General features: G+C 30.9%; 50 protein-coding genes, 2 pseudogenes and 2 riboswitches (1 of these 54 running past the window's edge). Of the genes and pseudogenes, 2 read left to right on the top strand and 50 right to left on the bottom strand.

The genetic code is table 11. The features are described from left to right. Positions 1-147 precede the first annotated feature (147 nt). Complete coding sequence (locus IO99_RS03585) at positions 148-864, bottom strand: pseudouridine synthase (protein ID WP_035130412.1); 717 nt, start codon at positions 862-864, stop codon at positions 148-150. 313 nt (positions 865-1177) lie between these two features. On the opposite strand from IO99_RS03585, the gene IO99_RS03590 reads away from it, so the two are divergent. Beyond that, complete coding sequence (locus tag IO99_RS03590) at positions 1178-1378, top strand: DUF4177 domain-containing protein (RefSeq protein ID WP_035130414.1); 201 nt, start codon at positions 1178-1180, stop codon at positions 1376-1378. 355 nt (positions 1379-1733) lie between these two features. Here IO99_RS03590 and IO99_RS03595 read toward each other — a convergent pair whose 3' ends face one another. From IO99_RS03595 to IO99_RS03795, 43 genes and pseudogenes are all read right to left on the bottom strand, one after another. Further along, positions 1734-2576: a lytic transglycosylase domain-containing protein gene (locus IO99_RS03595; protein WP_242844078.1), complete on the bottom strand. Its 843-nt coding sequence runs from the start codon at positions 2574-2576 to the stop codon at positions 1734-1736. 68 nt (positions 2577-2644) lie between these two features. Further along, positions 2645-4651 carry a triple tyrosine motif-containing protein gene (locus IO99_RS03600; protein WP_035130418.1) on the bottom strand — a complete coding sequence of 669 codons (2007 nt, stop codon included), beginning with the start codon at positions 4649-4651 and terminating at the stop codon, positions 2645-2647. A gap of 208 nt (positions 4652-4859) precedes the next feature. Further along, a complete protein-coding gene (locus IO99_RS03605) occupies positions 4860-5306 on the bottom strand; it encodes a YaiI/YqxD family protein (protein WP_035130421.1) in 447 nt (148 codons plus the stop codon). A gap of 2 nt (positions 5307-5308) precedes the next feature. Then, the gene (locus IO99_RS03610) at positions 5309-6664 is read right to left on the bottom strand and encodes a glucose-6-phosphate isomerase (protein ID WP_035130423.1); all 1356 of its coding nucleotides are present in this window, start codon (positions 6662-6664) and stop codon (positions 5309-5311) included. A 189-nt stretch (positions 6665-6853) separates the two neighbouring features. Further along, the gene (locus IO99_RS03615; protein WP_035130424.1) at positions 6854-7876 is read right to left on the bottom strand and encodes a calcium/sodium antiporter; all 1023 of its coding nucleotides are present in this window, start codon (positions 7874-7876) and stop codon (positions 6854-6856) included. A 246-nt stretch (positions 7877-8122) separates the two neighbouring features. Then, positions 8123-8881, bottom strand: a complete 759-nt coding sequence (locus IO99_RS03620; RefSeq protein ID WP_242844079.1) for an ABC transporter ATP-binding protein — start codon at positions 8879-8881, stop codon at positions 8123-8125. Then, the gene (locus tag IO99_RS19410) at positions 8878-9021 is read right to left on the bottom strand and encodes a hypothetical protein (RefSeq protein WP_242844080.1); all 144 of its coding nucleotides are present in this window, start codon (positions 9019-9021) and stop codon (positions 8878-8880) included. The genes IO99_RS03620 and IO99_RS19410 overlap by 4 nt, the downstream gene beginning before the upstream one ends. Positions 9022-9036: 15 nt before the next feature. After that, positions 9037-9777: a peptidylprolyl isomerase gene (locus IO99_RS03625; RefSeq protein ID WP_035130425.1), complete on the bottom strand. Its 741-nt coding sequence runs from the start codon at positions 9775-9777 to the stop codon at positions 9037-9039. Positions 9778-9781: 4 nt separating this feature from the next. Then, positions 9782-11011 (bottom strand): ABC transporter permease, encoded by a 1230-nt coding sequence (locus tag IO99_RS03630; protein WP_035130427.1) that lies wholly within the window; start codon positions 11009-11011, stop codon positions 9782-9784. A 12-nt stretch (positions 11012-11023) separates the two neighbouring features. Then, positions 11024-12340 (bottom strand): ABC transporter permease subunit, encoded by a 1317-nt coding sequence (locus tag IO99_RS03635; RefSeq protein WP_035130429.1) that lies wholly within the window; start codon positions 12338-12340, stop codon positions 11024-11026. Between the two features lie 14 nt (positions 12341-12354). Continuing rightward, positions 12355-13674 carry an ABC transporter permease subunit gene (locus IO99_RS03640; protein ID WP_035130430.1) on the bottom strand — a complete coding sequence of 440 codons (1320 nt, stop codon included), beginning with the start codon at positions 13672-13674 and terminating at the stop codon, positions 12355-12357. A 371-nt stretch (positions 13675-14045) separates the two neighbouring features. Next, complete coding sequence (locus IO99_RS03645) at positions 14046-14738, bottom strand: hypothetical protein (protein ID WP_156964282.1); 693 nt, start codon at positions 14736-14738, stop codon at positions 14046-14048. A gap of 254 nt (positions 14739-14992) precedes the next feature. Beyond that, positions 14993-16003, bottom strand: a complete 1011-nt coding sequence (locus tag IO99_RS03650) for a hypothetical protein (RefSeq protein WP_035130433.1) — start codon at positions 16001-16003, stop codon at positions 14993-14995. A gap of 117 nt (positions 16004-16120) precedes the next feature. Beyond that, the gene (locus IO99_RS03655) at positions 16121-16573 is read right to left on the bottom strand and encodes a DUF134 domain-containing protein (protein ID WP_035130435.1); all 453 of its coding nucleotides are present in this window, start codon (positions 16571-16573) and stop codon (positions 16121-16123) included. Positions 16574-16873: 300 nt separating this feature from the next. Then, entirely contained in the window at positions 16874-17257 is a 384-nt protein-coding gene (locus IO99_RS03665) for a hypothetical protein (protein WP_035130437.1), read from the bottom strand. 332 nt (positions 17258-17589) lie between these two features. Next, positions 17590-19119: a glutamine-hydrolyzing GMP synthase gene (guaA, locus tag IO99_RS03670; RefSeq protein WP_035130439.1), complete on the bottom strand. Its 1530-nt coding sequence runs from the start codon at positions 19117-19119 to the stop codon at positions 17590-17592. A 22-nt stretch (positions 19120-19141) separates the two neighbouring features. Next, on the bottom strand, positions 19142-20596 hold the full coding sequence (guaB, locus tag IO99_RS03675; protein WP_035130442.1) for an IMP dehydrogenase: 1455 nt from the start codon (positions 20594-20596) through the stop codon (positions 19142-19144). A 246-nt stretch (positions 20597-20842) separates the two neighbouring features. Further along, positions 20843-20941: riboswitch (purine riboswitch) on the bottom strand. A 190-nt stretch (positions 20942-21131) separates the two neighbouring features. Next, complete coding sequence (locus IO99_RS18260) at positions 21132-23861, bottom strand: vWA domain-containing protein (RefSeq protein ID WP_051823902.1); 2730 nt, start codon at positions 23859-23861, stop codon at positions 21132-21134. An 85-nt stretch (positions 23862-23946) separates the two neighbouring features. Continuing rightward, on the bottom strand, positions 23947-24441 hold the full coding sequence (locus tag IO99_RS03685; protein WP_035130445.1) for a prepilin-type N-terminal cleavage/methylation domain-containing protein: 495 nt from the start codon (positions 24439-24441) through the stop codon (positions 23947-23949). A gap of 19 nt (positions 24442-24460) precedes the next feature. Continuing rightward, a complete protein-coding gene (locus IO99_RS03690) occupies positions 24461-26485 on the bottom strand; it encodes a pilus assembly FimT family protein (RefSeq protein WP_035130447.1) in 2025 nt (674 codons plus the stop codon). A gap of 55 nt (positions 26486-26540) precedes the next feature. Beyond that, positions 26541-27401, bottom strand: a complete 861-nt coding sequence (locus IO99_RS03695; protein WP_035130449.1) for a type IV pilus modification PilV family protein — start codon at positions 27399-27401, stop codon at positions 26541-26543. Continuing rightward, positions 27388-28635 carry a type 4a pilus biogenesis protein PilO gene (pilO, locus tag IO99_RS03700; RefSeq protein WP_035130452.1) on the bottom strand — a complete coding sequence of 416 codons (1248 nt, stop codon included), beginning with the start codon at positions 28633-28635 and terminating at the stop codon, positions 27388-27390. The genes IO99_RS03695 and pilO overlap by 14 nt, the downstream gene beginning before the upstream one ends. After that, a complete protein-coding gene (locus IO99_RS03705) occupies positions 28622-29197 on the bottom strand; it encodes a PilN domain-containing protein (protein WP_035130462.1) in 576 nt (191 codons plus the stop codon). The genes pilO and IO99_RS03705 overlap by 14 nt, the downstream gene beginning before the upstream one ends. Positions 29198-29205: 8 nt before the next feature. Continuing rightward, positions 29206-30471, bottom strand: a complete 1266-nt coding sequence (pilM, locus tag IO99_RS03710) for a pilus assembly protein PilM (RefSeq protein WP_035130471.1) — start codon at positions 30469-30471, stop codon at positions 29206-29208. Between the two features lie 611 nt (positions 30472-31082). Then, positions 31083-31514 (bottom strand): pilus assembly FimT family protein, encoded by a 432-nt coding sequence (locus IO99_RS03715; RefSeq protein ID WP_051823903.1) that lies wholly within the window; start codon positions 31512-31514, stop codon positions 31083-31085. 207 nt (positions 31515-31721) lie between these two features. After that, entirely contained in the window at positions 31722-32927 is a 1206-nt protein-coding gene (locus tag IO99_RS03720; RefSeq protein WP_035130472.1) for a type II secretion system F family protein, read from the bottom strand. An 18-nt stretch (positions 32928-32945) separates the two neighbouring features. Then, the gene (locus IO99_RS03725) at positions 32946-34634 is read right to left on the bottom strand and encodes a GspE/PulE family protein (protein WP_035130473.1); all 1689 of its coding nucleotides are present in this window, start codon (positions 34632-34634) and stop codon (positions 32946-32948) included. An 85-nt stretch (positions 34635-34719) separates the two neighbouring features. Next, on the bottom strand, positions 34720-35034 hold the full coding sequence (locus IO99_RS19415) for a prepilin peptidase (RefSeq protein WP_341349073.1): 315 nt from the start codon (positions 35032-35034) through the stop codon (positions 34720-34722). Continuing rightward, positions 35019-35456: a prepilin peptidase gene (locus IO99_RS19420; protein ID WP_242844081.1), complete on the bottom strand. Its 438-nt coding sequence runs from the start codon at positions 35454-35456 to the stop codon at positions 35019-35021. Before IO99_RS19420 ends, IO99_RS19415 begins: the two co-directional genes overlap by 16 nt. 98 nt (positions 35457-35554) lie before the next feature. Beyond that, a riboswitch (cyclic di-GMP riboswitch) is annotated at positions 35555-35639 on the bottom strand. 317 nt (positions 35640-35956) lie between these two features. Continuing rightward, positions 35957-37585 carry a chaperonin GroEL gene (gene groL, locus IO99_RS03735; protein ID WP_035130474.1) on the bottom strand — a complete coding sequence of 543 codons (1629 nt, stop codon included), beginning with the start codon at positions 37583-37585 and terminating at the stop codon, positions 35957-35959. A gap of 56 nt (positions 37586-37641) precedes the next feature. Then, positions 37642-37926, bottom strand: a complete 285-nt coding sequence (gene groES, locus IO99_RS03740; RefSeq protein ID WP_035130475.1) for a co-chaperone GroES — start codon at positions 37924-37926, stop codon at positions 37642-37644. Positions 37927-38120: 194 nt separating this feature from the next. After that, a complete protein-coding gene (locus tag IO99_RS03745) occupies positions 38121-38837 on the bottom strand; it encodes a TVP38/TMEM64 family protein (RefSeq protein ID WP_035130476.1) in 717 nt (238 codons plus the stop codon). A gap of 56 nt (positions 38838-38893) precedes the next feature. Continuing rightward, on the bottom strand, positions 38894-39775 hold the full coding sequence (locus IO99_RS03750) for a DNA-3-methyladenine glycosylase family protein (protein WP_035130479.1): 882 nt from the start codon (positions 39773-39775) through the stop codon (positions 38894-38896). 94 nt (positions 39776-39869) lie between these two features. Next, positions 39870-40280 carry a C-GCAxxG-C-C family (seleno)protein gene (locus IO99_RS03755; protein WP_035130482.1) on the bottom strand — a complete coding sequence of 137 codons (411 nt, stop codon included), beginning with the start codon at positions 40278-40280 and terminating at the stop codon, positions 39870-39872. Positions 40281-40513: 233 nt separating this feature from the next. Continuing rightward, positions 40514-41896, bottom strand: a complete 1383-nt coding sequence (gltA, locus tag IO99_RS03760; RefSeq protein WP_035130485.1) for an NADPH-dependent glutamate synthase — start codon at positions 41894-41896, stop codon at positions 40514-40516. Continuing rightward, the gene (locus IO99_RS03765; protein ID WP_035130488.1) at positions 41896-42759 is read right to left on the bottom strand and encodes a sulfide/dihydroorotate dehydrogenase-like FAD/NAD-binding protein; all 864 of its coding nucleotides are present in this window, start codon (positions 42757-42759) and stop codon (positions 41896-41898) included. Before IO99_RS03765 ends, gltA begins: the two co-directional genes overlap by 1 nt. 599 nt (positions 42760-43358) lie before the next feature. Further along, positions 43359-43745 (bottom strand): 3-hydroxyacyl-CoA dehydrogenase family protein, encoded by a 387-nt coding sequence (locus tag IO99_RS19790; RefSeq protein WP_423219415.1) that lies wholly within the window; start codon positions 43743-43745, stop codon positions 43359-43361. Then, positions 43725-44227 (bottom strand): annotated as a pseudogene (locus IO99_RS19795) (3-hydroxyacyl-CoA dehydrogenase NAD-binding domain-containing protein); the annotation flags it as partial. The gene IO99_RS19790 and the pseudogene IO99_RS19795, both read right to left, overlap by 21 nt. Before the next feature lie 239 nt (positions 44228-44466). Continuing rightward, entirely contained in the window at positions 44467-45474 is a 1008-nt protein-coding gene (locus IO99_RS03775) for an electron transfer flavoprotein subunit alpha/FixB family protein (protein ID WP_035130491.1), read from the bottom strand. A 24-nt stretch (positions 45475-45498) separates the two neighbouring features. Next, entirely contained in the window at positions 45499-46284 is a 786-nt protein-coding gene (locus IO99_RS03780) for an electron transfer flavoprotein subunit beta/FixA family protein (RefSeq protein WP_035130493.1), read from the bottom strand. 13 nt (positions 46285-46297) lie between these two features. Beyond that, positions 46298-47437: an acyl-CoA dehydrogenase gene (locus IO99_RS03785; protein ID WP_035130496.1), complete on the bottom strand. Its 1140-nt coding sequence runs from the start codon at positions 47435-47437 to the stop codon at positions 46298-46300. 36 nt (positions 47438-47473) lie between these two features. Then, the gene (locus IO99_RS03790) at positions 47474-48253 is read right to left on the bottom strand and encodes a short-chain-enoyl-CoA hydratase (protein ID WP_035130499.1); all 780 of its coding nucleotides are present in this window, start codon (positions 48251-48253) and stop codon (positions 47474-47476) included. Between the two features lie 244 nt (positions 48254-48497). Further along, positions 48498-49148, bottom strand: coding sequence for a redox-sensing transcriptional repressor Rex (locus IO99_RS03795; RefSeq protein WP_035130502.1), 651 nt, complete (start codon positions 49146-49148; stop codon positions 48498-48500). A 448-nt stretch (positions 49149-49596) separates the two neighbouring features. On the opposite strand from IO99_RS03795, the pseudogene abc-f reads away from it, so the two are divergent. Then, positions 49597-51511 (top strand): annotated as a pseudogene (abc-f, locus tag IO99_RS03800) (ribosomal protection-like ABC-F family protein). Positions 51512-51626: 115 nt separating this feature from the next. Here abc-f and pdxT read toward each other — a convergent pair. From pdxT to kamB, 6 genes are all read right to left on the bottom strand, one after another. Further along, complete coding sequence (gene pdxT, locus IO99_RS03805) at positions 51627-52247, bottom strand: pyridoxal 5'-phosphate synthase glutaminase subunit PdxT (RefSeq protein ID WP_242844082.1); 621 nt, start codon at positions 52245-52247, stop codon at positions 51627-51629. After that, the gene (pdxS, locus tag IO99_RS03810; RefSeq protein WP_035130505.1) at positions 52216-53094 is read right to left on the bottom strand and encodes a pyridoxal 5'-phosphate synthase lyase subunit PdxS; all 879 of its coding nucleotides are present in this window, start codon (positions 53092-53094) and stop codon (positions 52216-52218) included. The genes pdxT and pdxS overlap by 32 nt, the downstream gene beginning before the upstream one ends. Before the next feature lie 292 nt (positions 53095-53386). After that, on the bottom strand, positions 53387-54175 hold the full coding sequence (kamE, locus tag IO99_RS03815) for a lysine 5,6-aminomutase subunit beta (protein WP_035130508.1): 789 nt from the start codon (positions 54173-54175) through the stop codon (positions 53387-53389). Beyond that, positions 54175-55731 carry a lysine 5,6-aminomutase subunit alpha gene (kamD, locus tag IO99_RS03820; protein ID WP_035130511.1) on the bottom strand — a complete coding sequence of 519 codons (1557 nt, stop codon included), beginning with the start codon at positions 55729-55731 and terminating at the stop codon, positions 54175-54177. Before kamD ends, kamE begins: the two co-directional genes overlap by 1 nt. After that, the gene (gene kamC, locus IO99_RS03825) at positions 55721-57199 is read right to left on the bottom strand and encodes a lysine 5,6-aminomutase reactivase ATPase KamC (protein ID WP_035130514.1); all 1479 of its coding nucleotides are present in this window, start codon (positions 57197-57199) and stop codon (positions 55721-55723) included. The genes kamD and kamC overlap by 11 nt, the downstream gene beginning before the upstream one ends. 1 nt (position 57200) lies before the next feature. Further along, a protein-coding gene (gene kamB / locus IO99_RS03830) for a lysine 5,6-aminomutase reactivase subunit KamB (RefSeq protein WP_035130517.1) crosses the window boundary here: on the bottom strand, positions 57201-57671 show its 3' end. Its footprint extends 555 nt past the window's final position; 471 of the gene's 1026 nt are visible here — the last part of the coding sequence; its start codon lies off the right edge, out of view — the gene reads right to left on this strand; its stop codon occupies positions 57201-57203.

Consider the following 57671-nt stretch of genomic DNA (forward strand, 5'->3'; position numbering starts at 1 on the left):
TTTTATAAATTTTCAAGTAAATTTATAATAAAAAAATATAACTAATTGTTAATATTTATACCTTATCTATATTTTTTGTATATTTTCTACACAATACACCAAATTACCTTTTATATTCAATTTAATGTATATACAGTTAATAAATCCCTATAAGTTGTTTAATGCTTCAATTTCTTCTTTAGTAAGCTCCCTATATTCGCCTTCTTCTAGTGTTTCATCCAGTTCCATAGGACCAAATTTAACTCTTTTTAGATATACAACAGACTTATCTAAAGCTTCAAACATCCTTTTAACTTGATGGAACTTACCTTCCTGTATTGTAACTAAAACTTCAGAACCATCTTCTGTAGAAGAAATAATTTCTAACTTTCCTGGCATACACTTATAACCATCATCTATGACAATACCTTTTCTAAAACTTTCAATATCCTTTTCATTTACTGGCTTATCTATTTCTGCATAATAAACCTTATCTACATGGTTTTTAGGAGCGATTAACTTATGATTTAAAGCTCCATCATTAGTAAGCAATAAGAATCCTACAGTGTCCTTATCTAATCTTCCTACTGGAAATGGCTCAAAAACTTGATATTCTGGATCTAATAAATCTATAACAGTCTCATCATAATTATCAAACGTTGCACTTACAACTCCTGCTGGCTTATTTAAAAGTAGGTAAACATACTTTCTATACATTACCCTTTCTCCATTTACTTCAATAACTGCTGTCTCTGGATCAACCTTAGTTGAACTGTCCTTTATAACCTCTCCATCAACAACAACCTCTCCATTTTTACAACTAACCTTAACTTCCTTACGACTTCCATAGCCTAAATTTCCTAAAATTTTATCTAAACGTTCCATATCATACCATCCTTTATTAATAGTTTATTTATATATTAACTCATTATTTAACTTTAATTATTATTAGTCAAAATTCATTTTAACATTACTTTTAAAATATATCTAATATTTTAACATAATTTTATTATATATGTCTTTACCTACTCTCATTACTAAATTCATGATAATCGCTATGTATTTTTCAAAATAATTATGTGAATTTTATTAATATATTTATTAGTTGTAATTAATGTTATAATTTGTATATGTGTATTATTTAAATGTACATTATAAAATATCAAGAACACAATTACCACAAGGAGGATATATTTCTATGTATGAATATAAGGTTTTGAAATGGCGATTTGATTTAAACAGTGCAGAAGATTTAGAACAAGAACTTAATGGATATGCATCAACTGGCTGGAGGGTATTTAACATAATACCTAACCTAAAAGGAAGTGGAAGCTTTATATATGGTGCTGTTAATGAAAATGAAGCAACTATTATTCTTGAAAGAGTTAAGAAAAATTAATTTAGTATATATTATAAAAGCTGTTTCGAAATAATTTGCCAATCTTTATAAAATGTTGAGCCTGTACTTTAATATTATTGTTAGCGAATGCCATTTGGATAAGTAAGAATCTAAATCTTTGATTTAGATATTCGAACTTAGTTCTTCTAATTTATTAGAAGAACCTCCTAAAACATTTCTTTACTTAGGATTTATGAATGGTAAAATCGTTAAGCAACACAACTTGTTTGAGTGCATACGAGTTGTTGTGTTGTAGATTTTACCTTGAATAAATCCTCCAGTAAATCAATGCTTCGAAACGGCTGAGCGTCAATAATATAAGTACAGGCTCAACATTAGCTTAAGATTTAGTTTATTATATTAAATTATTTATCTTCGCTAAATAATTTTTTGTTTCTGATGGTAGTTTGTAAAAATCACTGGAGTTACTTATTCCTCTGGATGCCATATTTCCTGGTCCAAAGTTATATGCTGCTAGTGCCATGTTTAAGTCATAATTATAGGTTTTAAGATAATCCTTTATGTGTCTTGTACCTGCATCAATATTTTGCTCTATGTTAAAAGGATCATTAACTCCATAGTGCTCTATGTTGCAAGGCATTAATTGCATTAATCCTTTAGCCCCTGCAGGAGATACTGCATTAGGATTAAAGTTTGATTCTGTTTTAATTATAGCTCTTATTAAATTCGCATTTACTCCATATTTAGTTGAAGCATCAGCTATGGCTTTTTCAATTCTTTCAGAGTCAGTACCTGTAGCACTTACCACTGTGGAAGGTGTCACTCCTCCTATAGCTCTTACAATAACATTGCTTATATCATTTATACCATTAGAAGTACTATTATAAGCTCTATTATTTTGATCTATGCCCTGCTGAGTTTGTCTCTCTTTTTCACCCATGGCCTTTAGTAAAGATGCCATGATTAAACTAAATCCACTAGTGCTTGAAGAAGTATTGCTGTCTGAACCTCCACCAAAGCTTCCTGACATTAAACCTAGGCTCATTAGTCCAGTAAGGGCATCACTGCCAGTACCAGAACTTAAGGTATCGTTGAGAATACCCTGTCCGTTAACATATTGATTTTGAGTAATTCCATTGTTTACTGAACCTATACTACTATTAGTATTTCCATTTGTAGCTATGCTGTTTATATAGTTATTTATTCCTCCATAAACACTACCCACATCGTAACTCATTACTTCATCTCCCTTGTTTCTTTATACCTTATTTGGCATCTTTCACTTATTTATTTATTTAAGATGCCTTATTCCTTACACTGAATTTCATAAATGGAGTAGTCATCATAGGCACTCTTAGAGTAACAGCTTTTACATAATGCCAATATCTTATAAAACCCTTTATAGAAAGGCATGAAGGTATAATAATTTTTCTTACTATACTTTTGTATTAGCTTCCATTCTCCCTTTTCCATTAAATAAAATTCATATAAATTATCTTTTCCACCGTCACATTCCACATAGAAGTTAACATCTTCATTGCACTTTATTACTTCTTTATCTAAGGTTATTTTGCAGTTAGTTACTGGAACTCCTTGTAATACGTCTAAAATCAAATCCTTTTTGCAATCATACTCTTTAGTACTAAATACATTTTTACAATATATTTTTACCGTATATACTCCTGCACATTTTGGAATTAGCTTAAACTTCTTATCATTACTAAATTCCGTAGTTTCAACTTCTCTGCCATTGATTTCAACCTTATATTTAGTTAAAGTATTGCTAGTGTTTTCTGTTATTACCTCTAAGACTATTTCATCACCTATAAGATACATATACTTCTTTTCTGTAAGAATATAATCTATCTTAGCTGGTATATATTCTTTACAATCTATATATATCACTGAATGTACATCGTAGTCTCTCTTAGATTTTAGATGTTTTACCTTAACTTCTATTTCATATTTTCCTACACTAGTAGGAGTGAACTTAAAATTATCTTCTTCGTTATATTCTATGAATTGGACTTCCTTACCTTCTTTTTTCACAATAAATTCATATAATAAATTTCTTGAGCCAGTGGCTTCTACATTTACCTTAACTGGTTCATTTATAAGAACTTGCTTATCCTTATTTAGCTTGATTTCTTTTATATATACATTTTGTGCGCAATCTTCATCTATAACAAAGTCCATAATTGCCTTCTCTTCATAATCGTCCTTATAGGTACTATCCTTTACAAGAACTTCAACTCTATATAAGCCACTTTTTTCTGGAATCCATTTATAACTGTTGTTAGTAGTAAAATTTGAACTACTATGATAATTTCCATCTACTACAAACTTATAGAGCAATTTATCTCCACCAGAGCATATTGCCTTAAACTCTATAGGTGTTTTTTCAAGCTGTGGTGAGCTTAAATCAGAAGTGAAATTAAGAATTTTTATAGGTTTATATTTATCTACAGTATAATGTATTATCCCCCTATCATCAAAATTCTCATGGGAATACATGTCCTTCACTAAACATAAAAGCTTATACTTACCTGGTAGTATTTCTGTGAAGCTGACTAGTCTCTTACTTGAAAAGTCTTGCATTACATGCATATTTCCATATTCATCAATCTTCATAAATTTGTATAATACAACCCTATTTTCATCAAAGCGTGCATCAATTTCAAAGGTTAATTCATTACCTACTATCAGCTCTTCTGTTAAGCACTGTATATTGTTAATTCTTATTTCATCCATGGGTAATACCTTAAAGGTCGCATTTTTAAAGTCATCAAATTGATGGTCTGAACCTTCTTCTTTACTCTCTATAAGAATCTCAATATCCCCTTCACGATTTGGAGTGAAACTTAAACTAGTATCCATGGAATAATCTCTTATTAAATTCCATTTACAATCTTCTTTTATCCAATACTTACACAGGATAGGTAATTTGTTAGGTACGACATCAATTTCTATCTTTTCCCCTAACTTTATTTCATTATTACTAATTATAATATCTTTTATTAGTTTTTCTTCTACAGAGCCTATGATAAAGTCCATTCTAGATGTAAATTCAATAGGTTTTTTTCCATGTCTTTTTTTAGATTGTACCATTATCATGTATTTGCCATCTTCCTTAGGTGTCCAATAGGTAAAATCCTCCTCATGGAAATCTCTAATGGTTTCCCAACCTCCATCACAGTTTATTATAAATTTATATAATAAATCATCTGACATTTTATTTTCTATATATATCTTAATTTCAGTCCCCTTCTCCTGTGGACTTGATAGGCTTGTACCAATAATCATTTCATTCATACATATTCCCCCTAGAATGTACATATACATCCCTAATTGATTAAATTGTTATAATATTCTTACATAATCATAGCTATATTATACTACACTTACATATTATGTAACAACCTATGAAGATATTTATATGCGATAATTCATTAGACAAAATCCTTGTAAAAAAACACTTGTAAATTATATTTCTACAAGTGTTTTCTTAATTTATGTTTTTCTATTCTTCTCTTAGACTTCTTTCTACAAGCTTTATTAAATTATCTCTAAGGCTTATATTATCGTCTTCATTTCTTTTTTTATGTTTTCCTGTCTTTCCTCCACCACGTCTTACCTTGGCACTTATATGTCTTTCAAAGAGTAATTTGTCTATATTGTTCTCTGAAAATATATATCCCCTTGGACTTATGGCATAGGATTTTTTACCAAGAACCATAGCTGCTACTCCATAATCTTGAGTTACTACTATATCTCCTCTTTTAGCTTCGTTGGCAACCTTCATATCCACTGCTTGAAAGCCACTATCCATAATTATAACTTCACCATATTCTAAATTTATCACATGATGTATATCACAATAAATTTTTAGTGGAACCTTATAAGTCTTAGCTACTTCTTCTATAATACCTCTTCCTGCACATCCATCACCATCAACTATAATAGTCATAATTAATCACCTAACCTCTCTGTTAGAGACCTTTGAAGTTCTTCATAACCTGGTTTACCAAGTAGAGCAAACATGTTTTTCTTATAGGCTTCTACCCCTTCTTGATCAAAAGGATTTATTCCTAATAAATATCCTCCAATGGCACAGGATTTTTCAAAGAAGTATATAAGCTCTCCTAGGGCCTTAGGATTTAAAGCTTTCATATTTATAACTATATTAGGTACTCCACCCTCTACATGGGCAAGGGCTGTTCCTTCCATAGCTCTTTTATTTACAAAGTCTATAGTTTTTCCTACTAAGAAATTAAGCCCATCTACATTTTCTTCATCTTCTTTTATGGATAAATTTATTTGTGGCTCTTCTACATTTATTATAGTTTCAAATATATTTCTCATTCCATCTTGAATATATTGACCCATGGAGTGAAGGTCTGTTGAAAAGTTAACGGATGCAGGGAATATACCCTTTCCATCCTTACCTTGACTCTCTCCATAAAGCTGCTTAAACCACTCTCCAAAATATTGTAGACAAGGTTCATAGTTTACAAGAATTTCTGTAGTTTTTCCTCTTTCATATAAAAGATGTCTTACCGCTGCATATTTATAACAAATATTTCTATGTACATCTTCATTACTAAAGTTTTCTCTTCCATTTCTAGCACCTTGTAATAGCTCATCTATATTTATTCCTGCCACTGCAATGGGAAGTAATCCTACTGGTGTTAAAACGGAAAATCTTCCACCGATATCATCAGGAATTATAAAGGTTTCATACCTTTCTGTATCTGCTAATTTCTTAAGAGCTCCCTTTGCCTTATCCGTTGTTATAAAAATTCTCTTTTTAGCTTCTTCTTTGCCATACTTTTTCTCAATGATTTCTTTAAATATCCTAAAGGCTATGGCAGGCTCTGTAGTAGTTCCTGATTTTGAAATAACATTTATGGCAAAATCCTTCCCATCTATAAGCTGTATAAGTTGAGACAGATAAGTAGAACTTATATTGTTTCCTGCAAAGTATACTGCTGGAACCTTTCTTTTATCCTCATCCATACTATTAAAGAAGGGGCCCGTCATTGCTTCTATGACAGCTCTAGCTCCAAGGTATGAACCTCCAATGCCTATTACTATAAGAACCTTAGAATTTTCCTGTATCCTTTTAGCTGCTACCTTTACTCTTTCAAGCTCAGCTTTATCATAATTAGTTGGTAGGTCAAGCCACCCTAAAAATTCATTACCAGCACCACATCTGTTATGCAGAGTGTTATGAGCTGCTGTTATCATAGGTTTTAAATTATCTATATGTGACTCCGTAACTGCTTCTTGAAGGTTCTTTATATTTAAACTTATAGAACTGGTCATTTCTTATCGCCTCCTATAAAACGATTTATTAGGTATCTGAAAATAAATAACAAGTCAAAGATGGAAAGTATATTTTGAGTTAGACAAGGAAACAGGTTCTGCAGATAGTAGCACTATCTAAGGGTTCTGTTGACGCAGTATAACACAAAATAGACGAGCATTCTGACTTATTTATTTTTTGAAGATGCCTTATATTATTAATATCAAAAAACTTATGTATATTATATAAACGCTAAGAAGCATTATTCCATTTCTCTTAGAATATCTTCCATTAGTTGATATAGGTAAGATTATAAGTAGCATCAATAATAGAGCCACTGGAATATCTAAAAGTATAGTCTGATTAAAGCTTATAAAAGATGCGTTAAATATATGAATATTTCTAGAGTTTAGTACCAATCCACCCCTAGCTAAAATACTACTAGCAGCTATAGTCATTGTTATATTTAGTATGTTTGCACCAATAACATTACCAACCGCTACTCCACTTTCCTTCTTATATATAGAAGTTAAAACAGTAGTTAACTCTGGTAACGATGTTCCTAAGGCCATAATAGTTAAACTAATCACTCCTTCTGTGACTCCATAATACCTGGCAATAATCTGCGCATTTACAACTAATAACCTAGCTCCACATCCTATAAGTATTGCTCCTATTATAAATACAACTATATGTTTTGCAAATTCTCTCTTTTTTACTCTTCTTCTAACACTAATTTCATCTATAGTCATAGCAGTCTCATCAGGAATTTCAAGGGACTTTTTAGCACCCTTTATATTTTTTCTTATATAGTACACAAATAACCCTAAAAGGACTACCCCTTCTATTCTATTAATATTTCCATCTGTAGAAAAAAGTAATAGTAAAACCATAGATACTACCATCATAAAAGCTCTTGGCATAAACCTCTTCTTTTCTACCTCCACAGGCATTGCGATCATTGAAATAGCAAGAACAAGCCCTGTATTACAAATTATTGCTCCTATAGCATTACCTACTGCAATCTCTGGTGATCCCATAATAGTTGCCATTGAAGCTATAAAAAACTCTGGAAGAGTAGTTGCTAAACTTACAATGGTTGCTCCTATAATTATTTTTGGTATTCCTGTTATCTCAGCAATCCACATAGCTGAGTCTACAAATATATCTCCGCCCTTTATTATTACTATAATTCCTATAATAAACATTACTATAGGTAAAAACATCTCCATTATATCCTCCACCCTCTTATGCCAGTATACAATATTATGTAAATTATTTCAAACTGCCCTATATACTTATAATAATGGCTAAAACAAATAAACTCAATGAATTTTAACATATTCACCGAGTTTATCTTTATCTTATACTTTCTTCTAATTTTGAGTCTAAGGGAGATATAAATTCATATATTATTATTAAATTATAGCCTTAAATGACTTTATCACAATTTCCTCCCAAAGTATCATGTATTTCTATTATGATTTATAAATTTCTTTATAAACAACTTCTATATCCTGTTTTTCCTTTGTAATATCTATAATATTTATACCATAGCCTAAAATAACTTTTAGAATTTTAGATATTAATTCTTCTTCAACTAGGTCAAAAATAAGTGTATCTTTTCCAAGTTTTTCGAAACTCAATTCTTTTAATTCATTATTTAATACTTCAACCACTTTGTCCATATCATCTACTTTAATTAAGTATTTTTGTTTTTCTAAAATGTTCATAGGAGTTTCTATTATTTTTCCTTGATTGATACAAATAAGTCTATCAGCTAACTTTTCAACTTCACCTAATTGATGAGATGAAAACAAAATAGAGATATCTTCATTTTTAACTAATTCTAATAAGGTATTTCTCAATTGAATAACTCCCGTTGGATCTAAGCCATTTGTTGGTTCATCTAGAATTAAAAATTTAGGTTTACTTAAGAGTGCAATGCCTAGGGCTAGTCTTTGTTTCATTCCCATTGAATATCCATTAACATTTCTATCCAAATCCTCTTTTAATCCTGTAAAATCATATATTTCTTTTATTCTTTCTTCTTTTATATTTCTTAGACTTGCAAATAATTTAATATTTTCTCTGCCACTTATATCTAAATACAAACCTGGTGATTCTATTAAAGAAGCCATTTGACTAAGAGCTAATTCTCTTTGTCTTTTTACATCATATCCAGATACCGTTACTGAACCCTGATCCGGGAAAATAAGACTTGCTATACATTTCATAGTTGTAGACTTACCAGCCCCATTAGGCCTATAAAGCCGACTATTTCATTATTATCAATAAAAAAAGATACATTATCTAAGACTTTTTTTCTTCCAAAGGTCTTATTTATATTATTAACTTCAACTAAATGATTACTCATAGGGCACCTCCTATATTATATATCCCCTTCATATTCTTTTAATTCTATACTTTCAATTTCTATTATATCAAGGGGCTCACCCATAGCTCCTACTTTAACTTCACGCATTTTTTCAATAGTATCCATTCCATAAAACACCTGTCCAAATACAGTAATTTCATCCTTGTTAACTACATTCCCCCCGATTTTTTCAAATGCCTCTGTTATTTTTTCTGGAAATCCATAACCACTTAGATTACTCTTTTCCTCATCGGTTAAGAAATTTTTATCAATTATACAGAAATTACTGAAATTCTTTCCATCAACCTTTATCCTCCTTGGGATAACTACACTTCCATAGAGCATAGCATAATCATTATCTATTTCAATATCAAATCCACCTTCATATATACTTTTACCTTCATAATCTGGTTCTCCTATCTTACCTATACCAGCAGATACTACCCCCATTGCAGTAAAAGCATGCCCTGAATAAAACCCCTCTTTTGCTAGGGTCTTAAAATTTTCTACAGCCTTAGGAGCAATATCTTCAAATAGTCGTAATCTTATTTCTCCATAATTAGTTTTTATAATAGCTATTGTTTCTCCTATTTCAGGCCTTTTTAGTTGGTCAAGTTCTATATTTTCATAGGAAACATAATGATTATTATCATCTGTTTTATCAACTTGATCTTCACCTTTTTTTACTTTATCACAGCCTACTAGACAAAGAACAAATACTATAATAGTAAATACAGCTAACACTTTTTTATTCATTATCTTACTCCCCTCTAATTCCAACTAAATCTTTATTTTTAAACTTAAATGTGGTTATCACTATTATTAAAGTTGAAAGTAAAAGTTGTAGTAATATCCCATATGAATGATTTACCTTTAACTGTGATGACATTAGGTCTTCATAGAAAATATAGTATATAGGATTAAATAATCTATTTGCATTCATAAAGGCGTCTATTGAGTGTGTTATATATGATAACATTATAATAGTAAGGAGTACGCCAAAACTTAGCATTTCACTGTTAGTTCTTACTGATAATGAAGTACTAAATACAATAACAAATAATACTAAAACCATAAAATTAACAAAATCAACTATTATCAATTTATATAATTGAATAAATCCTTGATTCATATTTGTAATTATAGGATTTAAATTAGTTACCCCTTCATTTACTGATAATGGATATAATAATTTACCCCAGCCAAATATAAGAGAAACTACCACAAATGCAATTGCTAGTACCATTAGAAGGATAAAACAAACTAAGGTATATGATGCTAATATTTTAGATAGCAATATTGATTTTCTCTTTATTGGAGATGTATAAAGGGTTTTATAGCTGTCTTCTCTTAATTCAAGAGCATAGGAATCTATGGTAAATAGTAAGATGAATATTAAAATTATGATTAGATTAGATCCAGTAAAAAAATTCTTTAAAAAATTAGCTCCATTAAGTGTATATGGGTTAATGATAATTGAAGTTTTAGACTGAAGTAAATTATCTATATATTCTATGTCACGCTCTACTTGATTAATAGATAAACCCCTCTCTTCTAAGTATTCAGCATCAATAACTCCATTTTCATATGCTTCTTTCATACTAGCATATTTAATTTTAAGGGCTTTAGTGAAATTAACTTCATCTTCTAATAAACTCTTATGTCCTTTTATTTTTTTAGAAAAGACATGATTTATAATCATATCACTGCTATGTTGAGATTGATAAAAATTACTCTCTTTCTGTATTTTTTTATATAATTCACTAGAATCATCTACATCTTTTAGCAGCATTGTATTATAGCCTATAATACTTCCATATTCTATCAAATTATATTCGCATACAGTATGTTGATTTTTATCATACTCCTTCTCCTTATAAACTAAAGATATGCTGAAAACTATTACATATATTATAAACCCTAGGCATAATAGTTTATTTTTTTTTGATTTAATGTTTTTCCTCAACTCAAATTTTATTGCTTTAATCATTTAATCGCCTCCCTAACCAGTTATATCTTTTCTTTTAAGATAACTTGTACTGATTAATATAGAAATAAATATACCTATGAATAACACAATGAAACTTCCTAGTAATGTGAAGTTAATACTTCCCGTTATTATTTTTGTTGCATTACCCATGCTAAATATATTAAAGATGCTTGGGTAAAAATATGAGCTTATATAGCCTATGGCATTAATAACTATTAATACTATTAATGATTTTATTTTATCCTTGAATATTGAAGATACAAATACAGAAATAGTTGTAAGTAAGAAAGTATACACAAAAAACAATGATAAAGCTTGCATTAAAAATTTTCTAAAACTTATAAAAGCTACACTATTAAATAGGTTCTTTCCTAAATCATTATGGCTAATCTCCACAGGTCCTAAATAGGCCTTTTGTAAGGTAACATTATACGCTTCTTTTAAATCCATGCATTTTATATTCAAAGTATTCCATTGATTGTTATGTGTTAAAATTGGTGTATCAAGGGAATGAAAGTCTGATATAGCTCCTACAAATAAACTCAATATTAAAGTTGTTACTACTACAATAAGGAAAACAGCTAAGAAGTTAGCTAGTACCATGGTTATATAATATTTACTTCTCTTAAACGGCTGAGCTAAAATATTTTTAGTTATTCCTAATCTATATTCATCACTAATACAATTGAAACTAATTAAAACAACAGCTAAACATATTATAATAGGCAAAATTTTATCTATCATATTATAAATAAAAGTCACATTGTTTAAGGAGTAATTGTCAATATATCTAATATCTTTATTATAAAGATCATATCTATATTTCATTTGTACACAAAAACTTTTAATATCATCAGCTGTAAAATTAATATATAAATATGAACTTTTATAGGTATCATATTCAATTTCAGGTAATAGCGCATTCCATATGTCAATAATATTGTCCCTTAAAAGTTCACTTTCATCTATGGAACAAAATAATCTAGTGGATATCATATTAACTATCAAATCATTTTTATAAGCTTCTTTATAATTGCCTTTCTCATAGCTGTCTACTGCATTTTCTGCATAATGAAGTAAATCATCCCACATATCTACTTCATTATATCTTTTTTCCTTTGAAGCCCGTTCTCTAAGTGATTCTATGTGGGTTTTACTACTAACAAGTGCAATATATGATTCAGGAATTTCTCTATTGTATTTTATTTTTGAGTTAAAAAAACTCATTTCAGTATACACATTTATGCCAAGAAAAATAATCAATGCAATGAATAAAAATGTTATTGGTTTTTTTAATGCTCTCTTAAATTCATATTTAAATAAATCCAAATTGATTCACCTCCCTAGCCAGTTATATCTTTTCTTTTAAGATAACTTGTACTGATTAATATAGAAATAAATATACCTATGAATAACACAATGAAACTTCCTAGTAATGTGAAATTAATACTTCCCGTTATTATTTTTGTTGCATTACCCATACTAAATATATTAAAGATGCTTGTATAAAAATATGAGCTTATATAGCCTATGGCATTAATAACTATTAATACTATTAATGATTTTATTTTATCCTTGAATATTGAAGATACAAATACAGAAATAGTTGTAAGTAAGAAAGTATACACAAAAAACAATGATAAAGCTTGCATTAAAAATTTTCTAAAACTTATAAAAGCTACACTATTAAATAGGTTCTTTCCTAAATCATTATAGCTAATCTCCACAGGCCCCAAATATGCCTTTTGTAAGGTAACATTATATGCTTCTTTTAAATCCATGCCTTTTATATTCAAAGTATTCCATTGATTGATATGTGTTAAAATTGGTGTATCAAAGGAATGAAAGTCCGAAATGACTCCTACAAATAAACTCAATATTAAAGTTGTTCCTACTACAATAAGGAAAACAGCTAAGAAGTTAGCTAGTGCCATGGTTATATAATATTTATTTCTCTTAAACGGCTGAGCTAAAATATTTTTAGTTATTCCTAATCTATACTCATCACTAATACAATTGAAACTAATTAAAACAACAGCTAAACATATTATAATAGGTAAAATTTTATCTATCATATTATAAATAAAAGTCACATTGTTTAAGGAGTAATTGTCAATATATCTAATACCCTTATTGTAAATCTCATATCTATATTTCATTTGTACACAATTACCTTTAATTTCATCAGCTGTAAGGATAACTTCTGAATTTGAACTTTTAAAGGTATCATATTCAATTTCAGGTAATAGCTCATTCCATATGTCGATAATATTGGTCTTTAAAAGTTCACTTTCATCTATGGGACAAAATAATCTCGTGTGTATCATATCAAGTATCAAATCATTTTTATAAGCTTCTTTATAATTGCCTTTCTCATAGCTGTCTACTGCCTTTTCTGCATATTTAACTAAATTATCTAACATATTTACTACATCATGCTTTTGTTCCTTTAAAGCAAATTTTCTATTCCCTTCTATGTGACTTCTAGTACTACCACCAACTACATCATACGATCCGGGAATTTCTCTATTATATTTTATTTTGGAGTTAAAAAAACTCATTTCTGTATACACATTTACACCAAGAAAAATAATCAATGCAATGAATAAAAATGTTATTGGTTTCTTTAATGCTCTCTTAAACTCATATTTAAATAAATCCAAATTGATTCACCTCCCTAACTTAGAATCTTAGAATCTTAAGGATATATACCTTTTATAATTTTACTAATATGTATTTTTTTACTTATACATACTTATATTGTACATTAGTTTACCATTTAAGCAAACATATTATATGTTCTTTTTTATCCATATGTTTAAAATTCATAAATATGATTAGTTTATTGCTATAAGTCAAGTTTCGCTTAGAACCTTTACATCATTTATTATCCATTTTATACCATTAACCCTTGATCATGTATAAAGTTTTCTACTTATATGTATTGAATTATTAGAATTAATAATAGGACTTTTATATTATTAAATATAAAAGAAACTCAGTATATTGCTTTTATACTAAGTTTCTTTTCATCTTATATTCCTTTTTCTTTGCTGTACCATTTATAAAATATTTTAAGAGAATTGTCTAATACTTCTATAGTTAAAATATCTATCTCATTTTCTTCTATTACATAAAAGAATGATCTATCTTCTCCAATTAATATATTTGTCATAGTATTATTAGTAAAGTTAATATTTATACTTTTTATATTTTCATCATTTATTACTCCTCCAAGAACTTTGTAATTCTCAGTAGCACTTACCTTTATTTCCATTACATTCACTGTAAAAGGAGCATGTTTATCTACCTCTTTTGTAGAAGTTGCTATGATGTTATAAGAATTTTCTACTTTACTTAATTGGCATAACCCCTCATAGTTTTTACCACTGTCTTCATATAAAAACATGACTAATTTATCCTTTTGTATATCTGATACATTTAGAATAGATATTCTATCTTCACCTATGTTAAGGTTCTTAGATAGAAGATAGGTTATCTTGTCTGTTAACTTTACTTCAAAGGGTTCTTCATCTTTTATAGGCAAGTTACCACTTTTTATCTCCATGGTTTCTTTAAATAAATCATTCTTAATTAGAATAGCTGTAATTAATAAGAATAATCCTATAACTGAAATCATAAAAATTCTTCTATTTTTCTTAATTGTTTTTTCATTTTTGATTTTGTATCTCTTCTTGTTTTTATATCTCTTCTTAAGTTTACTCATATAACATTCCTCTTTAATATTTTCTCCCTTTCCTCGAGAGGACACTCCTTATCATATTCATCTTTGAAATGAAACTCCTTTTCGCTATGCTCAAATGAGTAAGTTCTCATAATTAAATCATAGATTTAAATGGTCACTTAACTTCGACTAACCAAATATAAAATTTCTTTTTCTCGCTTTGCTCGAGGGGACACTCCTTCTCATGTTCATTCGAATGAGTAAGTAATCCTTAACCAAATCATAGATTTGGAGGATTACTTAAATTCAGCGGCGTACCATTTGTAGTGTGCTCCATATTTATCATCTATTTTTTCTACTTCATAAAGTCTAAATATTATATATTGAGTCCAGTTATATCCTGGATTTGCTCCTATAGATAAGATTAAAAAGGAAGCTCCAAAGGAACCTGTCACAGTAAATATGACTTCATTTCTTGCTTCTGCAGGTATTTCTTTACCTTCACTATAGGTTCTAGAGATAGTGGCTCCAGTACTATTTGCAATATTAACTACTCCATAGGAAGATTGCCCACCTCTAGCGTAGTTAATTTTTGATATTTTATCAGTACCTAGTAAAAACTCAGTATATAGATGTATCTTAGAATAGGATAATTCTGATTCAAAAGACCACTCTGCTTCTTTAGCTTCAGCCTTTCCATAGGCATATGAAACTCCCTCTTCCATGAGGATTTCTTCATAACCCTTATTAGACATAACTGGTTTTTTAATATTCTTTTCTCTATTTAAATTTTCTCTTTGAGAGTTTTTTGTGTTATAAGTAATCTTTGAACCATCAGGATAAATTATTTCGTAGGCAGATTTATTAGCAAAAGTATTAATTACCTTTTCTGTGTATTCTTCTCCACTAAAGATATTTTTTAGAGATTTAAAGGCTTTCTTTAAAGCAACCTTATCTCCTTTTAGTATTTGATTTCTATAGTATTCCTTATTATTTCTAAAGTCTTTATCCGTTATATCTTCTATGGAATTATCTAATATTACTTCTAAATCACACTGTTCTAGTCTTTCTACTATTTCATCAAGTCTTATATAAAACTCAGCATCTTCTTTGTCTAATCCTTCCCTTGTTAGCTTTAATAATTCTTCCTCATCCACAGGAGTAGTTCTCACTTCATCACATATTTCAATTATCCTCTTATCATCATCTTTTCTCTTATTACTTTGTAATGCTAAAACCTCTATAGGTGAGTTAACTATAAAAGAAGTGATAAATATTACTAAAACAATCACCTTAAAATTCTTCACATCAGCACTCTCCATTCCTATGACTTTAAATTTATTATTCCTAGAGAATGGATTTTAAATTCTTAAAATTATTGTTTATTAATTTTTTATAATAAATAAGAGGTGGAAATCCACCTCTTATTTATCCTCTACACTATTTCCTCTACACCATCTTTTACAAAGCTCTGCCTTCTTGCTACAAACAACTTCCTCTGAACCACAAGTAGGACAATTATCCTTGTCTTGCTCATAATTTATATCATACACATCTCCACAATGAAGACATTTAAATTTACAGAAAGTAGCTCTGTAGTTACCACCACTTATTCTTATGGCATTTCCTTCTGTTAATGCAATAGCCATCTTTTTCCTTGCACTGTCAATAATGTTTTGGAAGGTTTGTCTTGATACTTGCATTCTTTCAGCACATTGTTCTTGATTTAATTTTTCAATATCCTTAAGTCTCATAGCTTCAAGTTCTTCTACCTTTAAAACTGTTTCTTTAATTTCACATTTAGGATTTCCCCATGGAACAAAATAAGTATCCTCTGGGAAAAACTCTACTCTTCTAAATTTTGTTGGTCTTGGCACTTTAAATCCTCCCTGCATTTACTACATAATCCTATAAACATTATATCAGAATCATATATTTCTACGTTACTTCCTTCTTCTATTCTTTTATTTAATTTAAGATAGTCAAAATTTAAATTTTGACTATCTATATCAATTATACTATTACATTTTAATTTAGCTAACCATAAAAATATCAATAAGCCTAAGTAATTTCATACTTAGGGCTTATTGGGGATAATTTTATTCCATCAATACTCTTGAATATTGTCTTTATTTAATTATAAAGCATCAAAAATACTGATGTTTAAGTATTCCTCATTAAAAAGGATAATATGGATTAATATACTGACCTGGATATTGGGTGTAATATGGATATGGAGAAATATACGGAGGATATGGTACTATTAATAATTTAGCTAAATCTATAAGTGGGAAGTTTCTACGTCTAAAACGTCTGTGTCTTCTTCTAGGACGTCCATAAGGGTTATATTGTCGTTGTTGAGCATATTGATTTTCATCATCTTGCTCCATTACGTCCTCGCCAACTAACATGGTAACACGATCTCCATCCACATTTTCAATAATTCCATCCACTATACTTCCATCTGCCATTGTTAAAATAACGTGATAGTACATATGCCTTTTACATTCATCATGCAAAGACTTGTCATCTCTGTTATAATCATGTATTTCTAAAGCCATTTTTTTAATCATCTCCTTTACAATATTATGGTATTATTGTATAAGGTAAATTGTGCCATTATAATTGATAAATATTGCTGTAAATTCAATAAATAATTCTACTATTTCAATTTTTAACACTATAAGTTATAAATTAATACTTACATTGTATATTATTTATAAATAAAAAAGCAGCTATGAAATTTCTATATTATATAGAAACTTATAACTACTTTCTTTGGGTGTGATTTATTTAAACATGATAACATGTATAAATACATTAGGGTTTAAGAAAAGATATTACTCTGCCAAGGAGTTGATAGAGTAATATCTAATCTATTAGAATATTTATATTACTCCCACTCTATAGTTGAAGGTGGTTTTGAAGTTATATCATATACAATTCTATTTACTCCATTAACTTCATTGACAATTCTTCTAGATACCTTATCTAGTACATCATAAGGGATTCTTGCCCAGTCTGATGTCATTCCATCAGAAGATGTAACTCCTCTTAATGCTACTGTATGGCTATAGGTTCTTTCATCCCCCATAACTCCTACTGATCTTATATTAGGTAAGCAAGCGAAGTACTGCCAGATTTCACTTTCAAGGCCAGCATTTGCAACCTCTTCTCTAAATATAGCATCTGCTTCTCTTACTATGTGTAGCTTCTCTTCTGTAATTTCACCAAGTACTCTTATTGCAAGTCCTGGTCCTGGGAATGGCTGTCTCCATACTAAGTGGTGTGGAATTCCAATTTCCTCTCCTACAGCTCTTACTTCATCTTTAAATAACTCTCTTAATGGCTCTATTAGTTCAAATTCTATGTCCTCTGGAAGTCCTCCTACGTTGTGGTGACTCTTAATTGTAGCTGATGAATTAGTTCCACTTTCTACAACGTCAGCATAAATAGTTCCTTGAACTAAGAAATCCATTTTACCAAGTTTATTTGACTCTTCTTCAAAAACTCTGATGAATTCTTCTCCAATGATTTTTCTTTTTCTCTCAGGATCAGAAACACCTTTAAGTTTTCCAAGGAATCTCTCTTGAGCATTTACTCTGATAAGGTTCATATCAAAGCCTTCTCTAAAGATTTTCTCAACTTGATCTCCCTCATCTTTTCTAAGTAGACCATGATCTACAAATACGCAAGTTAGGTTTTTACCTATTGCTTTATGAACAAGTACTGCTGCAACAGATGAATCAACTCCACCTGATAGAGCGCAAAGCACTTTTCTATCTCCTACTAATTCTTTAATTTGTGCAATTTTTTCTTCTGCAAAGGCAGACATAGACCAGTCTCCCTTAACTTCACATACATTGTATAAGAAGTTTTTAAGCATCTCTGTTCCAAATAAAGTGTGTTGAACTTCTGGGTGGAATTGAACCCCATAAAGTTTTCTTTCTTCATTTGCCATTGCAGCTATAGGACACTCATCTGTATGACCTATAATTTCAAAGCCTTGTGGTGCACTTTCTATAAAGTCAGTGTGACTCATCCAGCATTGTTTTTCTTTTATTCCATTAAATAATTTATTATTTGTGTTTAAGTTAACATCAGTTTTTCCATATTCTCTAACAGTAGCAGTCTTAACAACTCCACCTAAAACATGGGACATAAGCTGAGCACCATAGCAAATTCCTAGGATAGGAATGTTTAATTCAAATAATTCCTTATCTACTCTTGGTGCACCCTCTCCGTAAACACTGTTAGGGCCACCAGTAAATATTATTCCCACAGGATCTAATTCTTTTATTTTTTCAACAGAAGTACTATATGGAATTATCTCACAATATACTCCATGCTCTCTTACTCTTCTTGCTATTAATTGATTATATTGACCACCAAAGTCAACAACTAATACTAATTCTCTATCCATAAATTAAGCTCTCCTTCTTAGATTATTGATTTACACTATAATTTGGAGCTTCCTTTGTAATTACTATATCATGTGGATGACTTTCTCTAAATCCAGCTGAAGTTTGAACTACGAAGTTTGCAGTTTCATATAAATCTTTTAGTGTAGGTGCTCCTAAATATCCCATTCCTGAGCGAATACCACCAATTAATTGGTATATAGTATCTACTACGCTACCCTTAAATGGAAGTCTTCCTTCAACACCTTCTGGTACTAATTTCTTGTTATCTTCTTGGAAATATCTATCCTTACTTCCGTTTGCCATAGCTCCTAAAGAACCCATTCCTCTATATACCTTGTAACTTCTACCTTGATATATTTCTATTTCACCAGGTGCTTCGGCGCAACCAGCAAACATTGAACCCATCATACAAACTTTTGCTCCAGCAGCTAATGCCTTAACGATATCTCCTGAATATTTTATTCCTCCATCAGCTATAACTGGAACTCCTGATTTTTCTGCTTCTTCAACACAGTCCATAACTGCTGTAAGTTGAGGAACTCCGACTCCTGCAACTACTCTTGTAGTACAGATAGATCCAGGTCCTATACCAACTTTAACACAATCTGCTCCAGCTTCTATTAAAGCTCTTGTACCTTCTGCTGTTGCAATATTACCTGCTATAACTTGAAGCTCTGGATATTTTTCTTTAACTTCTCTTACTGCATCTATAACACCTTTAGAGTGTCCATGTGCTGTATCTATAGTAATGACATCTACGTGAGCTTTAACTAAAGCATCAACTCTTATCATCATATCCTTTGTAACTCCTACTGCAGCTCCACAAAGTAATCTTCCTGAAGCATCCTTTGCAGCATTAGGGAATTTCACAGCCTTTTCTATATCCTTTATAGTAATTAATCCTTTAAGATTAAAATCTTTATCTACTAAAGGTAATTTCTCAATTTTATGTTTTGCAAGTATTGTCTTAGCTTCTTCAATACTTGTTCCCTCTTTTGCAGTAACTAGATTCTCACTAGTCATCACTTCACTTACTTTTTTACTATAATCAGTTTCAAACACTATATCTCTATTAGTAATTATACCAACTAATTTTCCATTTTCAGTTACCGGCACTCCAGATATTCTATATCTTGACATTATGTTTAATGCATCTTGTATAACATTATCTTTTCCTATGGAGAATGGATTTACAATTACTCCATTTTCTTGTCTTTTAACTGTATCTACTTCGCTTGCTTGAGCTTCTATAGACATATTCTTATGGATAATTCCAATTCCACCTTCACGGGCCATAGCTATTGCCATCTTACTTTCAGTTACTGTATCCATTCCAGCACTTATTAGTGGTAAATTAAGAGCTATAGTTTTAGTTAAGTTTGTTTTAAAGCTAACATCCTTTGGTAAAACTTCAGATTTATTTGGAACTAATAATACGTCATCAAAAGTGTATCCTTGTTTTAATATCTTTGCCATAATTTAAATCCTCTCCTTCTATATTATTTTCTTTATAATTAACTTTAGTTATACTTATAATCTGAAATCAATTAAAATTATCGTATTAAATTCTCTAACATAGTTTTTGTTTATATTTTAAATTTAATTAAAACATAAACAAAAACATGCTTAATTCACTTTCCACCCATAATATAACTCCTTTAGAGTTCATACTATGTACATACAAGTAAAATTAAGCATGTCCATAAATTCAATGAAATCTATAACATGATTACTTTTACTCATAGTCAGAAATTTATCGGTTTCCGGTAGAAACTCCTTGCCATATTCAAGGGATATATGAGTTATTTATTCATAATTTATTAATTGATTACACCTATTTTATTTAAAATAAGTATGTTTGTCAAGGAAAACTTTTAACCTATTTTCTAAATTTTGTAGAAATTTATCGACTTATATAATAATTATACATTACTAATGAGAATTTTTCCATTATCTCACTATAATTAATCCAAAAATTATAGTGAGATAATGTATATTTATACTTAAAATTTTAAAATAAATCAGGTAAAGCTTCTCCTTTAAGCCTAAAAATTTTTTCTTCCTTATTAAATAAAATATTATTCTCATAAGAACCACTCTCTTCACTGGAAGCATCATCTGGCATCTTACACTGATATTTTATCACAATGTGAGTTTCTACCTTTATATCTGGAGGTAGCTTAATATTATAGCAGTTCTGACCTAAATTCGTTCCAATACTAGTTATAGTACACTCCATAGGCACTAAATTACCGCCTTTAAGAGTATATACCTTTATCTTGCTTAAATCCTGTAAATCTATATCCTTATTTATTCTAAGCTCCACATTTACATTACTAGATAATATAGTAGCTACAGAGGCTATATTAACCATCATATCATTAGCTATACGCACTTCTCCTTCAATGACACTATACCCACTGCTTGTAATTCCATTATCTAAACCATGTATTAAGTCTATTACTGGAGATATTAAATTCACTTTAGGAGTTTGTATCCCCTTCATAACTTCTTCTTTACGCAAATTTTTATAGGCTATAACATTATTATCTCCGAAGGATAAAGTTCCACTTTTACCTTCATTCGGTTTTATTATAAATTCTACTTTATATTTTTGTTCCTTAGCTACATATTTAAAGTTACCTTTATTTTCATAGACAACAGTTGGTCCTTCAATGGTAGCTATTCCATCTTTATAAGATTTAACACTAGAAACCATGGTAAAATTATCACCTAAGTTCAACTTTAATTCTGTTGGAATTTCATAAGTCATATATCGTCCTTGAGAAATTATTCTATCTGCCAACTCATCCATTAAGTCGTCCTTTATGTCCTCACCGCTTTTATCTTCACTTATAAAATAGTTTTCTAAAGTTTCTCCCATTTTTTTATGCAACTCATCTAAACATTTATTTCCTTCCTTTAAGTTTAAGCTCATTATGTTATACTTTTCATCATTTAAATTAGGAAGATGCCTATCATTGTAGTTCAAATGATCCGATGCAATTAATACCATATATTTATCTGCATCAGGATTTTTACCATCAAGTATTGTCTTTGCCTCTACCATGGCATTGTCTATCTGCCTTGCATTATTATCTTCTGGCCCTTTATCTTCAATATCTATAGCTTCGATCATATTTATTATTTCATTTCGATTATTAGTTAGCTCAGAGTGTACTTTATATTTATTATTAAAAGTTATTAAACTAAAATTTACATTATCCCTTGCTAAACCACTATTATTTATCAATGAATTTACTAAAGCAGTTTTTATCTCATCTAATTTACCACTTTTAAGCATAGACTTTGATATATCCAACACTATGGCTATATCCTTTTTCCTCATATTGCTACTATCTTCAAAAGTAAAATCTTCTCCTATTACATCATAGGTTACCTTTATTTCATCTCCTGGATATGCCTCTACTTCACTTGGGCTTGTTAACTTAGCCCTAATATTAGGTAATTCATTTTTATCTATATTAACGCTTATACTAGGTACTGGAGCAGTTATAATCTCATTATCTTTCCAAGGGAAACTCACTGTAGACCCAGTAAAGAGTTCATGCTGTCCTGTTACTGCACTTTTAATTACAAATTTGAATGGCACAGGCTCTGCTTCATAGGTAACCTTACCATTTTTAACTTTACCATCAGTTTTATATAGTACATTATCAATATCTACTTTATTTCCTCCTATGTTTAGAGAAAATCCTGATTTAAGGTTCATATTCATTTTTACATTATTAATGGCATAGGTAGCTAAGATTTCTGTAGCTATATGCTTAAATACATTATCAATGGCACCGTCACTGGATGCAAAAAAATTGCTATCCCCTCCACCCATGGATTCATGGATTTGCTTTAGTGTTTTGTTGGCTTCACTTTTTTCATTTCCTAAACCATATCCTATGGAAAATATATTATTTGCTGTTTCTCTTATAATTCCACCAATGGTGGTTGCATAGGAAATAGTCTCATCTGTTACTTTGCTTCCATCCCCAGCGAACCTAGGATTCGTATTATCTGTCGCAGTATAATGTTCTTTATTTTTTGATTTCACTGAATAAAATGTTGGTAATCCATCGGACATTAAAACTACAGTTTTATTAGCATCAGTGTTTCCATATTCAAGCATATATTCAGCTTTTCTCAATCCTTCCCCAGTATTAGTTCCTCCCAAAGCTTCTAGCTTATCTATCATAGACGGAAGTTTTTTATCATATATATTTATAAAACTATCACCAATAGAAATATACCTAGGTATACTATGTTTAATGTTGTTGTCAACATTGGTTACACTTTTATAACCATCTTTACCATTAGGATTTATAGTAGCTTCACTTGAATAGGCTACTATCCCAATCTTTAAGTTAGGCACATCCTTCATCTTATCTACAAAGTTCTTAGCTGCTTTTTTTAGTTCTGCTATCTTTGTAGAGGATTTACCATTTACATATACATTGTCCGCCATACTCCCAGATACATCTAGTACCAATACTATTTCTTTAGCTGGAACTTCAGCTTCAAAGGGTTTAGGAATTATTTCTCCACTGACAGTAATATCTTCTCCTACCTTAGGGAATTCAGGGGATACTGAATTTATCTTTACCTCAAAGGCAGGCTTTGTTGCTACTTCAGCGCTGGCATTTGATGCAGAAGTCATAACTAAGGTAGCTGTCATGCAGAGAATAATACCTATGCATAATATGGCTTTATAACCGATTCTTTTTTTCATTTTATCCACCTCCATCACCATTAGTAGGTTGTTAACAGACTTATTTGCCTTATAGGGAACTTTATTCCCAATGAAGCTTAATTCATTAATTCTTATGCCTATTTCTAAATAAAAAACTCTCTTTTACTGAATAATCTATATCCTCTTCTTTTAATGACAATCTAACTTCTATACTCTTTTTCACATCATCTGAAGTCTCTATATGATGTAAATGTGAACCAATAAGCCTTTTACCATCCTCTTTTGTAGATAGATAAACATTATTTTCTTCAATGATAAATTCAGCTCCTTCATCAGTTACTGTGCCATCATCTTCAACCTTTGAAAAGGTTATAGTTTTTACAGTACCATCAAGTTCTTTGTACACTTTACATTTAGTAGCTGCCATGGCATGTTTAGATATACTATCTAAAATAACCTTAGCTTCATATTGAAGGTCTGATCTAGTGTTTATCTCCTCTAGCTTTCTTTCATTAGAAAAGAAAAAGGAGAATATGAATGAAGTAACTATAGCTAAAACTCCTAATGCTATCACTAATTCTATTAAGGTTACTCCTTTTTTCTTTCTATTTAAAATCATAATCCCACTACCTTATAACTTATTTTTCTAGTGTCCATTTTTCCTTTGTAATCAAATCTGTAGCTAGTATAGTTCTCTCTGTTACTAAGTTTTTACCTTGAGTAAAGATAAAATCTAATACACCCTTATTCTTCTTATCCTTTATCTCATCTTCTGATAATTTAGCAGTTCCTATTAAACCCTTAGAATTCTTTATATTTATATCTTTTAAGGATATAATGGTACCTTTATAATCCTTAGTTCCATTGTAATTTACATCACCCTTTGTCACCACTATATAACTTATGTCCTTAGATTCTTCCCTATTAAATTCTGTGTTATAGGTTACCTCCTTATTTTCATGTCTTAAGATAAGCTTATCATCATTAATTTCAATGTCCCTATCTTCATCATCATTTAATAGGATTACCATGTTTTCCAACTGAATAATGTTACCCCTATTAGCAATTAATGAAGATACACCATCCCAGTTTATTTGATTTTCTACAGTATAAATAGCCTTACCCTGTTGAAATTTATTCACATCAAAGTCTTCATTTCCCATATAATAAACAGCTTGTACAAATCTTTTCTTCATATTTTCTATTTTGTCAAGTTCTTCGGTATTTAGGCTTGCTGAATTTCCATGGGCTTTTCCTCCTGAAATATAGGCTCCAGCAGTATAGGTTTTCTGTGGAAGGGATATTCCCTTTGCTCTTATACTTGCATCACTTGAATTACTATAATCTACAAAGTGCTCTGCTTTATCTACCACATTTAAAGGTTGTCCTTGTGCATTTCTAGTTATAAGGACTAAGGGATCTAAATACTCATATTGGCTATCCTTATAATTCCCATTAGAATCCTTGGCATAGGCCTTATAATTCCCCTTTAAGGCTACAGACTCTCCTGTCTGATAGGGCTCTCTATGAGTCTTTATATAAGCAGAACCCATTAGGTAGGCATTATCACTAACTGTTAAATTACCCTTATTATTAGGCCACTTCATGGAATTAATTATTATAGAACTAGAACCCCTAACAACCTGTCCATTGTCTGTAGGCAAAGCAATATTTAAATCATTAAAACCATAAAGGTTTTTTATATTAATTTTTGCATCACTAGCTCCTATAACTAAATCGTTAGCTAGATATAGCTCTGCCTTACTGCAATCTACATCTATACCACTATCCACATCACCTTCTGCTAAATTACCTAAGAATATATTCTCAGCATAAATTCTATTATTAACTTCTGTAAGACCTAAAGTTATAGGCTTAAGGATTACCTTACTTTTGTCTACGGCAATATTAGCAGCGGTGTTAACTTGTCCTTTAAATTCTATATCAGTATTATTTATCTCAATTCCACCCTTATACTTATCTACCGTTGGATTATTAACCATATTTTCACTTCGTAAACCCTGAATCCAAAGGTTTCCGTCCACTTCTACCTTACCTTCCTTAACATGGGATGAATCAGTAGCAATAGTTAAGTTTCCATCAGCAGCTAGAGTATAGTTTATTAATTTAGATGTGTTTCCATCGGCTTTATCAAGGATTCTATAAGCTTCTGGTGTAACTAAATTATAAGCTACACTCACCACTCTCTCTTTGCCTTTATCATCTTTATAGGTAGAAGTTAACTTAACAATTTTATAATCTAAATCCCCTTTTTTTATTGTTGGAGCTTTTAACTCACACTTAACTTCTGCCTTATTACTATTTACAACATATTCTCCAGATACGTAATCTATAAGATTATCATCTATATAATCCTTATAAACCCCTTTGAAAATTTCATTTTGCTTCTTTATTGTAGTCTCCTTATTACCTGCCGCTATGCCTTCCTCTATAGCTATCTCTACTACTTTAGTGATTCTAGCGTAGGCCTTATCAATTCCAGATTCAGCAGAATAGAGATTTTTAACCCTATTGTTCTCTTCTACTCTTAGCCTATAGTTTGCATAGGTGGCTCCTAGCATAGCCAGTGCTAAGGTAGCTAATATACCAAACACAGCTATTACAAGTAACATAGATGAACCTTTAGTCTTTCTTTTTCTCATCTTCTCCCTCCTCTTAATTTAATAACTCTATTAAAATCCCTTTTAATTAATTATTCTATTTAAGTAGTTCTAAATTCATATTTTCTACTACTTCCCCATTTTTATTAGCTCTTAATTCTACAAAGTACAATTTTTCATTGATAATATCCTCACTATGTTGAACCCCTTCGATTAATTCTATTTGTCCATTAAATTTAGATATTATTACATCTTGCCTTTCAGATACTTTTTCCCCATTAAATAGATATATTTTAAAGTTTTCTGTATGGCTCTTATTTTCTACACTTAAATTTAACTTCTTTTCACTGTCTTCATTTAAGCATATAAGTAATGACTTAGCTTCTGGTTTAGGAATAGCAATGATACTTCCCCCATAAGTAACATTTATCTCCCCTGCTTCTTTCATTTCAATAAAGACTTCCTCTGATGGTGTAGCTAAATTATCTGATAGTTTTTTTATAGCTTCTCCTATAACCTCCTTACCATTTGATATAGATAAAGATCCATGATGATAATATATAGTTCTATCAACTTCCATTTCACTAACCTTATTATTAATGACCTGTGACTTTTCTTTTATAGACCCCTCTATAGAAAATCCATTTATTTCACCACTTAGGGAATATATTAATTTATTATCTTCCCCTGTAGCTTCACTTAAAGTAATGCCATTATTCAAAGGCTTTGATAAAGCACTTGAAAAATTATCTATAGCTTTAATATTTTCTATGGTTTCCTGAAGTACTGCCTTAGCTTGTTGTTTATTTTCTGTAGATTTATTTATTTTTACAGAAGTTAGTACTAAATTAGCTATAGGAATAAGAATAATTGAAATTAGAGCAAAGCTAATTATTACCTCTAGAAGAGTAAAACCTTTCTTACTTTTTCTAGATTTAGTAACTTTATTTATTAACATACTCCACCTTTCCTTCTGGTGTTATTTGCACCCTTGGACTAGTTTTATCATCATCAATTATAGTAAGTGAAACTTTCTTATCATTAGCATTATTTATTACCTTTATATTTGCTCCTACCTTATCATCAATGCCTATACGTTTAGATGAGTATATTGCAATATTTATATTTTCCTCATCCACATTCCTAAGCTCTATACCATTTTTACTATAATCTGATGGATAGCTAGATTTCTCTGTTTTGTACTTAATATAGTACTTACCACCTTCCTTATTTACTTCAATTTCCACATCTACCTTTTTATTTTCATCGTTATATATATAACTTTCTCTAGTTAAATCATTTTCCTTACCTAAAGTTAAACTTGGTAAATCCGAATTCACACCCTTTAAAGCCATAATTAGAACATAATTATTTCCTTCACTAGTTCTTGATGCCATGGAGCTTTGACTTCCTTCTAAAAAAGGATTTTCCTTTCCATACTCCTCGTCAAAAGTCCATTTTAAGTACTTTGAATCTTCATAAGGATTAATTTTTGGTATGGAGTAAAATTCTAAATCTAAAGTTCCAGAGACTTCATCATTTCCTGATGCTGTTATGTTTATATTTGGCATAGCTAAAATTCTTTCATATTCTGATATTAGCTTTACAAACTTAGCAACATTTTTATAAGTACCATTAAAGGATACAGATACCTTCATTTGCTCTACCTTATTTCCAGTTGACTCTCCTTCATCTCTTTTAGTAGCTTGATCTTCTCCAAGTTCTTTAGTTTCCTCTAGTTTTTCTTCCACATCTTCCTTGGTCTTTTCTTTACTAGACTCCTCTACTACTTGCTCTAGGGATGGTTGTTCCTTAGGGTCTGCTACTTCTGAAAAATAAGCTTCTATTGGAGAAACAGTAACCTCTGAAAAAGTTAAACTTCCCTTAATTCCAGCATCATTTAATAGTTTATTTAGCTCTATTATTATTCTATCTTGATAGATCTTAGGATATAAAAGTATAGATTTTGAACCTATACTATCCTTTAATATTTTTAAATCACTTTTATTATTTGTAATAGTATTTATATTTGAAAGCATCTCATTATATTTCTCATTTAACTCTGTTTCTTCCTGTTTAACTTCTTGCAATTTAGCATATTGCTTTTGATAAACCAACTTATAATATGCTGTACATATAATTATAAGGACTAATACTCCTAATAAAAATTTTTCTCTTTTACTTACTTTCATTATAGTACGCCTCCTTTAGTTTACAGGTTATAGTAAAGGTAAATACCTCTTTTTCACCTTCACCTAAGTCTGACACTATTCCAACTATATGAGATTCTTCTATGAATTCAATATTATTCATATTATGTTGAAACTCAGCAATAGCCTCTCTATTTGTAGCTGAGGCATTTATTTCTATAGAACCTGCTGCAAAATTCATAGATTTAAAATACACCTCTTTTGGAAGGGTATAATTTATCTCTTCAATGAAGTCTGGACTTAATTTATTTCTATCGATTATGCCATGGAAAATTTCATTTAACTTACTATTATAAGTAGAAAAGTTTTTTTTCTCTGTAGCTACCTCTAAACTTTCCTTATAACTTTCTACAAAAGCTTCTTCATTAATTTTATTATTAAGATCATTTATTGATTTTTCAGCTCTATAAATTCCAAAAGTATTAAATGACAAGGTTACTATAATACCTGCCCCAACTATAGCTGCTGCACTAAAAATTGCTTTTTTTACTCCTGCATCGCTTTCTTTATTTGTATCCACATAGAAAAAATTCAAATCATTCATAATCTCACCTACAATCTTACTAATGCACCTAATGCATTAACATACTCTTCAATAGTTGTTGTACTTACATTTTTACTAAACTCTATATTGTTAGCTGTAATTATTTTTGTAGTATCTATGCCAGTCTTTAAGGCTATATACTCATCTATTCCTCTTAACTTAGAAGTGCCCCCGTATAAATATATATGATTGATCTTTTTACCATTACTTTTATTAGTATAGAACTGAATAATTCTATTTAAATCCTCTAGCCAGCCCTCTATGACTTCTACTACTCCATCATTAAGCTGATTTTCTTTCCTATGCTTTCCTACTTCAACCTGAGTCTTCTTTATTTCCTCTGCTTCCTCCATAGAAATTCCATTTAAATCTGCTATAAACCTATCTATCTCTATTCCACCAATGGGCATAACCCTTATAAATTCTAAATTGTTACTATTAACTATAGATAAATCTACACTTTTATAACCCAAGTCTAAATACAAAATGGACTCCTCTTTATTTATTAAATCTACATTATATATATCTGCAATGCTACTTAGTTTTCTTATGGAGTTGTTACTTATATCCAGAGCATAGGGATTTAAAAGTAGATTTTCAGCTAAGTTTCTATAGGATTCAATGAGATTTTTAGGATATATAATAGTAAATATCTTTTGCTTTCTTACTTCATCCACCATAACTTCCTCTAACCTCATAAATTGAATTACATAGTTATTTAAATTTATAGCTAGAAATTGCTCTATTTCATAATTAACTAAGGTTTTTAATTCTTCATTATTCTCCACATAAGGAACTATAATCTCTCTACTTATGATTGTAGATGAAGAGGAAACTAAAGCTATATTTTTAGTTCTCACCCTTGAGGTTTTCATTTCTTCCTTCAACTTAATTAAGATGGATTCTTCGTTAAAAAGCTCTCCATCTTGAATAATATCCTCTGGAGATTTTATTTTCCTCATATTATAAACCTTTAATTTTCCACCCTTAACTTGTCCCTCTACAATTTTTATATCACTAGAGCCTATATCAAGACTTACAAGTCTTATACTCTTAGGCTTAGCCGGTTTACTATCATCAACTTTTTTTATTCTTTTAAATTTTAAATCCTGTAACTTTATATCTCTGTTCCATATGGATTCCTTCTTAGAATTTTCAACATCAATGCCTTTATGATCACCTTCCTTATTTAGTAAGGTACCATTATCTATATTTACTTGAATTTCCTTATTCTTTAATTCTTCACTGACCTTAGATTTACTAAACAAACTCAAAATTAGCACTCCCTTCTTCTTCAAATCCTTTATGTTCAATTAACAATATTTATATCTATTTTATATACACTAAGGCTCTAATAACTTAGCACCCTAGATAACTTTCAAATTCATTATTATTCTTTCATAACTTCTATTAATTTTCATATATCTTCTTTATTCCCCGAGAAATACTATGAATAATATTATTTTTTCATCATTAAATTACATTGCACAATTTAAAATTTTCTTTAATACTCCTTAAATTGAATATTTATCTATATACCTATTAAAATATAAAACTATAGGTCTATATAACTATTTGACTATGATTCTATAAACCTATAAAACTATTTAAATATATAGCTATTTAAACTTTTCTATATTTACCTATATAAATAGTTAACTATTTGTTGTGGTATCAATGATTTGTAGTGTTTTGCTATCTTAGTAGTTATGTATAATCTCTAAAATTTATATGTTTTTAGCTTTTTATGTTTTTATGTTCTTCCATGGTGAAAGTGTTGATATAAGTGGCGTTTAAGCTTGTAGAGAAATATTTTTATTTATTTTTAGAAACATAAGTGTAAAGAGTGGCTTTACACTTATGTTGAGTAGGCAATTAATAGGTTTTATTTATTATACTCTACACTGACTTCACTTATTTTTCCATCTGGATCAATTGTAAATACATAAGTATTAGCAACATTATCATCGATTTTTTGCTGTGGTTTTCCAATATCTTTAAGTTGAGTTTGAATTATTTTAATTTCATCATCATCTAATTCTTTTTTATCAACTGGTTCAGTAACTGTTCCACTAACAGCATTATACTTAACCTTTGTATCTGTTGTAACAGTAATTTGTTCATCAGCAGTTAACATTAATACAGTCCTTTTTACAGTTTCACAGCTTTGTTTATCTGCTTTAACCTTAGAATTTTGTCTTACTGCCGAGAAGTTTGGTATAGCTATTAATGCTATGATTGCCATTACTGCTAGAACTATAACTAATTCTATTAGTGTAAAACCTTTTTTCTTTTTGTTATTACCCTTTTTTATCATTTTAAATGACCTCCTAATTATTTCTATTTATTTCTAAAGGGTTTCCCCTAGTTAGATCTGTTATTTTGTTTTGACTATGCTTTAAATAATTGTGAATACTTGACTTCAATATTATCAGAGCCTTTAGTAAATCAAGGTTCCGAAAGGGTTGAACGCAGATAATATGAAGTACTTATTCACATTAGTTAAAAGATAGGATTGTCCTTTTTACATTACGTTGTACATTTCAAACATCGGAGTTAGGATGGAGATTATTAGAAATCCTACTACTACTCCCATTATTACTAGCATTATTGGGTCTAAGATTGTGGTGAAGGCTTCTATTGCTCTTTCTAGCTCTTCATCGTAGAAGTCTGCTGTTTTGCTTAGGATGTCGTCTAGTTCTCCAGCTTCTTCTCCAATTTTTATCATGGACCCTAGCATTGGTGGAAATAACTGTGACTCCTTTATGGCATCGGATAGTGTATCTCCAGCCAACATTCTTTCTTTTACCGTTTTTAATTTTACATCTGCATATTTATTTTCTAGTACTGCAGATACTACATCTATGGAACTGGCTATGGATAGTCCTGCTCCTAAAACTGTAGATAAGCCCCTTGCAAATCTTGATACTACAATCTTTTGATTTAAGTCTTTAAAGAGAGACTTTTTCAGTTTATATTTACTGTACATATAAATTCCAACATCAACTCTCTTGGTGTAATATTTAAAGCCTACTATTATACCTACAATAACAAGGCCTATCAATATACCGTAGTGCCTTATACCATCTCCTAGAGATAGTACTATCTTTGTCATGGTTGGAAGGTCTGAACCTGCTGATTCAAACATATCCATAAACATTGGCATTATATAGGTTAGAATAAATACCACTACAAACACTGTTACTGTGGCTAATATGCCTGGATAGATTAAGGCATTTTTTAATTTACCATTCATCTTGGTTTGTTTTTCATAGTAAGTGGCCATCCTATTCATGATGGAATCTAGGGTACCACTTTGTTCACCAACTTGAATCATGCTTATAAGTAAGGTTGGAAATTCATTAGAGTATTTACCCATGGCTACAGATAATTCTTCACCTTTTCTTATATCTTCATCTACTTTTACGAGGACCTCCCTCAGCTTCTTGTTAGGTATTTGTTCTGCTAAAAGACTTATGGCATTAGTTATGGAAACACCAGCTTCTATCATGGTAGCTAGTTGTCTACAAAATATAGAAATATCCTTGTTATTAACCTTATTTCTCTTTCCTAGAATAATCTCCTTACCGCCTATAGCTTCCTCAATTGATAGAGGTGAATATCCACTAGATACCATAAGGTTAAGTACCTCTTCCCTACTCCTACATTCATGTACTCCTTGAATAACTTCACCCTTAGAGCTAATAGCCTTATATTTATATTTAGACATAATTTAGTTCTCCTTCCTCTACAAGTTATCCATAAATATTATCTTCATCATTTCTTCCATGGTGGTTTCGCCTTTAAGAACTAACTCTCTACAACTATCTGATAAAGTCTTCATACCTTTTTTAACAGCTTCATCCTTTAATTCTTCTGGGTTATTAGATTTTATAATCAAATCTTTTATATCTCTATCTACATTCATTATTTCATAGACTCCAAGTCTGCCACTATAACCAGTATAATTACAGCTAGCACAACCCTTGCCTCTATGAAGAGTTACTTTATCATCACTATTTAAGTTAAGAAGTTTCCTTTCAGCTTCATCACCCTCATAGGCTTCCTTACAGCTTGGACATATTCTTCTCACCAGTCTTTGAGCTATTACTCCTTTTATGGCAGTGGCCACTAAGAAAGGTTCAACTCCCATATCTATAAGTCTTATTACTGAGGATGGTGCATCATTTGTGTGTAGTGTACTAAGAACCAGGTGACCTGTTATGGCAGCTCTTATACCAATTTCAGCAGTCTCACTATCTCTTATCTCTCCCACCATTACTACATCAGGGTCTTGTCTTAATATAGACCTTAAGCCTGCAGCAAAGGTAAGTCCTACCTTACTATTTACATTTACTTGATTTATTCCATCCATGGAGTATTCCACGGGGTCTTCTACAGTAACTATGTTCTTATTAATATCATTAAGCTCCCCTAAAATAGTATATAAAGTGGTAGATTTTCCGCTTCCTGTCGGTCCTGTTACTAAAATTATTCCATGGGGTGCAGATATGATATTTTCAAGATTTTTTATATTTTCACTACTCATGCCCAGATTATCTTTTCCAATTTTATAGTTACTTCTATCTAGTATTCTTATTACAACCTTTTCTCCTGTGATAAGAGGTATTATAGACACACGCATGTCTATATTTTTATTATTGATTACAGTAACTATTCTTCCATCCTGAGGAATTCTTTTTTCAGCTATGTTAAGATTTGCTAGAATTTTTATCCTAGTAACTATACCTGGAAGTACATCAATATTTAAAGATGATATTTCTTCTAGCTGACCATCTATTCTATATCTGACTCTTATATGTTTTTCATAGGGCTCTATATGAATATCTGAAGCTCTTTGTTCCACTGCATTTTTAAGTAGAGAATCTACTAGCTTTACCGTGGGAGCATTTTTAACTTCATCAATCTTTTCTATGTCTTCCGTCTTATTATGAAACACTATCCTAGACCTGGTTATCTCTTCTACAGCACTTTCCACATTTCTATCTGAATAATACTTTTCCGTAGCCTTATGGATGTCATCCTTTGTGGATATATAAGGCTCCACCCTTAGTCCCGTAGTTATAGCTACATCATCCATGGCAAATATATTTAAAGGATCTGATACAGCTACCTTTATTACTCCATCAGCAGTATAAAAAGGGAATAATTCATATTTTCTACATAAACCTTCGTTAACTAATTTAACAGCCTTAGAATCTACATCTATATTACTTAAGGTTACTCTTTCAATACCTAACTGTTCTTGAAGTACCTCTATAATAATATCCTCTGTTACTATACCTTCATCAATTAATAATTCTCCCAGCTTTTTTCTCTTTACCTTTTGAATCTCTAAGGCTTCTGATAATTGTGACCTGGTAATTTTATTTGCCTTTACTAGCAAGTCACCTAATCTGACAGTATTCCTTGCCATTTCTCTCCACCTCACCTCTACAATTAATTTATTTGTACTTATCTAAAAGTTTTATACTTCTTTTTATTTCTTAAAACTCCTCATATTAAATGAAATTTAAAATATATTGTTCTCCAATGATTAAAACTATATATGCTCCCATAGCCAAGCTAGGTCCTAAAGGAATATACTCATCCTTTGACTTCTTTTTTGATGCAATTAACATAACTGCAATTGTTCCTCCAATAATGAAGGATATGAGTAAAAAGTATATCTCTAATTTCCACCCTAGAAATAATCCACATAATACTGCTATTTCAATATCTCCAACACCCATGCCACCAGTTAAAACATATATTAAACCAATAACCCCTAGACCTATTAATCCCCCAATAATATAGTTAGTTATACTATGGAATATGCTACAGTTTCTATAAGAATAAAGATTATACCCACTGCCATTCCACTATAAACTACACAAGAATACACATCTGTAGTATCATAATCAATAAGGGCTATGACTATTAAAAATAGAGTTAAAAGGGAGTACTTAAAAAAGCTTACCCCTATGCCATATCTTAGATATATTCCTACTAATAAAATCCCTGTAAGTCCTTCTACTAATGGGTATCTCATAGAAATCTTAGACTCACAATATCTACATTTACCCTTAAGCCATAGATAACTTACTATGGGTATTAAATCCTTCCATTTCAATCTTGTATCACAATTTCCACAATGGGACGGTGGACTAATTAATGACTGATTGTTAGGTATTCTATAAATACATACATTTAAAAAACTTCCTATTACTATCCCATATAAAAACACTATAAAACCCATAATTTATTATCCTTTTTACATTTATTTCTATTTAGAAATCATTATACTATATTTTTACATATGTGTATATAAAATACACGCAAAAAAACCGACTAAATTTATAATTTAGCCGGTTGTACCATTAACTCAACAACTTTCAAGGTACCCAAATAAAAAAGTTGTATCATTGTATCTAAACTTACTTTCTTTTTATATAAACTTACTTTCATTTTATACAAATTTATTTTACATTTATATAAATTTGTTTTATTGCTGTATAAATTTATAAATGTTAAACATATTATACTATATTATGTATTATATTTCTATATACTTTCCTTGTTATGTGTTATTTTATTACATCTCTCCTTAAAACCTACTATTTTAAAGGTTTTTATAGACTTTGTAGATAATTAAATTGATAAAATTTGGAGAGAATTTATGTGATCATTAATTATGGATGTAAAAAAAGACTTCCATGAAAACTTCATGAAAGTCTTAATTTTACTTAATACTTAATTTTAGTACATTCCGTCCATTCCCATTCCTGGTGCACCTGGCATTGGAACTGGGTTCTTTTCTGGAATATCAACAACAGCAGCTTCTGTTGTTAAGAATGTTGATGCTACAGATGCAGCATTTTGAAGTGCGCTTCTTGTAACCTTAGTTGGGTCAACTATTCCAGCTTTAATCATATCTACATATTCAGCATTTAATGCATCATAGCCAATTTCTGTAGCTGAACTTCTAACTCTTTCAACTACTACTGAAGCTTCTGCACCAGCATTTGTAGCTATTTGTCTTAATGGCTCTTCAAGAGCTCTTCTTACAATGTTAATACCTACTTGGATTTCTGAAACCTCTGAAGTTAGTTTAGCAACTGCTTCTATTGCATTGATATAAACAGTTCCACCACCTGCAACGATACCTTCTTCAACTGCAGCTTTTGTAGCAGCAAGAGCATCTTCAATTCTTAATTTCTTTTCTTTTAATTCAGTTTCAGTAGCAGCACCAACTTTGATTACTGCAACTCCACCAGCAAGTTTTGCAAGTCTTTCATTTAATTTTTCTTTATCAAATTCAGAAGTTGTATCTTCCATTTGTTTCTTAATTTGATTTACTCTAGAAGTTATATTTTCTTTTGCACCTTTTCCATTTACGATAACAGTGTTTTCTTTAGTAACTTTAACACTATCAGCTCTTCCTAACATTTCAATAGTTGCATCTTTAATGTCGTGTCCTAATTCTTCTGAAATTACTGTACCACCTGTAAGTATTGCTATATCTTCAAGCATTTCTTTTCTTCTATCACCAAAGCCTGGAGCTTTAACAGCAACACATGTAAATGTTCCTCTTAATTTATTAACTACTAAAGTAGCTATTGCTTCACCTTCAACATCTTCAGCAATTATTAAAAGTTTTTTACCTTGTTGTACTATTTGCTCAAGAATTGGAAGTAATTCTTGGATGTTAGATATTTTCTTATCAGTTATTAAAATGTATGGATTATCAAGTACAGATTCCATCTTATCTGTGTCAGTTACCATATATGCACTTAAATATCCTCTATCAAATTGCATACCTTCAACAACATCAAGTTCAGTTCCCATTGTCTTAGACTCTTCTACAGCTATAACACCTTCGTTACCTACTTTATCCATTGCTGTAGCTATTAGAGCTCCAACTTCCTCGTCTGCTGCTGATATAGCTGCAACTCTTGCTATGTCTTCTTTTCCATCTACTTGTCTAGAGTATTTTTTTATTTCTTCAACTGCTGTATCTACAGCCATTCTTATACCATTTCTAAGTAACATTGGGTTTGAACCAGCTGTTACATTCTTAAGTCCTTCTCTTATGATAGCTTGAGCAAGTACTGTAGCAGTTGTAGTTCCGTCTCCAGCTACATCGTTTGTTTTGTTTGCAACTTCTTTTACAAGTTGTGCTCCCATATTCTCATATGCATCTTCAAGTTCTATTTCTCTAGCTATTGTAACACCATCATTTGTTATAAGTGGTGAACCGAATTTTTTATCTAATATAACGTTTCTACCCTTTGGTCCTAAAGTTACCTTAACTGTATCTGCAAGTACGTCTACACCTCTTTGCATAGCTCTTCTTGATTCTTCTCCGAATAAAATACTTTTAGCCATATTCATTTACCTCCTATGATATGTGAATTTCTTAGCTTATCATTAAATTATATTACTTATTCTAGTATTGCTAATATATCTTCTTGCTTTAATATAATATATTCTTGTCCTTGTAACTTAACTTCTGTGCCTGCAAATTTAGAAAATAATATCTTATCTCCTATTTTCACTTCCATCTTAATTTCTCTTCCATGAGAATAAGTTCCTGGACCTACTGCAACGACTTCTGCCTCTTGTGGTTTTTCTTTTGCAGTACCTGCTAGAACTATTCCTCCTTTAGTTATTTCCTCAGATTCTAATCTTTTGATTACAACTCTGTCGCCTAATGGTCTGATATTCATAAAAAACCCTCCTATTGTTAATTATTTATATAATTTTTTTATTTATCTTTATTTATTAGCACTCACGACTATTGAGTGCTAACTACAATATAATAATATATAATTATTATTTTATAAGCAAATCTTTTATTTTAATAGAACCTGGTAAAATAAGCGAATATATTAAAATATCTCACTCATGGTAATATTTTCTCTTATTTTCTCTTATTTTTACCTTTATGCTTTAACGCTCTATGGAAAAAGTCTATAATACTATGTCCTTTAAGTATTCCGACTAAAAATAAGACTCCTGATACTACCCCTATAATTATCATAGATACATAGTCCCCTCTATGTATACCGTGGCCAAACATGGCAGATGTGATTATCCATGGTAATCTACCAGCAGAAGAATATAATATAAAATCCCTTAAAGTTACATTGGATATACCAGCTACATAAACTAATATATCTTTAGGTATTCCAGGTATAAAGTATATTACAAAGATAACTATATTATTACTTCCAGCATCTAATATCCTCTTCATCTTAGTTAAATTATTTTTTTCAATAAGCTTATTTATATACTTTTTCCCAAATAATTTAGCTATAAAATAAGCAACTACACTTCCAAGAATTATCCCTACAGCAGAGGCAATTCCTCCTACTAAAGGTCCGAATATATATCCCCCTGCTACTTGAACAACTTCTCCTGGTATAAAGAATATTATTACTTGTATCATTTGTAGCACTACAAAGGCAATTATACTATAACTACCAAAGGATAGTATTAATTTTTTTAATTCTTCTGGATCTCTAAATACAGTGAATTTCTTGGAAAATTCCCAATAGGCTATTAATAACACTACTATAACTATAGTCCATATTATTCCATTTGTTACATACTTTTTTATCTTATTTTTATTCTCCATACCTTTCCCACCTTGTATACCCTTAGTTTATGTTCTATATATCAACTATTTCTAACTTAATCTATTTTTATATTGTTTTCTCTTGCATAATAAAATAAGTATTGTTGTGCAAATCCAGATAAGCTACCAAACTTCTCTCTTGCAAACTCCCTTATTTTAGGCAATGATACATCTGGTGCCACATAAAAGAACTGCATTGCTCTTTTCACCCAAACATCCACTGGAAATGCTGAGTATTTCCCCATAGAAAATAGCATTATGCAATCAGCTACCTTAGGCCCTACTCCATTAAAATTTTTAAGACCCTCATGACATCCATCATCATCACTTTGTTTTATTGCGTTTAAATCATAGGTACCGCTACTCAAATCTTCTAGTGCCTTATATATATACTTAGCCCTAAATCCAACCCCTAAAGCTTCTATATCTTCTACTGTAGCTCTTCTAAACTCCTCTAAGGTTGGAAAGGCATAATATGTATTTCCCTTGTACTTTATAGATTTGCCAAATGATTTGCTTATATTCTCTATAGCTCTTTTTATCATAGGAATTCTATTATTTGCAGATATAATAAAAGATATTAGCATTTCAAAGGGATCTTGTTGTAGTATTCTAATTCCTACACCAAATTCTACTGCTTTTTTTAAAAGTTCATCCTTCTCAAATTCTTCTTTTATAGCTGAATAGTCCCTTTCTAGGTCAAAGTAATTTAGCCATATGTCATTAAAATCCTTTAAATCCGTATTATATATAACTACATCATTATTCCTTTTTTCAATTTCAATAACTTTTCCAAAGGCTACACCTATATAATTATTATTATCTTGTCTGTTCCATCTAAAACATTGTCCGCAATCAAAAATATGGGGAAGTTCAAAATTCTTTACATCCTTTAATATAACTTTTCCACTTTCTTCAATAGCTTCTTTAAAGTCCATCCATATCAACCTCCTTTAAATAACACTTATGGGATGCTAGTTTAAAAATAGTGCTAAGGATATTCTCAGCACTAAGTTTTAAAATTATTCTCAATTACTGTTTATTTCTCTCTCTTGTTACTATGTTGTCTAATATAACTGCACCTTTTTCTACTATATTAAGACATCTTACTTCATCATTTCTATATAATTCCTTTAATTTATCACAATTTAATGAATTACATTCTTTATTAAAGTTTTCAATGAATTCTTGAGTAAGGGTTTTTACATAATCGCTTTCATGGGCTCTTTCCTTTGTAAATAAGATACCAAGAACAGATATTGCTCCTGTGATAACTCCACAAGTGGATTCTACACCCATTCCCCCACCGAAAGCAGCCATGGTTTTAAAAGTTTCTTTACTTAAGTTTAAACCATATTCTTCATTAGCAGCATATAGCATAGTCTCTGCACAGTTTAAATCATATTCTTCTCCATAATATTTTTTTACTACATCTAATAACATATTTATGCACCCTACTTTCCTATTAATTAGTCCTAAACTTCAGAGAAGCTAAGAACTCTGTTTATTATAGTTTTAGTCATAAATCTATGACTCCAAAAATTTCTTTAAATGTATTAGAAATCTACTAGTTTTCAGTTTCATTATACTATATTTATCATATAAAAAAGCCATATTTTAAAGAATTTCACATAACTTTAAAATATGGCTTGATTTTATTAATTCTGCTTTTAAAATTACTTACTTAATTGCTCATCAATAGCTTTAGCAGCTTTTTTACCAGCTTCCATAGCAAGTATAACTGTAGCTGCACCTGTTACAGCATCTCCACCAGCATATACTTTTTCTTTTGAAGTAAGTCCTGTTTCTTCCTCTGCAACTATGCATTTATATTTATTAGTTTCTAAGCCTTTAGTTGTAGCTGGAATTAATGGGTTTGGTGAAGTTCCTAGTGACATGATAACAGTGTCACAGTCTAATGTAAACTCAGAACCTTCTATTACTTGTGGTCTTCTTCTTCCAGATGCATCTGGCTCTCCAAGTTCCATTCTTACACATTTCATTCCTTTAACCCAACCATTTTCATCCCCAAGGATTTCTGTAGGATTAACTAATAAATCAAGGATAACTCCTTCTTCTTTAGCGTGATGTACTTCTTCTACTCTAGCTGGAAGTTCAGCTTCACTTCTTCTATAAACTATATGTGTTTCTGAACCTAGTCTTAAAGCTGTTCTAGCAGCATCCATAGCAACGTTACCGCCACCAACTACTGCAACGCATTTACCAGATTTAATTGGAGTAGCATACTCATCTTTAAATGCTTTCATTAAGTTATTTCTAGTTAAGAATTCATTTGCTGAGAATACTCCATTTAAGTTTTCTCCTGGAATTCCCATAAACTTAGGAAGTCCTGCTCCTGATCCTATAAATACAGCATCAAATTTTTCATCATTCATTAATTCATCTATTGTAACTGTTCTACCAACAACTACATTTGTTTCTATTTTAACTCCTAATTTTCTTAGGTTGTTTACTTCATGTTTAACAACGGTATCCTTTGGCAATCTGAACTCAGGAATTCCATAAAGTAAAACTCCACCTGGCTCATGTAAAGCTTCAAATACAGTTACGTCATAACCCATTTTAGCTAAGTCTCCAGCACAAGTTATTCCTGATGGACCTGATCCAATTACAGCAACTCTCTTATCTTTCTTTTGAATTTCTTGTGTTAAATCTACGTTGTTATTTCTTGACCAGTCAGCTACAAATCTTTCTAATTTACCTATAGCTACTGCCTCACCTTTTATTCCAAGAACACATTTGCTTTCACATTGTAATTCTTGAGGACAAACTCTTCCACATACTGCTGGAAGTGCTGTATATTTATCTAAAGCTTTTGCAGCCTTTTCAAACTCTCTTTCTTTTACATGATGAATAAACTCTGGTATATCTATTGCAACTGGACATTTAGATACACATGGTTTGTTTTTACAATTTAAACATCTAGAAGCTTCTTGAACTGCTTCTTCTTCAGTGTAACCAAGACAAACTTCTTGAAAGTTAGTTGCTCTTACCTTTGGATCTTGTTCTTGTATTGGAGTTCTTTTCATTCTATCCATTAGTTATTTCCTCCTACTTTGCATCCTTTTTGTATAGAATCCTTTTGTATTTCTTCTGTCTTATACATAGTTGTTCTTTTTAATGCTTCATCGAAGTTTACTTTATGTCCATCAAATTCTGGTCCATCAACACAAGCAAATTTAGTTTCTCCATCAACAGTTATTCTACAAGCACCACACATACCTGTTCCATCAACCATGATTGGGTTCATACTAACTATTGTTTTTATACCTAATTCTTCTGTTAATTTACATACAAATTTCATCATTATCATTGGTCCTATAGCAATTACTGTATCGTATTTATTGCCTTCTTCAACCAAAGATTTTAATCTATTAGTAACCATTCCTTTAAATCCATAGCTACCATCATCAGTTGCTACATAAACATTGTCTGCAACATTTTTCATATCTTCTTCTAAAATAACCATTTCTTTATTTTTAAATCCCATGATTACGTCAGCTTTAATTCCGTTTTCATGTAACCATTTTACTTGAGGATATACTGGTGCAGCTCCAACTCCACCTGATATAAACATTATTTTTTCATTTTTTAGCTTATCTTTGTCTTCTTCTAAAAGCTCAGAAGGCATCCCTAAAGGTCCAACAAAGTCAAAGAAAGAATCCCCTTCTTCATATTGTTCCATAGCTTTTGTAGTACATCCAATTGTTTGTACAACTATTGATACTGTTCCATTTTCTACATCTGTGTCACATACTGTTAAAGGTACTCTCTCACCCTTTTCATCCATTCTTATTATAATGAATTGACCTGGACGAGCTGATTTAGCTACTCTTGGAGCTAAAATCTTCATCATAAATATTGAAGGTGCCAAAATTTTCTTTTCAACAATTTTATACATAGTACTTTCCTCCGTATTTTAAACATATTTTGTTTTTATATGAATTTAATATTTCACCATTTTAATTCATATCCTTTGCCAAATATAATATTATACTATTTTCATTGAAATTTATATATGAACATTAGATATTTATTTAACATAGTGGCTACAAACGCAAAAATAAACAGCGCAATAATGATAGGATTCTTTACCACATTACACTTGTCCAATAAACTAACTTAAATCTCCATATATCCTTAAATAATACGACTTAAATCCTTTACATGAATATACATTGTGTCGGTTACACTTATATTTTATAATTTTATTTAATTATAGTCAACCATATAGTAAATTAAATATTATAAATTTTCAAGCAAATAAATCCATTTTTTATAAACATCCTCTTGAATTCCAGTTATTCTTTCAAACTTCTGGTGATTCCATTTAAACTATACTCCTTTTATTTTTAAAAATCTACAATAAATTATAAAATGCATTGTTATAATTTTATCTATCTTTTATTTTTTTAATTATATTTAATTTATTTTCACATAAAGAAAAGAGTAAAGATAAATTACTCTTTACTCTTTTGCTGTAATATTTTTATGATATTATTATTTACTATAATCGAAGAATCCTTTTCCAGTTTTTCTTCCTAATTGTCCAGCTCTAACGAATTTTCTAAGTAGGCTGTGTGCTCTGTATTTTGAATCTCCAGTTTCTTTATATAATACATCCATGATTGCTAAGCAAACATCTAGTCCAATTAAGTCACCTAAAGCAAGAGGTCCCATTGGATGATTTGCTCCAAGCATCATAGCTTTATCTATATCTGCAGCACTTGCAATACCTTCTGCATAGATGCAAACAGCTTCATTTATCATAGGTACTAAAATTCTGTTTACTACAAATCCTGGAGCTTCTTCTACTTGAACTGGCTCCTTAGATATGTTAATAACTAATTCATGCATTGCATCATATGTTTCTTGTGATGTTCCCATTCCTTTTATGATTTCTACAAGTTTCATAACTGGAGCTGGGTTAAAGAAGTGTAGTCCTATAACTTTATCAACTCTCTTTGTAGCAGTAGCAATTTCAGTTATAGAAAGTGAAGATGTATTTGTAGCCAGGATTGCTTCTGGTTTACAGATTTCATCTAATTCTTTAAAAATTTGTTTTTTGATTTCCATGTTTTCTACTGCAGCTTCTATTATTAAATCTACATCATCTAATAAGCTTAATTCTGTAGTTCCACTAACTCTTGATAAAATTTCTTCTGCTTGTTCTTCTGTTATTTTACCTTTTGTAGCAAGTTTTTTAAATATTTTTTTCTATCATTCCAAGACCTTTTTTGTACGAATTCATCCTTTATATCTCTAACTATTACCTCATATCCTTTAGCGGCAAAAGCTTGAGCTATTCCTGATCCCATTGTACCTGCGCCTAAAACACATATCTTTTTCATATTAAACACTCCTAACATAATTTTGTATTATGGATTATAGACTATTACAAATCTATATTACCACATTTTTATATATTTATATTTATATTTATCAAAAATAACTCAATAAATATAAATATATGTATACAATTTTCAACGAAATTAGACTTTTATTCAATATTTAACAAATGAGGGGTATATACATCTCCGTATATCCCCTCATCTTATGTTAATTAGTGTACTATAAAATTCAATTAATCTAAAGTCTTATAAATTTACTATTTGTTCATCTCTTTATATTGAGCTATCATTTCTGGAATAACTTTAGCAAAGTCTCCTACTAAAGCTACGTCAGCAGCTTTCATGATTGGAGCATCTGAATCTTTGTTAATAGCTATGATGTAGTTAGAATCTTGCATTCCAGCTAAGTGTTGGATTGCTCCAGAAATTCCGCAAGCTATATATATAGTAGGTCTTACAGTTTTTCCTGTTTGTCCTACTTGAACTGCTTTTTCTACCCAGCCATTATCAACAGCTGCTCTTGATCCAGCTAAAGTTCCTCCCATTACGTCTGCAAGTTCTTGAAGTAAAGCGAAGTTTTCTTTACAGCCAACTCCTCTTCCTCCTGAAACTACGATATCAGCTTCAGTAATGTCTACCATTTCTTTTACTGATTTAACAACTTCCATAGTTTCTGTTCTTATATCAGAAGCTGATAATTGAACGTCAAATTTTTCAACTTGGAAAGCTCTGTTTTCATCTTTAGCTAACTTTTCGAAAACTCCAGGTCTTACTGTAGACATTTGTGGTCTATGATCTCCACAAACGATTGTAGCCATTAAGTTTCCACCGAAAGCTGGTCTTGTCATTAATAAGTTGTTGTTTTCTGGATCTACATCTAGAGATGTACAGTCAGCTGTAAGACCTGTTGAAAGTCTTCCTGCAACTCTTGGTCCTAAATCTCTTCCAATGAAGCTAGCTCCAATGAATAGGATTTCTGGTTTTTTAGCGTTTACAACTTCGTTTATAACTTTTGTATATCCATCAGTTGAATAGTGAGTTAGTAACTCATTGTCGCATACTAATACTTTATCTGCTCCAAAAGCTCCTAATTCTTTAGTCATTTCTTCTATATTTTTATGTCCAAGTAATAATGCTGTAAGTTCTACTCCTAACTTGTCAGCTATTTCTCTTCCTTTTCCTAATAATTCTAAAGCAACCTTTTGTAATTCTCCGTCTCTTTGCTCTGCAAAGACCCATACACCTTTATAATCTGCTATATTCATGGTAATTTCCTCCTTAACTATATCTTAGATGAAGTGTTTTTCTTTTAGTTTTGAAAGCGCAATTGAAGCTGCTTCTTTTGGTGATACTTCAAATATTTCACCTTGTCCTTTAGCTTCTTTAGTCATTGATTTTTTAACCTTTGTAGGTGATCCTTTAAGACCAAGTAGGTTAACATCAACGTTAATGTCTGCTACAGTCCATACTTTAACTTCTTTTTCTTTAGCCATTGCGAATATGTTTTTAATGTTCATATATCTTGGCACGTTTAAAGTTTCGATTGCAGTTAATAGAACTGGAGTGTTAACTCTGATATTTTCATATCCATCTTCCCAAGCTCTTCTTACGTTTAATACGCCTTCTTTTTCTTGGCTAACTGCTTCAACATAAGTTATTTGAGGCATTCCTAAGTGTTCAGCAATTTCTGGTCCAACTTGTGCAGTATCTCCATCAATCGCTTGTCTTCCAGCGAATATTATATCATAATCTAAGTTTTTAATAGCTGCAGCTAAAGCGTGAGATGTAGCTAATGTATCAGCTCCAGCGAAAGCTCTATCTGTAACTAGTATAGCTTCGTCTGCTCCCATTGCTAATGCTTCTTCTAAAGCTACTTTTGCTTGTGGAGGTCCCATTGTTATAACAGTTACGTGTCCACCATAAGTATCTTTTAATTGTAAAGCTCCTTCTAAAGCGTTTTTGTCATCTGGGTTTATTATTGAAGGAACACCATCTCTTATAAGAGTTCCTGTTTTTGGATCTATTTTAACTTCATTTGTATCTGGTACTTGTTTTACACAAACAACTATTTTCATCTTTCACTACCTCCTATTTCAATATGCTTCCTGCGATAACCATTCTTTGAACTTGAGAAGTTCCTTCGTAGATTTCAGTTATCTTAGCATCTCTCATCATTCTTTCAACTGGATATTCTTTAGTGTATCCATATCCACCAAATAATTGAACAGCCTTAGTTGTAACATCCATAGCTACTTCTGAAGCATATAATTTAGCTCTAGCAGCATCTACTGAGTATGGCATACCCATATCTTTTTTGTATGCAGCTTTGTATACTAAAAGTCTAGCAGCTTCTATTTGAACATCCATATCAGCAACCATCCATTGAAGTCCTTGGAATGCTGCTATTGATCTTCCGAATTGTTTTCTTTCTTTCATGTAAGCAACAGCTTCATCTAAAGCTCCTTGAGCTAGTCCTAAAGCTTGAGCTGCTATACCAATTCTTCCTCCGTCAAGAGTTTGCATTGCAACAGCAAATCCTTTTCCTTCTTTTCCAAGTAAGTTTTCTTTTGGAACTATGCAGTTTTCAAATACTAATTCAGTAGTAGATGATGCTCTTATTCCTAACTTCTCTTCAACTTTTCCTATTGAGAATCCTGGGAAATCCTTTTCAACTATGAAAGCAGATATTCCTCTAGTTCCTTTTGATTTATCAGTCATTGCAAATACTACGAAGATATCCGCAACTCCACCGTTAGTTATGAATATTTTTGAACCGTTTAATACGTAGTGATCTCCTTCAAGTACAGCTGTTGTTTGTTGTCCAGCAGCATCAGTACCTGCGTTTGGCTCAGTAAGACCAAATGCACCTAGTTTTTCACCCTTTGCAAGTGGTGTTAAATATTTTTCTTTTTGCTCTTGAGTACCAAATTGATATATTGGTGCTCCACATAAAGAAGTGTGTGCAGAAACTATAACTCCTGTAGTTCCGCAAACTTTAGAAAGTTCTTCTACAGTCATAGCATAAGATACGTTGTTTCCACCTGCTCCACCGAATTCAGTTGGGAATGGAATTCCTAACATGTTGTATCTAGCCATTTGCTCTACGTTTTCCATTGGGAATCTTTCTGTAACATCTATTTCAGCTGCTATAGGTTTTACTTCATTAATAGCAAACTCCCTTACCATTTGCTTTACAAGTTCTTGTTCCTTAGTTAATGAAAAATTCATTATAATACCTCCTACTTATACGATTATCTATTTCGATTATCTATTCTTAAAATTCTTGTCTCTCTTTTCAACAAAAGCTGTCATACCTTCTTTTTGGTCTTCAGTAGCAAAACACATTCCAAATGCTTCAGCTTCATATAATACTGCACTATCAATATCCATTTGCAAGCCTCTATTGATAGCCGCTTTACATTGGCTTATAGCTATAGGAGCATTCTTAGCTATTTTATTAGCCATAGCTTTTGCTTCATCTAAAAGTGTCTCTGGTTCTACTACCTTGTTTACTAATCCAATTCTTAAAGCTTCTTCAGCATTGATCATGTCACAAGTGTAAATTAATTCTTTTGCAATTCCTTCACCTACAAGTCTTGATAACCTTTGAGTTCCGCCAAACCCAGGAGTTATTCCAAGCCCTGCTTCTGGTTGTGCAAACTTAGCTTTAACTGATGCAATTCTAATATCACAAGCCATTGCAAGTTCACATCCACCACCTAATGCAAAACCATTAACTGCAGCTATAACAGGTTTTTCAAGTTTTTCAATTTTTCTAAAAACCCCATTCCCAAGAATACCAAATTCTTTACCTTCTATAGCATTCATTTCTTTCATTTCTGAAATATCAGCTCCAGCAACGAAAGCTTTACCTTCTCCTGTAAGAATAACTGCATAAATTTCTTTATCCCCAGAAATTTCTTGGATAACACAATCAATTTCTTTTAAAGTTTCTGTGTTTAAAGCATTTAATGCTTTAGGTCTGTTTAGTTTAACTAAAGCCACATTTCCTTCTTTTTCCAAGACTATGTTCTTATAATCCATGTTCAAAATCCCCCATGCAATTTTTCAGGTGTTAGCCGCCATAAATCGTTATTAATTTAACAAAAATAGTGATTAAGGTTCTAATACCTTAATCACTATTATAGACTGTTTATAATTCTTTTTCAACCTAATTTATATTTTATTTATGTTTTTTAATGAATCTTTTTACTTAATTCATATAATTAAATTCAAAAAATTCCTGACAATACAAATTTTAAGAAATTCGTATTGTCTTTTTTTAGTATTATAGGAATTCTTCTTCTTTTTCACGCTCATTTAATAAGTAACTTAAAGTCATTAAACTTTCATTAAGATGTACATTCTCTACAATGACATCTTCGCTAACCTTTAGATCTATAGGTGCAAAATTCCATATTCCCTTTACGCCATTCTTTGTTACCACATCTGCTACCCCTTGAGCTCTATTTTTAGGAACACAAATTATAGCTATGTTAATCTTTTCTCTCTGTAAGAAACCATCTAACTCATCCATATCTCTAATTTCAATATCTCTTATTTTAAGCCCAATAAGTTTTACATTTACATCAAAAATACCTTTAAGATTAAATGCCATCTTATCAAAGGTTGTATAATTGGCAATTGCTTGACCTATATTTCCAGCTCCAATTATTACAGTGTTATACTCTTTGTTAAGGCCTAATATAACAGAGATTTGATATAATAATTCCTTAACATTATATCCATAGCCTTGTTGACCAAAATCTCCAAAACAATTTAAATCCTGTCTTATTTGTGAAGCTGTAAACCCAATTCTTTCACTTAGTTCTTTAGAGGATATTCTATCAACTTCATTTTTATCTAATTCGCGCAAATATCTGTAGTACTTAGGTAGCCTTTTTATTACAGCCATAGAAATGCTTCTTTTCTTCTCCACCTCTTATCAACTCCTTATATATATTCTTTATATATTTCTTATTTATTCTTTTTGTCTTTTATTTTCATGCTTTTTCATACTATAATTCTCTATTAAATATTATCTAAAATAACTATTCTAATCTCATATTCAACGGAGGTTTTATTCATATAGATATTATACTATATTACCATTGATTTGTTATATATTTTTTAATAAATAAACTATAATGCTATATTGTACATTTAAAATACTTTATTGTATATATAAATTATAAATTTTTTTAACTTTTTATTATAAATAATATATAAAATCTCACAAACTTAATTTTTATACCAATTTTACTTTTCTTTGTATTATATATAACAATGTTTCCTATTACTCACAATACCCATTACTCCACTGTACTATACAAATTATTTTAAATTTCTAACTTTCATGTTAAAATGCTAGTAGGACGGTGAAATAAATGATAGTTTTAAGTTGTAAAAACATAAGTAAATACTTCGGAATAGATATGATTTTAAAAGATATTACCTTCAACATAAATGAAGGTGAAAAAATAGGATTAATAGGTGCTAATGGTGCAGGTAAATCAACCCTATTTAAAATTTTAACCAACCAAATGGAATATGATAGTGGTGAGCTATATATAGATAAATCAAAGGAACTTGGATATCTTTCTCAAAACCTTTCTCTAGATTCAGATAATACCATATATACTGAACTTCTTTCCGTGTTTAAGTCACTGATAGATATGGAGGAAAGATTACACAATTTAGAAGAGAAGATGAAGGAACCTTATGATGCTGCTAAAGAAGATTATCACAATAAGATTATACGTGATTATACTACTTTAACAGAGGTTTACGAAAATCGTGGTGGATACACTTATAAAGGTGAAATTAGTCGTGTACTTAAAGGCCTAGGCTTTACAGAAGTTGATTTTGATAAATCCATATCTATATTAAGCGGTGGTCAAAAGACTAGAGTTGCTTTATGTAAGCTCCTTCTTAGAAAACCTGAAATTTTGCTTCTAGACGAACCTACAAACCATCTTGACCTTGATGCAATAGAATGGTTAGAGAACTACCTTAAAGAAATTAAAGGCACAATTATAGTAATTTCCCACGATAGATTCTTCTTAGATGCTATCACCAATAAGACCATAGAACTCATAGGTGGAACTGCACAGTGCTATAACGGAAATTATACAGCCTTTATCGACCTTAAAGAGAAAAATAAAGAAGTGATGCAGAAGGCTTACGATCTTCAACAAGCAGAGATTAAAAGACAAGAAGAAATCATAACTAAGTATAAGTCCTTTAATCGTGAGAAAAGTATAAGAGCTGCTGAAAGTCGTCAAAAAGCCTTAGATAAGATAGAAAGAATAGAAGCACCTATTAAAGATGCAAAGGCTTCAAAAATAAAGTTTGAAACACAAATAAAAAGTGGTAATGATGTTCTTTATGTAGAAAATTTAAGTAAAAGTTTTGGTGAAAAACTTCTATTTGAAGGTTTAAATATGGATATTAAACGTGAAGAAAAAATTGCTCTTATAGGTGAAAACGGTCGTGGTAAAACTACTTTATTTAGAATAATCATGGATAAAATACCTTCAGATAATGGGATTAAGGTATTAGGTAAAAACGTATTTGTTGGATATTACGATCAAGAGCAATCTAATTTAAACTTTAATAAAACTATTTTAGATGAGGTATGGGATGATTTTCCTCATATGACTACCACTGAGATACGATCGGCTCTTGCAGCCTTCTTATTTACAGGGGATGACGTATTTAAGTCCATATCTACCCTTAGTGGTGGAGAGAAATGTAGAATTAATTTACTAAAACTAATGCTTTCTAAAGCTAATTTTCTTCTTCTAGATGAACCTACAAACCACTTAGATATTGTCTCTCGTGAGGCCTTAGAAGATGCAATCTTAAACTATGATGGCACAATAATTCTCATATCCCACGATAGATACTTCTTAAATAAAATTATAAACAAAATCTTTGAACTTAATGAAGATGGAGTGAAGGAATACTTAGGCAACTATTCCTATTACGTAGAGAAAAAGAAAAACCCGTTAAGGTTTGAGGATATAGAGGAAGGTTCAGGGATTACTAAGACTCAGTTAAAGCTAGATAAAAAGAAAAAACGTGAAGCTGAAAAAGCTGAAAAAAGAAAAAGCTAATATTCTTAAAAACATTGAAAATAAAATAGCAGCTACTGAGGAATCTCTTGAAGGGCTTCAAGGGCAGTTATGCCTTGAAGAAGTCTATTCAAACCCTGAAAAAAGCATAGAAATAAATAAAGAAATACAAAAAACTGAAGAAGAACTTCAAAACCTATATGATCAATGGGAAGAACTAGCTTAGGAACTTCTTCAAAATAAATTAAACTAAATAAATGCTGAGGATGCACTTATATTATTAAAGTACATCCTCAGCATTTTATATAAGATTAATGATTTATTTTGCAAAAGCTCATTATTTATTTTAATCTATCTTTGCACATGTTGTAAAAATACTTATGCATTGATAAGTCCTTTGTTAACTCTGGATGAAATGATGTTGCTAGCATATTGTTTTCTCTGCATGCTATTATTTTTTCATCTAAGCTACATAGCACCTTTACCCCTTCATGCGCTTTTTCAACGTAAGGAGCTCTTATAAATACTAGAGGTATTTTTTCTTCACTGACACCTTCCACTATTTCATCTGTTATAAAGCTGTCTAATTGAGAGCCATAGGCATTTCTTCTTACCTCTATACCCATAACACCTAAATGGTTGTAATCACTTCCTAGGATGGATTTAGCGAGAATTATCATACCTGCACAGGTTCCCCATACCGGCATCCCACTTTCAATTTTGCTTTTTAGTGGAGATAGCATGTTAAAATCCCTTAATAGTTTTCCTATGGTAGTGCTTTCTCCTCCTGGAATTATAAGGCCATCTATATCCTCTAGGTCCTTCACATTCTTCACTCTTAAGGCTGTGGCTCCACTTATATTATTAATCTTATCTACATGTTCTATTACAGCTCCTTGTAAATCTAGTACGCCTATAGTTATCATAGTACTACCATCCTCTTGATGCATATAATTTGCCATCTGGTATATCCTTAGTATTTATACTGTCCATAGGTTCTCCTAAGTCCTCAGAAACTTGTGATAAGATTTCAGGATTATTATAGTTTGCTACAGCATGAACTATAGCTTTAGCTCTTTTTTCTGGATCTGCTGATTTAAATATACCAGATCCAACGAAAACTCCATCACTTCCAAGTTGCATCATTAAAGCTGCATCAGCTGGCGTAGCTACTCCACCGGCAGCAAAGTTAACTACTGGTAGTCTTCCATGGTTGTGAACATAAACTATTAAATCATATGGTGCACCCATTTCTTTAGCTATAGTCATAAGCTCTTCCTTCGGTGTGTTTTGCACTTTCCTTATTTCACTCATCATAGTTCTCATATGTCTTACAGCTTCTACAACATCTCCAGTACCAGCTTCTCCTTTAGTTCTTATCATGGAAGCTCCCTCACCTATTCTTCTTAGTGCTTCTCCTAGGTTTCTAGCTCCACATACAAAAGGTACATTAAATCCTTTTTTATCTATGTGAAATAAATCATCCGCTGGAGTTAATACTTCACTTTCATCTATATAATCAATCTTAATGGCTTCTAATATTTGCGCTTCTACAAAATGACCTATTCTTACCTTTGCCATTACTGGAATAGATACAGCCTCTTGAATTTCTTTTATCATCTTAGGATCTGACATTCTAGCAACGCCACCTTGCTTTCTAATATCAGAAGGCACACGTTCCAAAGCCATTACAGCAACCGCTCCTGCTTTCTCTGCAATTATAGCTTCCTCAGCATTAACTACATCCATTATTACTCCACCCTTTAGCATTTCTGCTAGGTTTTTGTTTAACTCTGATCTTGTATTCATTTATATTCCCCCTACAGTATAGCACAAAATTGTATGTACATTTTGTATCTATTAATTTAATCTTTACAATACAATTATTCCATAAATGTCATATTAAATCAATACAATTTCTTAATTTTAGTTATTTTATGTTATTTGTATGGATACAATATAAAAAAGTAGAATGAATTTCTTCATTCTACTTATATACCCTATAATTTTATTTCACGTAACCCTTTTAGTTTTTTATCCCTATAAACTAAATATATATATAAACATTAAACTAGACTTTTAAACATTAAACTTTTTTAAATTAAACTAACTTTCTTTCAACTATTTCAGTTACTGCAAAGCTAGCAACGTCATCTGCATATTTTCCTGGTCCGAATCCTGCATCGTATCCTAATTCTTTAGCAAGTTCGTGAGTTATTCTTGGACCACCACAGATTAATACAACTTTATCTCTTAAACCTTCTGCCTCTAATAACTCTACAAGGTTAGTAAGGTTTTGGATGTGTACATCCTTTTGTGTAACTGTTTGAGATACTAGAAGAACGTCAGCTTTTAGCTCGATAGCTTTCTTAACGAACTCTTCGTTTTCTACTTGGCTTCCTAGGTTGTAAGCTTCGATACCTTTGTATCTTTCAAGACCATAGTGACCAGCGAAACCTTTCATGTTCATGATAGCATCGATTCCAACTGTGTGAGCGTCTGTTCCTGTTGAAGCTCCTATGATAACTACATCTCTTCCGATGTGCTCTTCAATGTATTCTCCAACTTCTGACATAGACATAGTATCTACTTCTACAGTTTGAACATGAATTTCTTCATAATTAACAGTATGAGTTAATGAACCATATACTACATAGAATGTAAACTCTTTATCTAGTGCTCCGTGATGAGCAACGTTCGGATCTTTAAGTCCCATTGATTTTGCAAGTTGAATAGCAGCTTCTATTCCTCTTTCATCATCTTTAACTGGTAAAGTAAGACTCACTTGAACCTTTCCATCATTCATAGTATCTCCGTAAGGTTTAAGCTTAGTTAGATCTAAATTAGTATCGTAATCTCTAACTTCTGTTGAATATAATCCACCACTCATTATCTGTCTCCTCCTAACATTAAATCTATAAATGGGTTGAAGTAATTAGCTTCCTTCTCAACAACTCCATCTAATCCTTTTCCTCCGTTTAGAGGTCTCTTAATACCTGCAAATTTACCTTGCTCTAAAGTACTGAATAAACCTTCTTTTTCTATTACAGATAATAGATCAGCAGCTTTTCCTAGAACTTCATCAACTCTTGTTTCCATTATTCCACCTTTTTTGAAAGTGATTTCAGAACCAAGGTCTTTCATTGTATGGAATATATATTGCGCATTATCAATAGATAGTGCTCTATCACTCATAAATGGAGTGTGTATAGCTTCTGTTAACATTCCTAATAAGTGTAATTTTTGGCTAGTCATTATTGTAACCATGTTAAATAATGCATCTTGTACTTGACCCTTGAATATATCTCCAGTCATGAACTTAGTTGGAGGCATGTATTTAAGTGGTGCTTTAGGGAATATTTCTCTAGCCATTTGTGCTTGAGCAAGCTCATATAGGAATCCATTTTCAACATTTGGGTTTATTTCAAATGCGTGTCCTAGACCCATTTGCTCTTCTGGAAGTCCTGCAACTAAAGCAAATTGCTCATTGATGAATTGAGAAGCAAGCACTGTGTGAGCTTCTTCAACAGCATCAGCAGTTGTTAAGTAGTTATCTTCACCAGTGTTGATTATAACTCCTGCAAAACCATTGATTACTCTTGAGAAGTATTGGTCAACTATAGTTCTTTGCATATTGATATCTCTGAAAAGTATTCCGTATAATGCATCGTTAAGCATTACGTCAAGTCTTTCCATAGCTCCCATAGCAGCTATTTCTGGCATACATAATCCTGAACAGTAGTTACATAATCTGATGTATCTTCCTAATTCTTCTCCAACTTCATCTAAAGCTGATCTCATAAGTCTGAAGTTTTCTTGAGTTGCAAAAGTTCCTCCGAATCCTTCAGTTGTTACTCCGTATGGAACGTAGTCAAGTAAGCTTTGTCCTGTTGTTCTAATAACAGCTATAACGTCTGCACCTTGTTTTGCAGCAGCTTTAGCTTGAATTATATCTTCATAGATATTTCCTGTAGCAACGATAACATAAAGGTATGGACCTGTTTTATCGCCGAATTTTTCAAGGTAAGCTTCTCTCTCGCCTCTGTTAGCTTTGATTGTAGCTACCATGTTTTTAGCAACTTTTTCAACTGCCATTTTTATTTCAAACATATCTTTCATAGGTAGTTTAGTTAAATCTAATTCATTTTTAGCTACTTTTTCTGCTATTTCTTGTGGAGTTAATCCAGTGTTAACCATAGCATTACCTACTAATACAGCAACTCCAACAGATAATCCGTTTCCAGCTTTAATGTTTTCTACAACTACGTTTGGTAGTGGTACTCCAAATTCATCTACGCCATCTATACCTAATAATCTACATACAGTTCTTTCTACAGCTACTGTAGTATGTCTGTCTATGAACTTTTGAGTGTCTTGAGCTATATTCTTTGATGATTCTCTAGCTTTAGCAACTAGATTTAAATCTAAATTTAATTTACTTTCCATTGTACTCCTCCTCATAATATGTTTTCGCTATATTCACTATGTCTTTTTCTAATCCTAATAGCATCGCTATATTTAGCGCATCCTTAGGTACTTGATTTGTCTTAGATACTCTTTCAAGTTTATATTCCATATGCTCTTGGATAATTTCAACTGAATGAGTCTTATTAAGATCAATCTTATATTTTAGTTTCTCAAAGTCTATATTTTTTAGTCCTACAACTTGATAATGAACCATAGGTTCTTCTACCACACCATCATAATGGGTAGATATTATGCTAGCAGTGTTAAATTTTTGTAGATAATTTGCAAGAGATTTTACAAGGTAATATCCTTCTTTAGGGTTTGTTCCCCTAGCGAACTCATCAAGAGCCACAAATCCATCTCCACGTTTTACACACTCTACCACTTCTTTTAATTTAATTATCTCAGCTCCAAAAGTGCTTAATCCCTTAGATATAGATTGCATATCGTCTGATACAAAATGAATAAAATCTAATACTGGATAAGTTGCTTTTTTTGCAAATACAAAGAAGCCCAATTGTCCAAGAAATAGGTTTAAAACAATAGTCTTTAATGCTACACTCTTTCCTCCCATATTAGCTCCAGTTATCACCGTAGTTCCCCCATGAAGCTGTATATTAACAGGAGAGAATGCTTTTCCTTTTTTCTTAAGGATCGCTTCAATTTCAGGATTTATTCCATCCTCTATATCAATATTCATCTCTTTAACTATGTTAGGTTTAACACAATTGTATTTAATAGCAATGCTTGCCTTTGCCATTAATAAATCTAAAATACCTACCACTTTTAAATTTTCTGATATATATCTACTAAAGGAGGACAATTTAGAAGTAAGTTCTTTTCTAATATGTAACTCTTCTTCTTCCTCTTGAATAACAATATCTAATCGCTCTTGTTTTAACTTTTCAATAAGACCTTCATCATTGCAAGAAAAAATTGCTTTTTCCTTTTCACCTTTTAGTTTTCTTATCTGAGAAAGTTTTTCACTATATTCTTCATAAATATAGAATGTAGATAAACGTTTTTTACTTGGGTCTAATATATCTATTACTTCTTCTAGGGAATGAAGCTTAATTTTACCTACAGATAAATTAATATTATCTAAGACTAATTTAAGCTCTTCCAAAAGCATAGATACATATTTAACCTCATAAAGTTCAACTTCATCTAATATTTCTACCTTCTCTGCTCTTCTTAATGTATTTCTTATATCTTTAATCTTGTGTAGAAGTCTTACTATATCGTTAAACTCATCATGATATTCATTCATATGACCTATCATCAGCTCAACGTTAGTAAGCTCTTCTACCAATTTATCATACTCATTAATTCTAAAAGGCTTTATCAGCTTCTTTTCCTCAGTACCATAAGGAGTTATTATACCAAGCTCATCCATGATAAAGGAAAACCCTATTTGAGCCCTTTGTTCATTATCTAAAAACTTCATATTATTTCCCCCCTAATACATCAAATACTGGAACATTGACAGCTTCTCTAAGACCTTTTAAGAATTCATCCTTTGGAAATTCATATCCATAAGGTGATTTTGGATTTGAAGTTATGCAAACCACAGTTATCTTATTTAGGACCTTTATGACCCCACCTTGCCTATGGAATCTATAAAGGCTTTCACTACTAATAAATAGCTTAGTACCATCTTCCACAAGAAAAGTTATATCTTTATATAGGTTAGTAGAAGTCATGATATTTTTAATAAGTTTGTCAGAAACTGCACCTTTAATAACTACATGGGATACTTGTTCACTCAAAGCTTCTACAATTTCTTTTGAAGCTTCTAGGGCAGTTAAAACCTCTAGTACTTTATAGGTACCATCCTTATAAATGATGCCTACAATTCCTGAATCACATATTTTTGTTGCGACATTTAAAATAGACCTATCTTGCTCATGGGGTAAACT

It is taken from the genome of Clostridium sulfidigenes (assembly GCF_000732635.1).
GTDB classification, from domain to species: Bacteria; Bacillota; Clostridia; order Clostridiales; family Clostridiaceae; genus Clostridium_J; species Clostridium_J sulfidigenes.

Coding starts and splice junctions, on each gene's coding strand:
- IO99_RS03585 (WP_035130412.1), bottom strand. CDS start 864: ATGGAACGTTTAGATAAAATTTTAGGAAATTTAGGCTATGGAAGTCGT.
- IO99_RS03590 (WP_035130414.1), top strand. CDS start 1,178: ATGTATGAATATAAGGTTTTGAAATGGCGATTTGATTTAAACAGTGCA.
- IO99_RS03595 (WP_242844078.1), bottom strand. CDS start 2,576: ATGAGTTACGATGTGGGTAGTGTTTATGGAGGAATAAATAACTATATA.
- IO99_RS03600 (WP_035130418.1), bottom strand. CDS start 4,651: ATGAATGAAATGATTATTGGTACAAGCCTATCAAGTCCACAGGAGAAG.
- IO99_RS03605 (WP_035130421.1), bottom strand. CDS start 5,306: ATGACTATTATAGTTGATGGTGATGGATGTGCAGGAAGAGGTATTATA.
- IO99_RS03610 (WP_035130423.1), bottom strand. CDS start 6,664: ATGACCAGTTCTATAAGTTTAAATATAAAGAACCTTCAAGAAGCAGTT.
- IO99_RS03615 (WP_035130424.1), bottom strand. CDS start 7,876: ATGGAGATGTTTTTACCTATAGTAATGTTTATTATAGGAATTATAGTA.
- IO99_RS03620 (WP_242844079.1), bottom strand. CDS start 8,881: ATGAAATGTATAGCAAGTCTTATTTTCCCGGATCAGGGTTCAGTAACG.
- IO99_RS19410 (WP_242844080.1), bottom strand. CDS start 9,021: ATGAGTAATCATTTAGTTGAAGTTAATAATATAAATAAGACCTTTGGA.
- IO99_RS03625 (WP_035130425.1), bottom strand. CDS start 9,777: ATGAATAAAAAAGTGTTAGCTGTATTTACTATTATAGTATTTGTTCTT.
- IO99_RS03630 (WP_035130427.1), bottom strand. CDS start 11,011: ATGATTAAAGCAATAAAATTTGAGTTGAGGAAAAACATTAAATCAAAA.
- IO99_RS03645 (WP_156964282.1), bottom strand. CDS start 14,738: ATGAGTAAACTTAAGAAGAGATATAAAAACAAGAAGAGATACAAAATC.
- IO99_RS03665 (WP_035130437.1), bottom strand. CDS start 17,257: ATGGCTTTAGAAATACATGATTATAACAGAGATGACAAGTCTTTGCAT.
- guaA (WP_035130439.1), bottom strand. CDS start 19,119: ATGGATAGAGAATTAGTATTAGTTGTTGACTTTGGTGGTCAATATAAT.
- guaB (WP_035130442.1), bottom strand. CDS start 20,596: ATGGCAAAGATATTAAAACAAGGATACACTTTTGATGACGTATTATTA.
- IO99_RS18260 (WP_051823902.1), bottom strand. CDS start 23,861: ATGAAAAAAAGAATCGGTTATAAAGCCATATTATGCATAGGTATTATT.
- IO99_RS03685 (WP_035130445.1), bottom strand. CDS start 24,441: ATGATTTTAAATAGAAAGAAAAAAGGAGTAACCTTAATAGAATTAGTG.
- IO99_RS03690 (WP_035130447.1), bottom strand. CDS start 26,485: ATGAGAAAAAGAAAGACTAAAGGTTCATCTATGTTACTTGTAATAGCT.
- IO99_RS03695 (WP_035130449.1), bottom strand. CDS start 27,401: ATGTTAATAAATAAAGTTACTAAATCTAGAAAAAGTAAGAAAGGTTTT.
- pilO (WP_035130452.1), bottom strand. CDS start 28,635: ATGAAAGTAAGTAAAAGAGAAAAATTTTTATTAGGAGTATTAGTCCTT.
- IO99_RS03705 (WP_035130462.1), bottom strand. CDS start 29,197: ATGAATGATTTGAATTTTTTCTATGTGGATACAAATAAAGAAAGCGAT.
- IO99_RS03715 (WP_051823903.1), bottom strand. CDS start 31,514: ATGATAAAAAAGGGTAATAACAAAAAGAAAAAAGGTTTTACACTAATA.
- IO99_RS03720 (WP_035130472.1), bottom strand. CDS start 32,927: ATGTCTAAATATAAATATAAGGCTATTAGCTCTAAGGGTGAAGTTATT.
- IO99_RS03725 (WP_035130473.1), bottom strand. CDS start 34,634: ATGGCAAGGAATACTGTCAGATTAGGTGACTTGCTAGTAAAGGCAAAT.
- IO99_RS19420 (WP_242844081.1), bottom strand. CDS start 35,456: ATGGGTTTTATAGTGTTTTTATATGGGATAGTAATAGGAAGTTTTTTA.
- groL (WP_035130474.1), bottom strand. CDS start 37,585: ATGGCTAAAAGTATTTTATTCGGAGAAGAATCAAGAAGAGCTATGCAA.
- groES (WP_035130475.1), bottom strand. CDS start 37,926: ATGAATATCAGACCATTAGGCGACAGAGTTGTAATCAAAAGATTAGAA.
- IO99_RS03745 (WP_035130476.1), bottom strand. CDS start 38,837: ATGGAGAATAAAAATAAGATAAAAAAGTATGTAACAAATGGAATAATA.
- IO99_RS03750 (WP_035130479.1), bottom strand. CDS start 39,775: ATGGACTTTAAAGAAGCTATTGAAGAAAGTGGAAAAGTTATATTAAAG.
- IO99_RS03755 (WP_035130482.1), bottom strand. CDS start 40,280: ATGTTATTAGATGTAGTAAAAAAATATTATGGAGAAGAATATGATTTA.
- gltA (WP_035130485.1), bottom strand. CDS start 41,896: ATGGATAGAATGAAAAGAACTCCAATACAAGAACAAGATCCAAAGGTA.
- IO99_RS03765 (WP_035130488.1), bottom strand. CDS start 42,759: ATGTATAAAATTGTTGAAAAGAAAATTTTGGCACCTTCAATATTTATG.
- IO99_RS19790 (WP_423219415.1), bottom strand. CDS start 43,745: ATGGGAACATCACAAGAAACATATGATGCAATGCATGAATTAGTTATT.
- IO99_RS03775 (WP_035130491.1), bottom strand. CDS start 45,474: ATGAATATAGCAGATTATAAAGGTGTATGGGTCTTTGCAGAGCAAAGA.
- IO99_RS03780 (WP_035130493.1), bottom strand. CDS start 46,284: ATGAAAATAGTTGTTTGTGTAAAACAAGTACCAGATACAAATGAAGTT.
- IO99_RS03785 (WP_035130496.1), bottom strand. CDS start 47,437: ATGAATTTTTCATTAACTAAGGAACAAGAACTTGTAAAGCAAATGGTA.
- IO99_RS03790 (WP_035130499.1), bottom strand. CDS start 48,253: ATGGATTATAAGAACATAGTCTTGGAAAAAGAAGGAAATGTGGCTTTA.
- pdxT (WP_242844082.1), bottom strand. CDS start 52,247: ATGGCAAATTATATGCATCAAGAGGATGGTAGTACTATGATAACTATA.
- pdxS (WP_035130505.1), bottom strand. CDS start 53,094: ATGAATACAAGATCAGAGTTAAACAAAAACCTAGCAGAAATGCTAAAG.
- kamE (WP_035130508.1), bottom strand. CDS start 54,175: ATGAGTGGTGGATTATATTCAACAGAAGTTAGAGATTACGATACTAAT.
- kamD (WP_035130511.1), bottom strand. CDS start 55,731: ATGGAAAGTAAATTAAATTTAGATTTAAATCTAGTTGCTAAAGCTAGA.
- kamC (WP_035130514.1), bottom strand. CDS start 57,199: ATGAAGTTTTTAGATAATGAACAAAGGGCTCAAATAGGGTTTTCCTTT.